Annotated in this window: 54 protein-coding genes and 1 riboswitch (2 of these 55 cut by a window edge); of the genes, 26 read left to right on the top strand and 28 right to left on the bottom strand. The window is 69.1% G+C overall.

Annotated elements, in window-relative coordinates; all coding sequences use genetic code 11:
• The 4 genes in view from thiC to A5727_RS21965 are tightly spaced (at most 14 nt apart) and all read left to right on the top strand, a layout consistent with a single transcriptional unit that may run on beyond the window.
• Nucleotides 1-314, top strand: the final stretch of a protein-coding gene (thiC, locus tag A5727_RS21980) for a phosphomethylpyrimidine synthase ThiC (RefSeq protein ID WP_068255072.1). Its footprint begins 1264 nt before the window's first position; the window shows 314 of its 1578 coding nt (coding positions 1265-1578); its start codon lies off the left edge, out of view; it ends in the stop codon at nt 312-314.
• Nucleotides 311-1153, top strand: a complete 843-nt coding sequence (gene thiD, locus A5727_RS21975) for a bifunctional hydroxymethylpyrimidine kinase/phosphomethylpyrimidine kinase (protein ID WP_068255001.1) — start codon at nt 311-313, stop codon at nt 1151-1153. Before thiC ends, thiD begins: the two co-directional genes overlap by 4 nt.
• Entirely contained in the window at nt 1153-1776 is a 624-nt protein-coding gene (locus A5727_RS21970) for an alpha/beta hydrolase family protein (RefSeq protein ID WP_068255069.1), read from the top strand. Before thiD ends, A5727_RS21970 begins: the two co-directional genes overlap by 1 nt.
• A gap of 14 nt (nt 1777-1790) precedes the next feature.
• Nucleotides 1791-2075 (top strand): DoxX-related protein, encoded by a 285-nt coding sequence (locus tag A5727_RS21965; protein ID WP_231992184.1) that lies wholly within the window; start codon nt 1791-1793, stop codon nt 2073-2075.
• On the opposite strand, the gene A5727_RS21960 is transcribed toward A5727_RS21965, so the two are convergent.
• A complete protein-coding gene (locus A5727_RS21960) occupies nt 2072-3310 on the bottom strand; it encodes a TetR/AcrR family transcriptional regulator (RefSeq protein WP_068254995.1) in 1239 nt (412 codons plus the stop codon). The two genes, A5727_RS21965 and A5727_RS21960, sit on opposite strands and share 4 nt — an antisense overlap.
• A 133-nt stretch (nt 3311-3443) precedes the next feature.
• On the opposite strand from A5727_RS21960, the gene A5727_RS21955 reads away from it, so the two are divergent.
• Nucleotides 3444-3668, top strand: coding sequence for a hypothetical protein (locus A5727_RS21955; protein WP_068254992.1), 225 nt, complete (start codon nt 3444-3446; stop codon nt 3666-3668).
• Complete coding sequence (locus A5727_RS21950) at nt 3665-4543, top strand: oxygenase MpaB family protein (RefSeq protein WP_068254989.1); 879 nt, start codon at nt 3665-3667, stop codon at nt 4541-4543. The genes A5727_RS21955 and A5727_RS21950 overlap by 4 nt, the downstream gene beginning before the upstream one ends.
• 54 nt (nt 4544-4597) lie before the next feature.
• Here A5727_RS21950 and A5727_RS21945 read toward each other — a convergent pair whose 3' ends face one another.
• Nucleotides 4598-5209 (bottom strand): TetR/AcrR family transcriptional regulator, encoded by a 612-nt coding sequence (locus tag A5727_RS21945; protein WP_068254984.1) that lies wholly within the window; start codon nt 5207-5209, stop codon nt 4598-4600.
• Nucleotides 5210-5270: 61 nt separating this feature from the next.
• Between A5727_RS21945 and A5727_RS21940 the strand changes: the two genes are divergently transcribed.
• Complete coding sequence (locus tag A5727_RS21940; protein WP_068254981.1) at nt 5271-6122, top strand: alpha/beta fold hydrolase; 852 nt, start codon at nt 5271-5273, stop codon at nt 6120-6122.
• Nucleotides 6123-6174: 52 nt separating this feature from the next.
• Nucleotides 6175-7461: a uracil-xanthine permease family protein gene (locus A5727_RS21935; RefSeq protein ID WP_068254978.1), complete on the top strand. Its 1287-nt coding sequence runs from the start codon at nt 6175-6177 to the stop codon at nt 7459-7461.
• Here the strand turns inward: A5727_RS21935 and A5727_RS21930 are convergent.
• Nucleotides 7458-8888 carry a serine/threonine-protein kinase gene (locus A5727_RS21930; RefSeq protein ID WP_068254975.1) on the bottom strand — a complete coding sequence of 477 codons (1431 nt, stop codon included), beginning with the start codon at nt 8886-8888 and terminating at the stop codon, nt 7458-7460. The two genes, A5727_RS21935 and A5727_RS21930, sit on opposite strands and share 4 nt — an antisense overlap.
• Before the next feature lie 95 nt (nt 8889-8983).
• Here A5727_RS21930 and A5727_RS21925 point away from each other — a divergent pair, with 95 nt between their 5' ends.
• Nucleotides 8984-9655: an alpha/beta hydrolase family protein gene (locus A5727_RS21925; RefSeq protein WP_068254971.1), complete on the top strand. Its 672-nt coding sequence runs from the start codon at nt 8984-8986 to the stop codon at nt 9653-9655.
• Here the strand turns inward: A5727_RS21925 and A5727_RS21920 are convergent.
• The 6 genes from A5727_RS21920 to thiO all read right to left on the bottom strand — a co-directional run bounded on the left by A5727_RS21920 (nt 9652) and on the right by thiO (nt 15362).
• Nucleotides 9652-11109: a M28 family peptidase gene (locus A5727_RS21920; RefSeq protein ID WP_068254968.1), complete on the bottom strand. Its 1458-nt coding sequence runs from the start codon at nt 11107-11109 to the stop codon at nt 9652-9654. The two genes, A5727_RS21925 and A5727_RS21920, sit on opposite strands and share 4 nt — an antisense overlap.
• Nucleotides 11106-12608, bottom strand: a complete 1503-nt coding sequence (locus tag A5727_RS21915) for a M28 family metallopeptidase (RefSeq protein ID WP_157521504.1) — start codon at nt 12606-12608, stop codon at nt 11106-11108. The genes A5727_RS21920 and A5727_RS21915 overlap by 4 nt, the downstream gene beginning before the upstream one ends.
• Nucleotides 12609-12618: 10 nt before the next feature.
• Complete coding sequence (locus A5727_RS21910; RefSeq protein WP_286150231.1) at nt 12619-13401, bottom strand: SGNH/GDSL hydrolase family protein; 783 nt, start codon at nt 13399-13401, stop codon at nt 12619-12621.
• On the bottom strand, nt 13398-14156 hold the full coding sequence (locus tag A5727_RS21905; RefSeq protein ID WP_068254967.1) for a thiazole synthase: 759 nt from the start codon (nt 14154-14156) through the stop codon (nt 13398-13400). The genes A5727_RS21910 and A5727_RS21905 overlap by 4 nt, the downstream gene beginning before the upstream one ends.
• A complete protein-coding gene (thiS, locus tag A5727_RS21900; protein ID WP_068254963.1) occupies nt 14149-14346 on the bottom strand; it encodes a sulfur carrier protein ThiS in 198 nt (65 codons plus the stop codon). The genes A5727_RS21905 and thiS overlap by 8 nt, the downstream gene beginning before the upstream one ends.
• The gene (gene thiO, locus A5727_RS21895; RefSeq protein WP_068255057.1) at nt 14343-15362 is read right to left on the bottom strand and encodes a glycine oxidase ThiO; all 1020 of its coding nucleotides are present in this window, start codon (nt 15360-15362) and stop codon (nt 14343-14345) included. The genes thiS and thiO overlap by 4 nt, the downstream gene beginning before the upstream one ends.
• Nucleotides 15353-15469, bottom strand: a riboswitch (TPP riboswitch). It overlaps the preceding gene by 10 nt.
• A gap of 51 nt (nt 15470-15520) precedes the next feature.
• Between thiO and thiE the strand changes: the two genes are divergently transcribed.
• Nucleotides 15521-16177 carry a thiamine phosphate synthase gene (gene thiE, locus A5727_RS21890; protein WP_502687700.1) on the top strand — a complete coding sequence of 219 codons (657 nt, stop codon included), beginning with the start codon at nt 15521-15523 and terminating at the stop codon, nt 16175-16177.
• Here the strand turns inward: thiE and A5727_RS21885 are convergent.
• Nucleotides 16163-16672 carry an NUDIX hydrolase gene (locus A5727_RS21885; RefSeq protein WP_068254957.1) on the bottom strand — a complete coding sequence of 170 codons (510 nt, stop codon included), beginning with the start codon at nt 16670-16672 and terminating at the stop codon, nt 16163-16165. The genes thiE and A5727_RS21885 overlap by 15 nt on opposite strands.
• A 153-nt stretch (nt 16673-16825) precedes the next feature.
• Between A5727_RS21885 and glnX the strand changes: the two genes are divergently transcribed.
• The 3 genes from glnX to A5727_RS21870 are packed head-to-tail and all read left to right on the top strand — an operon-like array spanning nt 16826 to nt 21369.
• Complete coding sequence (glnX, locus tag A5727_RS21880; RefSeq protein WP_068254954.1) at nt 16826-18145, top strand: protein kinase G-activating protein GlnX; 1320 nt, start codon at nt 16826-16828, stop codon at nt 18143-18145.
• On the top strand, nt 18142-19113 hold the full coding sequence (locus tag A5727_RS21875; protein ID WP_082949956.1) for a glutamate ABC transporter substrate-binding protein: 972 nt from the start codon (nt 18142-18144) through the stop codon (nt 19111-19113). Before glnX ends, A5727_RS21875 begins: the two co-directional genes overlap by 4 nt.
• A gap of 9 nt (nt 19114-19122) precedes the next feature.
• A complete protein-coding gene (locus A5727_RS21870) occupies nt 19123-21369 on the top strand; it encodes a serine/threonine-protein kinase PknG (RefSeq protein WP_068255052.1) in 2247 nt (748 codons plus the stop codon).
• A 22-nt stretch (nt 21370-21391) separates the two neighbouring features.
• Here the strand turns inward: A5727_RS21870 and A5727_RS21865 are convergent, their stop codons facing one another.
• Together A5727_RS21865 and pta are read right to left on the bottom strand one after the other, a co-directional pair.
• A complete protein-coding gene (locus tag A5727_RS21865; protein WP_068254951.1) occupies nt 21392-22612 on the bottom strand; it encodes an acetate kinase in 1221 nt (406 codons plus the stop codon).
• A 3-nt stretch (nt 22613-22615) separates the two neighbouring features.
• The gene (gene pta, locus A5727_RS21860) at nt 22616-24691 is read right to left on the bottom strand and encodes a phosphate acetyltransferase (RefSeq protein ID WP_068254947.1); all 2076 of its coding nucleotides are present in this window, start codon (nt 24689-24691) and stop codon (nt 22616-22618) included.
• Nucleotides 24692-25110: 419 nt separating this feature from the next.
• On the opposite strand from pta, the gene A5727_RS21855 reads away from it, so the two are divergent.
• The 4 genes from A5727_RS21855 to A5727_RS21840 are packed head-to-tail and all read left to right on the top strand — an operon-like array spanning nt 25111 to nt 31521.
• Nucleotides 25111-26457, top strand: a complete 1347-nt coding sequence (locus A5727_RS21855; protein ID WP_157521503.1) for a hypothetical protein — start codon at nt 25111-25113, stop codon at nt 26455-26457.
• A complete protein-coding gene (locus A5727_RS21850) occupies nt 26450-27892 on the top strand; it encodes a glycosyltransferase (RefSeq protein ID WP_082949955.1) in 1443 nt (480 codons plus the stop codon). Before A5727_RS21855 ends, A5727_RS21850 begins: the two co-directional genes overlap by 8 nt.
• A 10-nt stretch (nt 27893-27902) precedes the next feature.
• Nucleotides 27903-29792 carry a hypothetical protein gene (locus A5727_RS21845; protein WP_068254941.1) on the top strand — a complete coding sequence of 630 codons (1890 nt, stop codon included), beginning with the start codon at nt 27903-27905 and terminating at the stop codon, nt 29790-29792.
• 4 nt (nt 29793-29796) lie between these two features.
• Complete coding sequence (locus A5727_RS21840) at nt 29797-31521, top strand: ArnT family glycosyltransferase (protein ID WP_231992183.1); 1725 nt, start codon at nt 29797-29799, stop codon at nt 31519-31521.
• On the opposite strand, the gene A5727_RS21835 is transcribed toward A5727_RS21840, so the two are convergent.
• Both A5727_RS21835 and A5727_RS21830 read right to left on the bottom strand, forming a co-directional pair.
• On the bottom strand, nt 31522-32814 hold the full coding sequence (locus tag A5727_RS21835; RefSeq protein WP_068255038.1) for an aspartate aminotransferase family protein: 1293 nt from the start codon (nt 32812-32814) through the stop codon (nt 31522-31524).
• Between the two features lie 47 nt (nt 32815-32861).
• Nucleotides 32862-34430: an APC family permease gene (locus A5727_RS21830; RefSeq protein WP_068254938.1), complete on the bottom strand. Its 1569-nt coding sequence runs from the start codon at nt 34428-34430 to the stop codon at nt 32862-32864.
• Nucleotides 34431-34719: 289 nt separating this feature from the next.
• Between A5727_RS21830 and A5727_RS21825 the strand changes: the two genes are divergently transcribed.
• Genes A5727_RS21825 through A5727_RS21815 form a run of 3 tightly spaced genes read left to right on the top strand, consistent with a single transcriptional unit; the run spans nt 34720 to nt 37362 of the window.
• The gene (locus tag A5727_RS21825; protein WP_068254934.1) at nt 34720-35757 is read left to right on the top strand and encodes a phosphotransferase enzyme family protein; all 1038 of its coding nucleotides are present in this window, start codon (nt 34720-34722) and stop codon (nt 35755-35757) included.
• Between the two features lie 8 nt (nt 35758-35765).
• Nucleotides 35766-36542: a 3-oxoacyl-ACP reductase FabG gene (gene fabG, locus A5727_RS21820; RefSeq protein ID WP_068254930.1), complete on the top strand. Its 777-nt coding sequence runs from the start codon at nt 35766-35768 to the stop codon at nt 36540-36542.
• 16 nt (nt 36543-36558) lie between these two features.
• Complete coding sequence (locus A5727_RS21815; protein WP_068254926.1) at nt 36559-37362, top strand: GntR family transcriptional regulator; 804 nt, start codon at nt 36559-36561, stop codon at nt 37360-37362.
• A 42-nt stretch (nt 37363-37404) separates the two neighbouring features.
• On the opposite strand, the gene fgd is transcribed toward A5727_RS21815, so the two are convergent.
• Nucleotides 37405-38415, bottom strand: a complete 1011-nt coding sequence (gene fgd / locus A5727_RS21810) for a glucose-6-phosphate dehydrogenase (coenzyme-F420) (protein ID WP_068254923.1) — start codon at nt 38413-38415, stop codon at nt 37405-37407.
• A 56-nt stretch (nt 38416-38471) separates the two neighbouring features.
• Here fgd and A5727_RS21805 point away from each other — a divergent pair, with 56 nt between their 5' ends.
• Complete coding sequence (locus tag A5727_RS21805) at nt 38472-39221, top strand: MBL fold metallo-hydrolase (RefSeq protein ID WP_068254919.1); 750 nt, start codon at nt 38472-38474, stop codon at nt 39219-39221.
• Here the strand turns inward: A5727_RS21805 and A5727_RS21800 are convergent.
• From A5727_RS21800 to A5727_RS21790, 3 genes are read right to left on the bottom strand one after another with little or no spacing between them, the layout of a single operon-like run.
• On the bottom strand, nt 39208-39945 hold the full coding sequence (locus tag A5727_RS21800) for an LLM class flavin-dependent oxidoreductase (RefSeq protein ID WP_068254916.1): 738 nt from the start codon (nt 39943-39945) through the stop codon (nt 39208-39210). The two genes, A5727_RS21805 and A5727_RS21800, sit on opposite strands and share 14 nt — an antisense overlap.
• Nucleotides 39942-41063 (bottom strand): LLM class flavin-dependent oxidoreductase, encoded by a 1122-nt coding sequence (locus A5727_RS21795; RefSeq protein ID WP_068254913.1) that lies wholly within the window; start codon nt 41061-41063, stop codon nt 39942-39944. Before A5727_RS21795 ends, A5727_RS21800 begins: the two co-directional genes overlap by 4 nt.
• A complete protein-coding gene (locus A5727_RS21790) occupies nt 41060-42070 on the bottom strand; it encodes an LLM class flavin-dependent oxidoreductase (protein ID WP_231992182.1) in 1011 nt (336 codons plus the stop codon). Before A5727_RS21790 ends, A5727_RS21795 begins: the two co-directional genes overlap by 4 nt.
• Nucleotides 42071-42183: 113 nt before the next feature.
• Here A5727_RS21790 and A5727_RS21785 point away from each other — a divergent pair, with 113 nt between their 5' ends.
• A complete protein-coding gene (locus tag A5727_RS21785; protein WP_068254911.1) occupies nt 42184-43047 on the top strand; it encodes an SDR family oxidoreductase in 864 nt (287 codons plus the stop codon).
• A 7-nt stretch (nt 43048-43054) separates the two neighbouring features.
• On the opposite strand, the gene A5727_RS21780 is transcribed toward A5727_RS21785, so the two are convergent.
• The 6 genes from A5727_RS21780 to A5727_RS21755 all read right to left on the bottom strand — a co-directional run bounded on the left by A5727_RS21780 (nt 43055) and on the right by A5727_RS21755 (nt 49386).
• Nucleotides 43055-45682 (bottom strand): LuxR C-terminal-related transcriptional regulator, encoded by a 2628-nt coding sequence (locus A5727_RS21780; protein ID WP_068254907.1) that lies wholly within the window; start codon nt 45680-45682, stop codon nt 43055-43057.
• 54 nt (nt 45683-45736) lie between these two features.
• On the bottom strand, nt 45737-46957 hold the full coding sequence (locus A5727_RS21775) for an O-succinylhomoserine sulfhydrylase (RefSeq protein ID WP_068254906.1): 1221 nt from the start codon (nt 46955-46957) through the stop codon (nt 45737-45739).
• Complete coding sequence (locus A5727_RS21770; RefSeq protein ID WP_068254904.1) at nt 46954-47367, bottom strand: rhodanese-like domain-containing protein; 414 nt, start codon at nt 47365-47367, stop codon at nt 46954-46956. Before A5727_RS21770 ends, A5727_RS21775 begins: the two co-directional genes overlap by 4 nt.
• Before the next feature lie 86 nt (nt 47368-47453).
• Complete coding sequence (locus A5727_RS21765; protein WP_157521500.1) at nt 47454-47897, bottom strand: Rv0361 family membrane protein; 444 nt, start codon at nt 47895-47897, stop codon at nt 47454-47456.
• Nucleotides 47894-49078, bottom strand: a complete 1185-nt coding sequence (gene purT / locus A5727_RS21760; RefSeq protein ID WP_068254902.1) for a formate-dependent phosphoribosylglycinamide formyltransferase — start codon at nt 49076-49078, stop codon at nt 47894-47896. The genes A5727_RS21765 and purT overlap by 4 nt, the downstream gene beginning before the upstream one ends.
• Nucleotides 49075-49386, bottom strand: a complete 312-nt coding sequence (locus A5727_RS21755; protein WP_068254899.1) for a UBP-type zinc finger domain-containing protein — start codon at nt 49384-49386, stop codon at nt 49075-49077. The genes purT and A5727_RS21755 overlap by 4 nt, the downstream gene beginning before the upstream one ends.
• A 98-nt stretch (nt 49387-49484) precedes the next feature.
• Between A5727_RS21755 and A5727_RS21750 the strand changes: the two genes are divergently transcribed.
• Nucleotides 49485-51071: a Na+/H+ antiporter gene (locus tag A5727_RS21750; protein ID WP_068254895.1), complete on the top strand. Its 1587-nt coding sequence runs from the start codon at nt 49485-49487 to the stop codon at nt 51069-51071.
• On the opposite strand, the gene A5727_RS21745 is transcribed toward A5727_RS21750, so the two are convergent.
• Complete coding sequence (locus A5727_RS21745) at nt 51061-51549, bottom strand: MarR family winged helix-turn-helix transcriptional regulator (RefSeq protein WP_068254892.1); 489 nt, start codon at nt 51547-51549, stop codon at nt 51061-51063. The genes A5727_RS21750 and A5727_RS21745 overlap by 11 nt on opposite strands.
• A 145-nt stretch (nt 51550-51694) precedes the next feature.
• Here A5727_RS21745 and A5727_RS21740 point away from each other — a divergent pair, with 145 nt between their 5' ends.
• Nucleotides 51695-53731, top strand: a complete 2037-nt coding sequence (locus A5727_RS21740) for an MMPL family transporter (RefSeq protein ID WP_231992185.1) — start codon at nt 51695-51697, stop codon at nt 53729-53731.
• Between the two features lie 61 nt (nt 53732-53792).
• On the opposite strand, the gene A5727_RS21735 is transcribed toward A5727_RS21740, so the two are convergent.
• From A5727_RS21735 to A5727_RS21725, 3 genes are read right to left on the bottom strand one after another with little or no spacing between them, the layout of a single operon-like run.
• Nucleotides 53793-54473: a hypothetical protein gene (locus A5727_RS21735; protein WP_082949952.1), complete on the bottom strand. Its 681-nt coding sequence runs from the start codon at nt 54471-54473 to the stop codon at nt 53793-53795.
• Between the two features lie 41 nt (nt 54474-54514).
• Nucleotides 54515-55162 (bottom strand): PaaI family thioesterase, encoded by a 648-nt coding sequence (locus tag A5727_RS21730; RefSeq protein ID WP_068254885.1) that lies wholly within the window; start codon nt 55160-55162, stop codon nt 54515-54517.
• Nucleotides 55162-56457 (bottom strand): adenylosuccinate synthase, encoded by a 1296-nt coding sequence (locus tag A5727_RS21725; RefSeq protein WP_068254882.1) that lies wholly within the window; start codon nt 56455-56457, stop codon nt 55162-55164. Before A5727_RS21725 ends, A5727_RS21730 begins: the two co-directional genes overlap by 1 nt.
• A gap of 83 nt (nt 56458-56540) precedes the next feature.
• Here A5727_RS21725 and A5727_RS21720 point away from each other — a divergent pair, with 83 nt between their 5' ends.
• Together A5727_RS21720 and A5727_RS21715 are read left to right on the top strand one after the other, a co-directional pair.
• Nucleotides 56541-57152 (top strand): peptidase M50, encoded by a 612-nt coding sequence (locus A5727_RS21720; RefSeq protein ID WP_231992181.1) that lies wholly within the window; start codon nt 56541-56543, stop codon nt 57150-57152.
• Between the two features lie 9 nt (nt 57153-57161).
• A protein-coding gene (locus A5727_RS21715) for a site-2 protease family protein (protein ID WP_068254879.1) crosses the window boundary here: on the top strand, nt 57162-57671 show its 5' portion. The gene runs 270 nt beyond the window's last position; 510 of the gene's 780 nt are visible here — the first part of the coding sequence; it begins with the start codon at nt 57162-57164; its stop codon lies beyond the right edge, outside the window.

The following is a 57671-nucleotide window of genomic DNA, read 5'->3' as shown; positions in this document are numbered from 1 at the left end:
CCCACGCGGCCGACCTGGCCAAGGGACATCCGAGGGCCCAACAACGCGACGACGCGCTGTCCAGAGCCCGCTTCGAGTTCCGCTGGGAGGATCAGTTCAACCTGTCGCTGGATCCCGACACCGCCCGCGAGTTCCACGACGAGACACTGCCCGCCGCGCCCGCCAAGACCGCGCACTTCTGTTCGATGTGCGGTCCGAAGTTCTGCTCGATGCGCATCACGCAGGACATCCGCGACGCGATGGCGGCGAAGTCGCAGGAGTTCGCCGACCACGGGAACCGCGTCTACCTGCCCTTGGCAGAATCGGCATCGTGAACCTGTTACCGCTCACCCCGCCGGCGCAGACACCGCTGCGGGTCATGACCATCGCCGGGTCGGACTCCGGAGGTGGCGCAGGCATTCAGGCCGACCTGCGCACCTTCGCCATGCTCGGGATCCACGGCTGCGTCGCGATGACGGCGGTGACCGTCCAGAACTCGGTGGGCGTCAAGGCCTTTCACGAACTCCCGACCGACATTGTGGCCGATCAGATCAGCGCCGTGACCTCGGACATCGGCATCCAGGCCGCCAAGACCGGGATGCTCGCATCCTCGGAGATCATCGGGGCCGTCGCCGAGACCTGGCGCGCCGAGGGCCTGGCCGGACAGGTCCCGCTGGTCGTGGACCCGGTGTGTGCCTCGATGCACGGTGATCCGCTGCTGCACCCCTCGGCCCTGGATTCGGTGCGCAACGAACTGTTTCCGCTGGCCACACTGGTCACGCCGAACCTCGACGAGGTGCGCCTGCTGGTCGGGATCGACGTCGTCGACGAGGCCTCGCAGCGCGAGGCCGCCCGCGCCCTGCACGCCCTGGGCCCGCAGTGGGCGCTGGTCAAGGGCGGCCATCTTCGGTCCTCGAAGATGAGTCCCGACCTGCTGTTCGACGGCACGGACTTCCACGAGTACGAGAAGCCACGCGTGCCCACGCCCCACGACCACGGCGCCGGGGACACCTTGGCGGCGGCGACGGCGTCGGCGCTGGCGCACGGCTTTTCGGTGCCGGATGCGGTGGAGTTCGGCAAAACGTGGGTCACCGAATGCCTCCGCGCGGCCTACCCGCTCGGCGCGGGCCACGGGCCGGTGTCGGCACTGTTCCGCCTGCAGGTCTCCCCGTGATCGACCTCGAGGCCATCGCGGGGATCGCACACGAACCCGACGGCACGCCACAGGGCACCGTGGTGCTGACCCACGGCGCCGGCGGTGACCGTGAGTCGCCGATGCTGATCCGCATCTGCGACCAGTGGGCCAGTCGCGGGTGGCTCGCCGTGCGCTACAACCTGCCGTACCGGCGTCGTCGCCCGAAGGGACCGCCCTCCGGGTCGGCCAAGGCCGATCAGGCCGGCGTCGTGGAGGCGATCGAGGCGGCGCGCACCCTAGGGGGCCCGGTGATCGCGGGCGGGCATTCCTACGGAGGACGGATGACGTCCATGGCCGTGGCGGAGGGCACCCGCGTCGACGTCCTGACGCTGTTCTCCTATCCGCTGCATCCGCCCGGTAAACCCGAACGCGCCCGCACCGAGCACCTGCCCGCGATCACGGTCCCGACGGTGTTCACCCACGGGACGTCCGACCCGTTCGGCAGCATCGATGAACTTCGCGCCGCGGCCGGCCTGGTCACCGGGCCGACCGAGGTCGTCGAGATCACCGGGGCGCGGCACGATCTGGGCTCCAAGACACTCGATGTTCCCGCGCTCGCGGTCGACGCGGCCGTCAAGCTCTTCCATCTTACTCCCGAGTAAGATACTGTGCGCTGGTGACAGCTGACCAGTTGCGAAGCGGCAGGCGAACATTGACCAAGGTCCTCGGACTCGGCCTGGCAGGCGTGGGCGTGGCCCATTTCACCAGCCCCAACCTGTTCGAGCCGATCACCAAGCCGGCGTTCCCCCGTCGCACCCGCCAGCACGTCTACACCAACGGCGGCATCGAGACCGCACTCGGACTGGGCCTGATCAGCGGCCGCACCCGCAACGCCGCGATCGTCGGGGCCATCGGATACCTGGCGTATCTGAGCGGCAACGCGGTCCGCAACAACCGCTAGAGCGGTTCGACCCCCAGAGTCACGTGCATCATGCGCCGCACACACGCCTGAGCGTGTGCGGAATCCTGGTAGGACACCAGCCTGCCGAGGTCGATCACCAGCGCCATCGCGGCGTGCACGACGAACCGGGCCTGCGCGCTGGAGAACTCGGGTCGGACGTCGACGAGCAGTCGGGCCCATGACCCGACGGTCGAACGCTGCACATTGCGGAGCATCTCCTGATCGGCGGCACCCAGGTTCACACGTTCGGCGTAATACACATACGACAGCTCCGGATATGCGAACGCGCTGGCCACATACGCCTCGACCAGCCGCAGCAGCGCCTCGCGCGAGTCGGTGACACCGGCCAGCGCCGACGTCAGCTCGCCCGACACACGGTCGGCGGCACGCCGGAACACCGCGGCCAGAATGTCCTGTTTGCCGGCGAAGTAGCGATAGATCGCCGAGGTCGGCATCCCCACCGCGGCCGCGATCTGACCCATTCCGGTCTCGTGGTACCCATGCTCGTCGAACAGCAGCAGCGACTGCTGGAGCACGGCCTCGTACCGGCCGATGGCGGCGGTCTCGGCGACCGGCCGGGGCGAGACGCTCGGCTGGGCCGCAGCGTCGGCGGCGGTGGGCAGGTCGGCGTCGAGCACCGCCCCGACGAGTCGCCGCATCAGCTCCTTGGTCTGCGGCGGGGGCAGTTTGGCGCGGTGGTCGGCGATGCTGCCCATGACACTCATCGCGGCCGACGACAGCGTCCACCGTTCCGATGACGACAGCTGGGGCCTGCGCTGGCGCAGTGGAATCTGGATCCGCCGGTTGACGACGCGGATCTGAGACATCAGCGCGGCCTGGTCGTCGCCCTCGAGGTAGCGACCCTCCCAGCGGTACAGGCCCGCGGAGTCCCGGTTGGCCAACGCCACGTCGACGATGGCGTCGACCATGCGGGCCTGAAGTTCGACGGCGTCCTCATCGGTGAGGTCGGGCGCGGCGTCGTCGCAGAAGCTCGTCGCGTCGACGAGTTGCTGGCCGAGGGTGAGCACCGCCGCGCGAAACATGTCGTACTTGTTGGCGTAATGCCGGTAGAGCGCGGTGGCCGAGATGTCGAGCACGGCGGCGATGTCGTCCATCCCGACAGCGTGGTAGCCGCGGGCACTGAACGCCTCCGCCGCAACCCTGGCGATCTGGGCTTTTCGGTCCTTGGGGCGCCGACGAACACGATCGGTCGAAGCGGTTCGCGGTGTCGGCACGCATTCACCCTAGCGGCGAACGGCACTGCCCACCTCTGTTCCAGTCGGCCTTCCAATATGCCCCTCGACATCCGAATGGCGGTTAACATAGTGCGCAGACCACGGTGCCCGGCCCCTCGAGAAGGATGCGCACATGCTCGCGAAGCTGCGTCAGGTGTTGAGCTATCAGTTCACGGTCGCGGAACTGATCGGCCTGGGGCTCATTCTCGGCACGCCATACCTGATCATCGGCGTCATCTGGTCGATGACCCACACCGATCACCTCGACCACCTGACCGGCGCGGACCTGGTGGTGTCATTCCTGGGATCGATCGTGTCCTGGCCGGTCCTGCTGTTCTCCAACGTCTGCATGACATGAGCACGCCCGCCCTGTCGGCGTCCGACACCCGCATCACCATCACGCGGCGCACCGCGCGGTGGGACGACCGCGAGGTGACCGTCGCCGACGCGATGGACTTCTGGTCGTTCGCCGCAGGCGCGGCCAACGTGGTCATGCAGTTGGCGCTGCCCGGTGTCGGGCACGGCGTCGCGGAGAGTGTGGTGGAGTCCGGCAGCCTCATGCACCATCCGTGGAAGCGAGCCCGGACGACGTTCAGCTATCTGGCGGTCGCGATCCTGGGCACCCCGGAGGACAAGGCCGCCTACCGCGAGGCCGTCAACGGCGCCCATCGGCAGGTCAAGTCCACCCCCGAGAGCCCGGTGCAGTACAACGCCTTCGACCGGGACCTTCAGATGTGGGTTGCCGCATGCCTTTTCGTCGGCCTTGAGGACACCTACCAGCTGCTGCGCGGCCAGTTGACGCCGCAGGCCGCGGAGGACTTCTATCGATCGGCGTTCACCCTGGGGACCACCCTTCAGGTGACCGAGGACCAGTGGCCACCCACCCGCACGGCCTTCGACGAGTACTGGAATGCCGCGTGTGCGCGGGTGTCCATGGACGACACCGTCCGCGACTATCTCACCGACCTGATCAACCTGCGCATGATCACCCCCCTGCTGCGCCCGGGCTTCGTCCCGCTGCTGAAGTTCCTCACCACGGGGTTCCTGGCACCGGTGTTCCGCGATGCGCTGGGTGTGACCTGGTCGGCCCGGCGGCAGACGTGGTTCGAGCGCCTGTTCCTGTTCGTCGCGCTGGTGAACCGGTTCCTGCCCAAGTTCATTCGCCAGGGCGGCAGTCAACTGTTGCTGGCCGACATCCGCATCAGGGTGCGCCGTGGAAAGAGGTTGATCTGACGAACGGTGAACTGACCACCCGACACCTGCTCGCGCTGCGCGGCACCCGCGTGGTCAGCCCTCGATCCCGGCAATGATCCGGTCGCAGACCACGTACATCTCCTCGAGCGCGCGCTGCGGGTCGGCGGCCCGCGACACGTAGAGCGCGGCCTCGTCCAGCGCACCGAGCAGCACGTGAGCCGTCGGGCGCAGCGGCGTGGCGGGAATCTCGCCCTCGGCGACGGCCGCGGCGAGCATGCCCTCGATGACGCCGAGCCCGTACTTGACGCCCATCTCACGCCACCGGTCCCACCCCAGCACGGTGGGTGCGTCCACGAGGACGATCTGCTGCACATCGGCCGCCGAACAGTGCTGGAGGAACAACCGGGCGCCCACCCGCATCGCCGCGGCCGGGCCGGCCGGCTCGTGTGCGGCGATGGCGGCACCGACATCGGCCACCAACTGCTTCTCGACCTGTTCGTAGACGGCCGTGAACAGGTCGGCCTTGTCCGCGAACTGGTGGTAGAGCGCACCGCGCGTCACGCCGGCGGCCTCGACGATCTGCTGCGTGGACACCTCGGCGAAACCCCTGGTGGCGAACAGCGCCCGGGCCGCGGACACCAGGTTGGCGCGCGTGGCCGCGGTGCGCTGCGCCTGGGTGCGACGAACTGAACCCTTGACTTCCATACTGCGTGTACGTAACTTTCATACTCAGAGTTTGTAAATTTCGGAACGAGGATAGCCCGCCATGCCACACGTCACGCTGCAGCAGAGCCGAATCGACTACCTCGACCTGGGCCCCATCGACTCACCCCACCCACCCGTCGTCTTCGTGCACGGCATGATCGTCGACGAACGACTCTGGTCGAAGGTCGCGAACGCCCTGGCCGAACGCGGGTACCGCTGCCTTCTTCCGCGCCTGCCCCTGGGCTCCCACACCACGCCCGTCACCGACCGCACGGCCCTGACCCCCCAGGGCCTGGCCGGAATCATCGGCGGCTTCCTCGCCGCCCTGAACCTCGACGACGTCACTCTGGTCGGAAACGACACGGGCGGCGGCCTGTGCCAGTTCCTGATCGACACCCATCCCGAACGCATCGGCAGGCTCGTGCTGACCAACTGCGACGCCTTCGAGGCGTTCCCCCCGTTCCCCTTCGACGCCGTCTTCGCGATGCTGCGCGGGCCCAGGTCGATCTCCGCACTGTTCAACCTGATGCGCCTGCGACCCCTGCGGCACAGCCCCGCGGGCTACGGCCTGCTCGCGACGCACGTCGACCCCGACCTCACGGCGTCCTGGGTGGAGCCGGCCCGCACCGACCCGCGCATCGCGGGTGATCTGGCGGCCATGGCCCGCGGCATCGGGGCCACCGACCTGACGCACGTGGCACCGCGCCTGCACCGATTCACCAAACCGGTACGCCTGGTGTGGGGTTCGGCCGACCGATTCTTCACACCCGCGCTGGGCCGGCGCCTGGCCGCGCTGTTCCCCGACTCGGCGATCACCGAGGTGCCGGGAGCACGGACCTTTGTCCCGCTGGACAATCCCGGCGCGGTGGTCGACGCCATCGTTGCCCTGGCGGAGTCACCCGCCACACCCTGACACGCGCCGATTGCGCTGCGATCCGGGCCCCGGTGGTGTGTAGTCATAAACCGTGATTCCGCTGACCTGGAAACCCGTCGCCAGCAGACCCGAGCCCGACTTCGTGGTCGGCCCCGACGAACGCCTCAGTTGGCCCCGCACGATCGGCATCGGCGCGCAGCACGTCGTGGCGATGTTCGGCGCCACGTTCCTGGTGCCCGTCCTGACCGGTTTCCCGCCGGCCACCACACTGCTGTTCTCGGGCATCGGGACGCTGCTCTTCCTGATCATCACGGGCAACCGCCTGCCGAGCTACCTGGGCTCGAGCTTCTCGGTCATCGCCCCGGTGACGGCCGCCGTCGCCGCCGAGGGGTCCGGAAGCGCACTGGGCGGCCTGATCGCCGTCGGCGTCCTGCTCATCATCATCGGCGCGGTGGTCCACCTGGTCGGCACGCGCTGGATCGACATCGTGCTCCCACCGGTGGTCACTGGAGCGATCGTCGCGCTGATCGGTTTCAACCTCGCCCCCGCGGCCAAGTCCAACTTCGAGAAGGGCCCTCTGGTCGGGCTCGTCACGCTCGTGCTGTTGGTGAGTGCTCTCGCGTTCTTCCGCGGTCTGATCGGCCGCCTGGCGATCTTCGTCGCCGTCGTCCTGGGATATCTGCTGGCGTGGGCGCTCGGCGACGTCGACACCTCGGGCATCGCGGCGGCGAGCTGGTTGGGCCTGCCGGAGTTCCAGACGCCCACCTTCTCCCTGGCCGTGCTGCCGATGTTCCTGCCCGCGGTGATCGCCCTGGTGGCCGAGAACATCGGGCACGTGAAGTCCGTCGGGCAGATGACCGGTGTGGACACCGACCCGCTCACAGGACGTGCCCTGGCCGCCGACGGTGTGGCCACGGTGCTGGCCGGGGCCGGCGGCGGATCGGCCACCACGACGTATGCCGAGAACATCGGCGTGATGGCCGCGACCCGGGTCTACTCGACCGCGGCCTACTGGGTCGCCGGGATCGTCGCGATCGCACTGTCGTTGTGCCCCAAGGTCGGTGCTGTCATCTCCGCCATTCCGGCCGGCGTGCTCGGCGGCGCGACGATCGTGCTGTACGGCCTGGTCGGCGTCCTGGGCATCCGCATCTGGCTGACCAACCGGGTGGACTTCAGCCTGCCGGTCAACCAGATGACCGCGGCGATCGCTCTGATCATCGGCATCGCCGACTTCACCTGGCAGATCGGAGATCTGACGTTCACCGGCATCGCGCTGGGCTCGATCGCGGCGCTGCTGATCTACCACGGGATGCGCGGTCTCGGCGCGCTGCGCGGCGGCCACCCCGAGGCCGTGCCCACCGACGGTATGGTCCGCTAGGCCGGCCCGATCCGCCCGGAGTCGTGCACGAGCAGCCTGCCGTCCACCGGCACGACTTTCAGCCAGCGGTCCTCGGTGTCGTTCCTGCCGCCCTTGACGACGTAGCGGATCCGGGCCACGACGCTGTCGGCGTCGCGCGGTGACACCGACAGCACCTCGACCTTGTGCACGCCCGCCCAGAAGTTCCGGAAGTCGGCATACCCGGTCTTGTTCTGATAGTTGGCGTCGAACATGTCCCAGGCTTCCTCGGTGTGCTTCGGCAGCGCCGAGTAGACCGCGAGCACCAGGTCACGCATGCCTTCGAAGGTCACCTCGCCGGTGGCCATCGTCGTGGGCACCGTCGTGGGCATCGTCGTGGGCGTGGGATACACCGCGGTCGTCGCGGGACCGGCCTGCTGGTCGTCGGACGAACCCGCGTAGAGGGCGAGCCCCAGCACCAGCATGAGCACCGCGAGCACCCCGCCGACCAACAGCCACCGGGACGGACGGGGTTGGGGCCCGGCGGGCGTCGCCGCGGGCAGCAGCCAGTCCTGGTCGGTGCGCATCGCCGGGGGCAACTGGGCGGTCGGCCGGGGCACCCGCCGCGCCGCGGCGTCCGGGTCGGCCAGGGCCTGCGCGAACTGCGTGCACGTGACGAACCTGTCCGCGGGATTCTTCGCCAGCGCTCGCGCCATCACCGCGTCCAGATCCGCGAGGTCGGCACGCACGGCACCGAGCACCCGCGGCGCGGCGTTGAGGTGCTGGCCGATCACCACCGCGGGATTGTCGTCGGAGAACAACGGCGTTCCGGTGAACAGTTCGAAGGCCGTCGCGGCCAGCGAATACTGATCCGACCGGCCGTCCAGCGGTTGCCCCATCAACTGCTCGGGTGACGAGTACGACACCGTCCCCAGCACCGCGTTGGTCCGGGTCAGCCCGTGGGTCTGGTTGAGGCTGCGGGCGATGCCGAAGTCCGCCAACAGAATCCGCCGGACACCCGAGGCGGGATCGGTGAGCAGGATGTTCGCCGGCTTCACGTCACGATGCAGCAGGCCGCGCAGGTGGGCGTAATCCAGGGCGTCCGCGACCGCCGCGACGATCTCAACGACCTGCTGTCGCGGGATACCGGCGGGGTACCGCTCACGCAGCAGCCGGCCCGCGTCGGGGCCGTCGATGTAGTCCATCGAGATCCACAACCGGCCGTGGTCCTCACCGCGGTCGTGCACCCCGATGATGTGCGGGTGGAACAGCGTGGCCACCAGGTCGGCCTCACGGTTGAACCGCTCGCGGAACTCCTCGTTGGCCGACATCTGCGCCGGCAGCACCTTGAGCGCATCCCGGCGCGGCAGCCGCGGATGCGCTGCCAGGTAGACCTCGCCCATGCCACCGGTTCCGATCATTCGCAGAATCCGATAGCCGGCGAAGGATTCGCCGTTGGTCAACGGCATGTGTCAAGTCACCTCCCGACACACGGTGAGACCCGACCATAACAGCCGTCGTTCGCTGGTTTCAGATCGCGTGATTCGGGAAAACCGCCTCTCGGATGAGGACTACTGAGTACGCACCGGGGCGCTTGGCCGATGTGTTCGGCGACCCCTCACACCCCACGCTACTGATGTGGCATGGGATGCAGAGCGATGCCCGAGAAGCGGTCCGTCCACTGGCCACACTCCTCGCCGAACGGGGGTTCGGCGTGGTGGCGGCCGACTGGAACTCACATGCGCCCGATGGCGGACGGGAGGACCTGCTGGGTTCGGTCGCCTTCGCCCAGTCGTGGAGCGACGGCGACGGCCGCCTGGCCCTGCTCGGGTGGTCGCTCGGCGGTGCCGCGGCCGCCGGGCTCACCGTCCACGCCGACCGCTTCGGCATCGACATCACCCACACGGTGTGCCTGGCCGGCGCCTTCACCGCGCCCGACCCGATCTCGGGTGAGCCGGCGGCGGAGGGCCTTTCGGCCGCGCGGATCGGGGCACCCGTAACGCTTCTGCACGGTCTCGCCGACACCGTGGTCCCCGCGGCCGCGAGCCGGGAGTTCGCGACGGCGCTGGAGGAGGTCGGCTGGTCGGTGGACGTCGTCGAACTCCCCGCGGATCACGGTCAGATCGCAGGTGCGCGGTGGGACGCGGCTACCGACCGCTACGTCCCGGCCGACGATGAACCGACCCTGCGGATCGCCGAGGCCGTCGCCGACCACATCGCCGCGGCGCTGCGTTAGGGGCCGAGTGCGCGGCGATGGCGTTTCGCGTGCACAGGGACGCCGTTGGCGCCCTCGATCGACACCGCGTAGGTCCCGACGGCGAACGCGGCGCCGGAGCCCATCACCGCCAGCGCGTCCTCGTTGACGGCCTCGAGGTCATCGCGCGCGGTGTGGTAGTTGGGGTCGAAGGCCACCCCGGCGTCGCCGCCCCACAGCCGCGCCTGGACGGTGGTCTTACGCCCGTCGGCGCCGGTCGTCATCCCGCCGACCGGAATCCCGGCGGCCAGGAAACTCTGGTAGTCGGAGCGCTGTGTCAGCGGCAGATCGGCGGGCCGCCGCCCGGCCAGGTTGAGGTAGGAGGCCAGCGTGCGCTCGATGCCTTCGGACCCGATGGGCACCGGCTCGGCGTCGGCACGTGCCGACTGGTCCCCGTCATAGGTGAAGTACCCGGCGTTCGGAGACCCGAGCATGTCGAAGTTCAGGTACAGCGCAATCGAATTCAGCTCGTCACCGCTCAACCCGTACACGTGGTCGGCCGACCCGGCGAGGTTCTTCTCCTCAGCGCCCCAGAACGCGAACCGGACGGCGTTGGCAACCTTGGGTCGCGCGCCGAGCTGCAGCGCCGTCTCGAGCACCGCGGCCACCCCCGAGGCGTTGTCGTTGATGCCCGGACCCGCCGCCACGCTGTCGAGGTGCGCGCCGACCAACACGATGTCGGTGGTGGCGCCGGTCCTGGTCTGGGCCAGCACATTCTGAGACCGCACCAGCACACTCTTGGCGTCCAGCACGACCCGCACGGGCGTGCTGGTGCGACGCAGCGCCGAACCCGCCTCCGCACCGGCGACCGCCACCGGAATCGTCATCGGCTCGTAGTAGCCCCGCGGGAACAGCCCCGGCTGGCTTGCGGTGCGGCCTCCCGCACTGATCACCACCAGGGCCGCGGCACCTCGCTGCGCCGCCGCATCGTGTTTGTCCACCACGGAGCACCGGGTGTCGTCCACGACGGCGATGCCGCCCTTGACCGCGCTGGGATAGTCCCCGGCCGAACACCCCGCGGCCACGCGTGGCGTGAACACCCGGCCTGTGGTCCCCCCGGCGGGCGTGGGCAGCAGCAGCGAGGCCTGGTCCACCTGGAATGTCCGCGCGCCGACGACGAGGGTGGGCGCGCCCGCCGAGACGGTGTCCAACCGCCGCAGTTCTTCAGTGCGGACCTCAAACCCCTTGTCCCGCAGGAGACCGACAACGTAATCCACGCTGGCCTGGTGACCCGGGGTGCCATCGGCCCGGTTTCCGCCGTGGTCGTGCGCGATCTCGGAGAACCGCTGCAGATGGGTGCGCATCGCATCGATGGTGATCCTGGCCGCCAAGTCCTGCGGCAGCGACGTCTCGGGCGCTGCGGGTGGGGCGGAACCGCAACCGGCCAGCACGGTCACCACCGCACCGGCCGCCGCCGCGGCCCGCCGAACGGTCACGACGGGGCGACGACGTGCCGAGTGCGGTCCGCACGGTCCGGCATGCCGTTCCGCCCGCCCTGGTCCTGCGCGTAGAACGCCGCGACGTAGCCCACCCCCGCGCCCTGGATGCCGAGTGCGGTGCGGTCGATGTGCGCGATGGTGTCGGTGTCCTTGTGGTAGTTCGGGTCGAACGGCTCGTCGGCCTTCCCGTCCCACAGTGTGGCCTGTTCGGCGGTCATCTTCTCCTCGGCGCCCGCGAACAGCCCACCCGAGGGGATACCGGCGAGGGTGAACGCGTCGTAGTCCGACCGTCCGTCGAACGAGGTGTCCTGGGCGACCTTGTCGGCCGAGGCCAGGTAGTCGACCAGCTGCCGTTCGATGCCCGCCGAGCCCTCGGGCACTCGCGGGGCGGCGGCGTCGCGCGTCCGCGGTGCCGACTGGTCTCCGTCATAGGTGAAGTAGCCCGGATTGGGCGAGGCGAGCATGTCGAAATTGAGATACAGCGCAATGTCTTTGAGTTCTTCGACATTCAGCGTCTCGATGTAGCGCGCGGACCCCACCAGGCCCAGCTCCTCGGCGCCCCAGAACCCGAACCGGACAGCGTTGCGCACGTCCGGTTCGGCGCCCAGCTGCAGCGCGGTCTCGAGCACCGCGGCCACCCCGGACCCGTTGTCGTTGATCCCGGGGCCCTCCGGAACGCTGTCGAGGTGCGCGCCGACCATCACCACGTTGCCGGTGGCGCCGGTCTTGGTCTGGGCGATGACGTTGCGGGACTTGAACTTTCGGGTCTGCGCCGAAACCTTGATGGTGACCTGCTCGGGCTTGGCCCGCAGTGTTGCGCCATCGGCTTTGCTCACGCTGACGACGGGCACCGAGACGTCGGTGCCCTCACCCAGCGTGCCGCCCATCTCCTTCTCGTCGACGCTGTTGGCGATGATCACGCCGACCGCACCGCGGGCCACGGCGTTGGCCATCTTCTGCGCGAACGGGCAGGTGCCGCGGTCCACCAGCACGATCGCGCCCGACACCGGAAGTCCGTCGTAGTCGGTCGCGGCGCATCCCGGGGCGTCGCCGGGGCGGGCCGGCACCAGTGGCGCGGTGAGTCCTTCAGGTGGGGTGCCGATCGTGAACTGCAGCGGCATCGCGGTCAGCGAGACACCCCCGGAGGTCACGGTGCCGTTCTCCCCCTTGAACACCCGAACCTCGAACTCGGGGGTCTGCACGTCGAACCCCTTGTCGCGCAGCGCACCGGCGACATAGTCCACGCTGGCGTCGTAGCCGGGCTCGCCTGCCGCGCGGTTACCACCGTGCGCGTCGGCGATGTCCTGCAGTTTCTGCAGGTGCGCCATCAGGGCGTCGGTGTTGATCCGCGCCCGGATGCCATCGGCGAACTTCACCGCATCCGCGCCCTCGCGGATGGCCTGCGGGCCGGCCGCCTCCCGGCCACACGCGCCGACGGCGACGATCAGGGCAACAACGGCGATCAGGGCAGTCACTGCCCGACATATGCGACGCACCCGCCCCAGGTTAGCCGTCCCGCCACGCCTCGATCACCAGGTCCGCCACCGCCCGCATGCCCTCGGCGTTCGGGTGGAACGGCGCGGGGCGGCCGAACAGGAAGGCCAGCGGGAATCCGGCCCCGACGGTCCAGGGCCGCGCGGACCAGGCATGGTGCGCACGGCTCGCGTCGGCGGCCCGCACCAGTTCACACCCCGTGGCCGCGGCGGCCTCGGCGGTCACCTGCGCCAGTCCGGCGGCCAGTCGTCGTCCCAGGTCGGCCTCGGCCTCCGACAGCGGCGGGGCGGGCTGCCCCGGCGGGGGCAGCAGGGTCAGATAGTCCACGAAGAACACCCGGGCCCGCGGCGCGCGGTCGCGCAGGGCTGTCCCGACGGCGCGCATCGAGGCGCCGAGCTCGACGAGCGCGCGCTCGCGGGCGTCGGGGTCCAGCAGGTCGCGCATCCGGGAGCCCAGCACCGGGAGGCGGCGCAGCAGCGCGGGCGACGCGGCGGCCGACAGCATCGGCACGTAGCCGATGTCGTTGCCGCCGATGGTCACCGTGACCAGTGCGGCGTCAGCCGTCACGGCATCGATCTGGGGCGGTGAGCCCAGCTGCGCGTCGGTGAGCAGGTGCGCGGTCGTCGCCCCCGAGTAGGTGACGTCGACCAGATCGAACCCGACCTCGGCGGCGACCAGGTGGGGATAGTTGCGGGCCGACCGTGCCGCGGGCCACGGCGAACCGGGGACGCGCGGCGGGATGCCGGGCCCGGCCGCCATCGAACTGCCGAGCGCGACGTAGCGGCCCGCGGTCACAGGGCCGGACTTGAAGCCTGAGCCCAGAACCGCTTCGGGATGCGGCCCGCGTGTCGGGCGAGGTGACCCGCGGTGACGGCCGCGGCCATCGCGGCGGCCATCGCCGGTGGATCCGCGGCCCTGGTGACCGCGCTGGCCAACAGCACCGCGTCACAGCCCAACTCCATGGCCAGGGCCGCGTCACTGGCCGTGCCGATGCCCGCGTCGAGGATCACCGGCACCTGCGCGGCCGCCACGATCATCTCGATGTTGTGCGGGTTGGCGATGCCCAGGCCCGTGCCGATCGGCGAGCCCAGCGGCATCACCGCGGCGCAGCCCACGTCCTCGAGGCGGCGGGCCAGGACCGGATCGTCCGTCGTGTAGGGCAGCACGACGAAGTCGTCGTCCACCAACTGCTCTGCCGCGCGGACCAATTCGACGGCATCGGGCAGCAGGGTGCGCTCGTCGGCGATCACTTCGAGTTTGACCCAGTTGGTCTGAAGCGCTTCACGGGCGAGCTGGGCCGTCAGCACCGCCTCAGCGGCACCGCGGCAGCCCGCGGTGTTGGGCAGCGGCATGATGCCCAGCCGGTCGAGCAGGTCGAGCACTCCGGTGCCGGTTTCGGCGTCCACCCGGCGCATCGCCACGGTGGTCAGTTCGGTGCCGGAGGCGATCAGCGCCTCCTCGAGGACCGCGAGGTTCGCCGCCCCGCCGGTGCCCAGGATCAACCGTGAGCCGAAGGTGCGGTCCGCGATGGTCAGCTTCGAGTCAACCACCCTGCACCGCCGTCACGACCTCGACGCGGGCGCCGTCGGAAAGTTCGGTGTGCCAGTCGGTTCGGGGCAGTACCGTCCAGTCGACGGCCACCGCGATGCCCTTCTGGGGATAACCGAGGCGCTCCACCAGATCTTCGACCGTGGTGTTGTCGTCGACGTCGAGCTCTTCGTTGTTGACCAGGATCCTCATACCGCAACCCTCGCTTTCAGTTCGGCCGCGATGCGTTCCGCGGTCCACGGCGCCAGCAGGAAACCGGACCGGCCGTGTCCGGCCGCCACGAGCGTGGTGTCATCGAGTCGCCCGACGATCGGCAGGTTGTCGGGCGTCATCGGGCGCAGGCCCGCGGCGCACTCGGCCAGCTCATACTCACCGAGCGCCGGCATCACCTCGCACGCGTCGTCGAGCAGATCCCGCACCCCCGACACCGTGGGTGCGGTGTCCCGCCCGTGTTCGTACTGCGTGGCCCCGACCACCACACCGTCTGCCCGGGGCACCAGGTACACCTGCCTGCCGTGCACCCTTGCACGAATCACCTTCTGCGGCACGGGCATACAGCCCTTGCGCCACCGAAGTCGCAGCACCTCACCCTTGACCGGGCGGATGTCGAGCCCGGGCCACAGGCTTGGCGCGTCCACCCCGTTGGCGACCACCCGCAGATCGGCGTGGACGTCGGACAGGTCGCTCACGGGCCCGGCCCAGGTCACGCCGAGCCGTTCGCAGTGCTCGGTCAGCGCGGCGACCACGGCGCGGTTGTCAACGGACAGTTCGGTGCTCGCGGTGAATCCGTGCCGGATGCCCTGGGCCAGCAGCGGCTCGATGTCACGCGCCGCGGTCGTCGGCTCCACGGGGTGGCCCTGTTCGGCCAGCCAGTCGACCACCGTGCGCAGGTCGGCCGCGTCGGCCCGGTCCACGGCGACCACGAGGGACGCACGCGCGGTCACCACGTTCGGCGGCAGCCCGTCCAGATAGGAGCCGGGCCCCTCGGCGCGCCACAGCTCCAGCGACTCGAGGCCGATGCGCAGCAGCTCCTCTTCACCGGGCCAGGCCTCGCTGTGCGGGGCCAGCATGCCGCCCGCGACCCACGACGCACCGGTCTCGGGGCTGCGGTGCACCCGCACCGACCAGCCCTCCTGCGCCGCTCGACGCGCCACGGAGAGGCCGATGACACCGCCGCCGACGACGGCCAGGCTGGGCGCACCGGTCATGTTGTCCTCCCTATCGCCGGCATGACCCGGATCAGGTTCAACGGTAAGGGCCCTGATGGTCTCGGCCCACTCTCAGCCCGGTTCGCCGGACTCCCGCGTTCACCTGTCCAGGGTACTCAAACCGCCCTGGGTAGCCTCTACGCGTGACCCGACTACCCCTGGACCGACTGGCCGACGCGCGCCTGTACCTGTGCACCGACGCGCGCCGCGAGCGCGGTGACCTCGCCGAGTTCGCCGAGGCCGCGCTGGCCGGCGGCGTCGACATCATCCAGCTGCGTGACAAGGGTTCGGCCGGTGAACGCGAGTTCGGCCCGCTCGAGGCCGCCCAGGAACTCGAGGCGCTGGCGGTGCTGGCCGACGCCGCGCATCGGCACGGCGCGCTGGTCGCGGTCAACGACAGGGCCGACATCGCGCGCGCGGCCGACGCCGACGTGCTGCATCTGGGCCAGGACGATCTGCCGCTGCACGTGGCGCGGGACATCATCGGCGCGCGGCCGTTGATCGGCCGGTCCACGCATGACGCGGCACAGGTCGCCGCGGCCGTCGACGAGGCGGTGGACTACTTCTGCGTCGGCCCGTGCTGGCCCACGCCCACCAAACCGGGTCGGCCCGCACCGGGATTGGACCTGGTCCGCACCGCGGCGCAGTCCGGCACCGACAAGCCCTGGTTCGCGATCGGCGGCATCGATCTGCCCCGAGTCCGTGACGTGGTCGCCGCAGGGGCGACCCGCATCGTGGTGGTCCGGGCCATCACCGCGGCGCCGGACCCGGCCGCCGCGGCCGCCGAACTGAAGTCGGCCCTACAGCTGGGCTGACCCCGGCAGCGGGATGTCCGCCACCACCTCGCGCAGCCGTTGCCAACTGGCCGCGAAGCCGGGGTGCAGCGGCAGGTGCGCGACCTCGTCTTCGGGGACCCAGCGCAGTTCGGAACTCTCCCGGTTGGGCACGGTGGCCAGCAGCGACGGCGCGTCGGCGATCACGGTCGTGTACGTCCAGCGGGTGCTGCCGTCGTCCGAGCCGACCTCCGCGGTCACCACGCTGGTCCGGACGGTGAGCTGATCCGCGGGCAGGCCCGCCTCCTCGTGGGCCTCCCGGACCGCGGCCTGCTCGGGCGTCTCATGGCTGTCGCGCGCACCACCGGGCAGACCCCAGGTCCCGCCCTGATGGCTCCATGGCGCCCGGTGCTGCAACAGCACCGCGAACGATCCATCGGCGCGCAGGGCGCGCAACAACAGGCCGGCCGCACCGTGGCGACCCCAGTAGTGGGCGCCGCTCTCGGAAATCACCCAACCGTCTCCGTCACCACGCACGCGCTCCACAATATGCGGGCGCGACCCGGATGTGCGCGCCTGACGCCGCGTCTCCCGTGCGATCACGCCCCATCAGTCACACGAGGCTCTTAGACTCGCTCTTAGGATTGTGGCGACTGACACAGATACGAAACCGCAGAAAGTGGGTTGACGGTGACGGTGGAGCTGACGCACCCGTCGACGGAGCCGCTGGCGTCCCGTTCACCCACCGACTCCCACCAACCCCGGCGCTGGTTTCTGTGGACCACTCCCGGGCGGATTCTCGCGCTCGGCGCGATCCTGGCGATGCTCGGTGTGCTCAGCGCGTTCGCCACGTCGACGACCATCGACCATCGCCAGCAGGCGCTGACCACGGTGCTCGACCACACCGAACCCCTGTCGTTCGCGGCGGGCGAGCTCTACACCACGCTGTCGGTCGCCGACGCCGCGGCCGCGACCGCGTTCATCGCGGGCGCCGAACCCCGCCCGGTCAGGCAACGCTACGAACAGGCGATCACCGATGCGGCCGCGGCGCTCACCCGCGCGGCCCGCGGGCTGTCCGACGAGGACATGGGTCAACTGCTCGGCCGGATCAACGCCAACCTCGCGGTCTACACCGGACTGATCGAGACGGCCCGGACCAACAACCGCGCGGGCAATCCGGTCGGATCGTCGTACCTGTCGGAGGCGTCGTCACTGATGCAGGGCACGATCCTGCCGGACGCGCAGCGGCTCTACGAGGAGATGTCCTCCCGCGTCGACGCCGAGACCACTGCCTCAACGCGGATTCCGGCGCCGGTGATCCTGGTGGTGACCGCCACGATCCTGTTCGGCGCGTTCGCGCACAGGTGGCTGGGCCGGCGCACCCGGCGACGGGTCAACATCGGGCTGGTCGCCGGCGGGCTCGCGATCCTGATCATGGTGATCTGGGTGGGCACGGCGCTGGTCATCTCCACCGCGGTGAGCCGCAGCGCGAAGGACACCGCCGCGGAGTCGCTCAAGACCGTCACCAACCTCGCGATCACCGCCCAGCAGGCCCGCGCCGACGAGACCCTGTCGTTGATCCGCCGCGGCGACGCCGATGTCCGCAAGCAGTCCTACTACCAGCGCATCGAGGACATGCAGCGCCAACTCTCGGATTACCTCGAACAGCAGGATTCGATCGACAAGACCGACCTGGCCAACGCCAACACCCTGCTGGCCCGGTGGCGGGCCGCCGACGAACGCATCAACGCCTACATCTCGGTGGGCAACTACCAGGCCGCCACGCAGGTCGCGCTCGGCACGGGCGAGGACGACTCGACTCCGGCCTTCGACAAACTGGAGGCCGCGTTGAGCGCGGGCATCCAGGAGAGCCGCAGCCAACTGCGCCGCGACATCGCCAGCGCCCGCCGCGTGCTGTCCGGCGCGACGATCGGCGGTGTGGTGTTGTCGCTGGGCGCCGCGATGGCGGTGGCCCTGGGACTGTGGCCGCGGATGGCGGAGTACCGATGAACCGCTGGCGCAATGTGTGCGCGGCCGTGGCGGCGGTCGTGCTGACCGGTGTCACGGCCTGCGGGCAGGCGCCGCCGGAGGCCGTGGTCCCGACGTTGACGCTGTCACCGCCCACTCCCGCAGGGCTGCAGGAACTCGCCCCGGAGATCGCGCCGCCACCGGTCACCGACGACGACTGCGATCGCACCGCCAGCCTGCGCCCGTTCCCCAACCGAGACGATGCGCGGGAGGCGGTCACCAACATCCGCAACCGCGGCCGGCTGATCGTCGGTCTGGACATCGGGTCCAACCTGTTCTCCTTCCGAGATCCGATCACCGGGGAGATCACCGGGTTCGACGTGGACATCGCCGGCGAGGTGGCGCGCGACATCTTCGGCACCCCGACGCAGGTCGAGTACCGGATCCTGTCGTCTGCCGACCGCATCAACGCCCTGCGCAACAACCAGGTCGACATCGTGGTGAAGACCATGACGATCACCTGTGAACGCCGCCAGCAGGTCAACTTCTCGACCGTGTATCTGACCGCCTACCAACGCATCCTGGTCCCACGGGACTCGGCGATCAGTCAGGCCTCGGACCTGTCGGGGCGCCGGGTGTGCGCGGTCGAGGGCACCACGTCGCTGCAGCGGATCCAGCGGATCACCCCGGCGCCGATCATCATCTCGGTGGTGACCTGGGCCGACTGCCTGGTGGCCATCCAGCAGCGTCAGGTCGACGCCGTCAGCACCGACGACACGATCCTGGCGGGCCTGGCCGCCCAGGATCCCTTCCTGCACATCGTCGGCCCGAGCATGGCCCAGGAGCCCTACGGCATCGGCATCAACCTCGAGAACACGCCACTGGTCCGGTTCGTCAACGGGACGCTGGACCGGATCCGGCGGGACGGCACGTGGACCACGCTGTACCGCAAATGGTTGAGCGTCCTCGGTCCGGTTCCCGCTCCCCCGACCGCCCGGTACCTGGACTAGGGGGTGGACATGACCGACGACGACACGGCTGAACCGATCGACGAGGGGCCGGGCACCCAGCCCGCCGAAGTCGAGTTCGACTCGACCTCGACCATGCGCCCGATGGCCACACAGGCGATCTTCCGGCCCAACTTCGACGATGACGACGACTTCTCCACCACGGGCACCGAACCGCAGGACCACCCGACGGCGATCACCCGCACGATCGCCCCCACCAGGCGCCTCGGTGGCGGACTCGTCGAGATCCCGCGCGTGCCGGAGATCGACCCACTGGCAGCGCTGATGAGCAATCCGGTGGTCGCCGAGTCCAAGCGGTTCTGCTGGAACTGCGGTAAGCCGGTGGGCCGGTCCAGCGCGGACGGCGAAGCCCTGTCCGAGGGCTGGTGCCCGTACTGCGGCAGCGCGTATTCGTTTCTGCCGCAACTGGGTCCGGGCGACATGGTCGCCGACCAGTACGAGATCAAGGGCTGTGTCGCGCACGGCGGTCTGGGCTGGGTGTACCTGGCGGTGGACCACAACGTCAACGAACGACCCGTGGTCCTCAAGGGTCTGGTGCATTCCGGTGACGCCGAGGCCCAGGCCATCGCGATGGCCGAACGGCAGTTCCTGGCCGAGGTCGCGCACCCGTCGATCGTCAAGATCTTCAACTTCGTCGAGCACCCCGACAACCACGGCGACCCGGTCGGCTACATCGTCATGGAGTACGTCGGCGGGACCTCGCTGAAGCAGAGCAGCCGGGAGCGACTGCCGGTCGCCCAGGCCATCGCCTACATGCTCGAGATCCTGCCCGCGCTGGGCTATCTGCACTCGATCGGCCTGTGCTACAACGACCTCAAGCCCGAGAACATCATGCTGACCGAGGAACAGCTCAAGCTGATCGACCTCGGCGCGGTCTCGCGGATCAACTCGTTCGGATACCTCTACGGCACGCCCGGTTATCAGGCGCCCGAGATCGTGCGCACCGGCCCCACAGTGCAGACCGACATCTACACCGTGGGCCGAACCCTGGCCGCGCTGACGTGCAGACTGCGCACCAAGAACGGCCGCTACGTCGACGGCCTTCCCGACGACGATCCGGTGCTGACCCGCTACGACAGCTTCGCCCGCCTCCTGCGCCGCGCGATCGATCCCGACCCGCGCCGGCGGTTCGCCACCACCGAGGAGATGTCGGCACAGCTGCTCGGCGTGCTGCGGGAGGTGGTGGCCAACGACACGGGCGTGCCGCGTCCCGGTCTGTCGACGGTGTTCAGTCCGTCGCGGGCGACGTTCGGGGTGGATCTGCTGGTCGCCCACACCGATGTGTACCTCGACGGCAAGCCGCATTCGGAGAAGCTGACGGCGGCCGAGATCGTCACGGCCCTGCCGGTGCCGCTCGTCGACCCCACCGATGTCGGGGCCACGGTGCTCAGCGCGACGCTGCTGTCCCAGCCCGTGCAGACCCTGGACTCGCTGCGCGCGGCACGCCACGGCACGCTGGACTCCGACGGCATCGACCTCGCCGACTCGGTGGAACTGCCGCTGATGGAGGTCCGGGCGCTGCTGGACCTCGGCGATGTCGCCAAGGCCACCCGCAAGCTCGACGACCTGGCCGAGCGGGTCGGCTGGCGCTGGCGGCTGGTCTGGTTCCGCGCCGTCTCAGAACTTCTGACGGCCGACTATGACTCGGCGACAAAGCATTTCACTGAGGTGCTGGACATGCTGCCGGGCGAGATCGCGCCCAAGCTGGCGCTGGCGGCGACCGCCGAACTGGCCCGCAACACCGACGAGGCCAAGTTCTACAAGACCGTGTGGAACACCGACAACGGCGTCGTGTCCGCGGGCTTCGGCCTGGCCCGTGCGCAGTCGGCCGAGGGCGAACGCGAGGCCGCGGTCAAGACGCTCGATCAGGTGCCGCCGACGTCGCGGCATTTCACCACTGCGCGACTCACCAGCGCGGTGACGCTGTTGTCGGGACGGTCGATCAGCGAGGCCACCGAACAGCAGATCCGGGATGCCGCGCGTCGCGTCGAGGTGCTGCCCGAATCCGAACCCCGCGTGCTGCAGATCCGCGCGCTCGTGTTGGGCACCGCGTTGGACTGGATCGCCGACAACGAGGCCAGCACCAACCACATCCTGGGCTTCCCGTTCACCCAGCACGGTCTGCAGTTGGGCGTTGAGGCGAGCCTGCGGGCGCTGGCACGTCAGGCGCCCACGCGCGAGCATCGGTATGCGCTGGTGGACATGGCCAATACGGTCCGCCCGATGAGCACCTTCTGATCTTCCGCGAGCAGCAGCGGCGTCACTGGTCGGCCGAATCCCCCGAATCCCCCGGATCCACCACCGCGGCACACGCCCGCGCGATGGCCAACTCCTCGTCGGTCGGGATCACCAGCACCTTGGTCGGCGAGTTCTCCGCCGAGATCACCCGCGCACCGCGCGCCGGACTCTCGTTGAGATGCTCGTCGATCTCCACCCCGAGCGGTGCCAGGCCGGTCAGGGCGTCACGTCGCACCTGGGCGTCGTTCTCACCGACGCCGGCGGTGAACGTGATCGCGTGGGTGTCGCCCAGGACGGCCAGATAGGCCCCGATGTACTTGCGCAGGCGGTGGATGTAGACCTCGTAGGCCAATCGCGCGTCGGCGGATCCGGCCTCGATGGCCTTGTGCAGTTCGCGGAAATCGTTGTCCCCGGACAGACCTCGCACTCCGGAGCGCCGATTCAGCATCGACTCGATCTCCGAGACCGGCATCTTCGCCGTGCGGGCCAGGTAGAACACCAGCCCCGGGTCGACGTCACCGCTGCGGGTGCCCATCACCAACCCCTCCATGGGTGTCAGCCCCATCGAGGTGTCCACCGGGCGGCCCCCCGCGATCGCCGAGGCCGATGCCCCGTTGCCCAGATGAAGCACGATCTGGTTGAGGGCGGACAGCGGGACGTCAAGGAACTTCGCGGCCTGCTGGCTCACGTACTCGTGGGAGGTTCCGTGGAAGCCGTATCGGCGGATCTGCCACTGCCGCGCGACCTCTCGATCGATCGCGTACGTCGCCGCGACCTCGGGCAGGTCGTGGAAGAACGCCGTGTCGAAGACCGCGACGTGCGGCACGTCGGGCAGGATTCTGCGCGCCACCTCGATGCCCAGCACCGCGGGCGGATTGTGCAGCGGCGCAAGCGCGGACAGCGCGTCGATCTTGGCCACGAACGCGTCATCGATCAGGGTGGGGCGGTAGAGGTCCCGTCCGCCGTGGACCACCCGATGCCCGACCGCGACCAGTCCGAGGGTTTCGAGGTGGCCGCCGACCTCGGCGAACAGATCGAATGTCAGGCGCAGCGCGGCGTCGTGATCGGCCACCGACCGTTCCCGCTCGACCTTGAGACCGCCGAACTCCAGGCGCGCCAGCGAGTGGTCGTCACCGATCCGCTCGATGATCCCGTCGGCCACTGACACACCCGATTCCGGTTGTACAAGGCTGTATTTCACCGACGAGGAGCCAGAGTTCAACACCAGAACCGTTCGCTGCACTGCTCAGCTCCTCTGCGCCTGGATCGCCGTGATCGCCACGGTGTTGACGATGTCCTCGACCAGCGCACCGCGGGACAGGTCGTTGACCGGTTTGTTCAGGCCCTGCAGCACCGGACCGATCGCGATCGCCCCGGCACTGCGCTGCACAGCCTTGTAGGTGTTGTTGCCGGTGTTGAGGTCCGGGAAGATCAGCACCGTGGCGCGCCCGGCGACGGGCGAGTCCGGCATCTTGGTGACCGCGACGGACGGTTCGACGGCCGCATCGTATTGAATGGGCCCCTCCACCAACAGTTCGGGAGCGCGCTGGCGCACCAGTTCGGTTGCGGTGCGGACCTTGTCGACGTCCGCGCCGGTGCCGGAACTGCCGGTCGAATAGGACAGCATCGCCACTCGGGGATCGATGCCGAACTGGGCCGCGGTGCGCGCGGAGCTGATCGCGATGTCGGCCAGCTGCTCGGCCGTGGGGTCGGGCACGATCGCACAGTCCCCGTAGGCCAGCACGCGGTCCGCCAGGCACATCAGAAAGATGCTCGACACCGTCGAGACATCGGGTTGCGTCTTGATGATCTCGAACGCGGGGCGCACGGTGTGCGCCGTGGTGTGCGCGGCGCCCGACACCATGCCGTCGACGAGATCGTTGTACACCAGCATGGTGCCGAAGTACGACACATCGTGGATGATCTCGCGAGCGTGGTCGACCGTGACACCCTTGTGCCTGCGCAGTTCGGCGTACTGCTGCGCGAACTGATCGCAGTACTGGCTGGTCTTCGGATTGATGAGGGTGGCCGACGACAGGTCGACACCGAGTTCCGCTGCCCGGGAACGGATCTGGGCCTCGTCGCCGAGTATCGTCAGATCGGCGACGCCACGCTGCAGCAGTCGGCCCGCTGCCGCCAGGATGCGGTCGTCCTCCCCCTCCGGCAGCACGATCCGCCTGCGTAAAGACCGCGCTCGGTCCAGAAGCTCATAGGTGAACATCTGCGGCGTGGTGACCGTCGGAATAGGGATCGACAGCACTGTGAGCAGGTCATCGAGGTTCACATGCTGTTCCATGAGTTCGATGGCGGTGTCGATCTTGCGCTGCGACGTCACCGTGACACGCCCCCGCGTGCCGGCCACCGCGCTCGCGGTGTGGAAGGTGCCCAGGTCCGTCGCGATGATGGGAAGGCGCAGGCCGAGGCCGTCGACCAGGGCCGCTATCGACGGGTGCAGCGGCAGGCCTCCGTTGAGGATCACAGTGGACAACGACGGGAACCCCTCGGCCGCATGCGCGCTCATGACGGCCAGCACGACGTCGGACCGATCCCCGGGGGTGATCACGGCCATCCCCTCGCGCAGCCGCTCCAGCACGTGCTCGGCGGTCATGCCCGCCACCAGGACGGCCATCGCCTCACGTCCGAGCAGTGCCTCGTCGCCCTTGATCAGCGTGCCGCCCACGGCCTCGCGCAACTCGCCGACAGAGGGCGCGACCAGCAGCGGATCCTCCGGCAGGACGTAGGACTTCAGCCCGAATCTGCCGAGCGCCTCGGCCACCGCGGTCAGCTGGTCCGGGTCACAGCGGTTGGCGACGATGGCCGCGGTGTACGCATGCTGACCGGAGATCTCGTCGAGACAGAGTCCGACCAACTGCGCGACGTCGTCGGGCGTGCGTTCCCTCGCGTGCACCGCGAGCACCAGCGGCGCACCCAGATTGGCCGCGATCCTCGCATTGACCGACAGTTCGGACGGACTCGCGATATCGGTGTAGTCGCTCCCCACGATCACCACGACATCGCAGCGATCCGCCACGGCGTGATAGCGGTCGACGATCGTGACCATCGCGGCGTCGGTGTCCTCATGCAACTGCTGATAGCTCACGCCCACGCACTGCTCGTAGCTCAGTCCCGCGGTGGTCTGATCGAGGAGGAGTTCGAGAATGTAGTCCCGGTCCTCGCCGAGTCGGGTGATGGGCCGGAACACCCCCACGCGGGGCGCGGTCGCGGCCAGCCGGCGCAGAATGCCGAGGGCAATCGTCGACTTACCGGTGTCACCTTCCGGCGACGCGATGTAGATGCCGGAGGCGCGGCCGTTGTCCACCATGTCTCCAGCCTTGCACGGGAAGCACCCCGCTTATGCGGCAGCCACCGACCCCGACACCCACACGCTTGCGTTAGTGCAATTTCAGCAAATCCTTTATCGGCGGCGCGGTCTCAAATGTATAACGCTACAACGTGATTGTGGCGAAACTCACAGGAAAGAATGCGTCATTTGGGACATTTGTCACTAGGCCTTTCAACTGCGGTTATGTTCTCATGGTCCGTCCGCGGCGCTGCGACAAAGGATGAGACATGACAGTTTCAGCAAATATGAATGGCGCTCCATCGCAGGTCCCTGGCAACGAACTCTTTAGCGACAGCAACAAACTTGACCACCGCGGCGGCGGCGCACACGCGGAATCGCCCGCGCCCGCCACGGCGGCACGGCGTTCAGACAGCTTCTGGCCACAGGTCGCCGCGATCGTGGCACTGACCGGCGTCGGTTACATGTTCGTCTTCGCCGACCTGGTGGCCGACGTGCTGGACGGATCGCGCAACGCGTATCTGCTGTCCGTTCCGGTGCTCATCCTCCTCATCGTCAGCAGTTATCGATCCTGCAATGACGGTGTCGGGGACTCGGAGTCAGACTGGATCCTGGCCGTACTGCTCGGCGTCGGTGGCCTGGCGGGCATCCACCTGTTCACCCAGCGCGGACCAACCGTCGCCGCGCTGTGGCACCTCGACCTGGTGGGCGTCGCCTTCTGGGTCGCCTGTTGCGCGGTGGTGGTGGCGGGTTCGCGACGAGTGTTTCGGGCGTGGGCGGCCGGGGCGTTCCTGCTGTGCTGCCTGACACCGCTGCCCTACCAACTCGCGGTCGCGCATCTGGGCGGTTCCGACGCTGACGCCGCGATGGTCGCGGGGGCGCTGGGGGCGACGGCAGTCTTTTTGTGCGGCCGCGGAATCGCGCTGCCCTGGCGCCTCGTCGCTGCCGTCGGTTGCCTTCTGCTCGCCGCCATCACCACGACGGCCCTCGACGGGGTGGTCGGTCTGACGATCCTGGTCCTCATCGCCGGGGGCGCGGTGCCGGTGCTGTGTGCCGCTCTCCTCTACCCGCTGCGCCCCGCGGCCGACCCCGTGCACGTCGGGGGCAGCACACCCCCGCCCCTGCACCGCTCGCCCCGAACCATCGCGCTGCTCACCCTCGGGGCGCTCGGGATGCTGGCCGCGCATCCTCTGCAGGGCCCACCTGCAGCTCCGCCGTCGGCACCCACTGACTGGGTGACGAACGCAGGGTTGTTCCAGCCGACTCCCATTCCATTCATCAGCCGGTTTCTGGGCCCCGACGCATCGCTGACCCGGTACACCGCTCCCGCCCCCGACGGGCACCCGCCGGCCGTGGTGGACGTCATGACCAGCCCCAATCTGGCCGGGCTGCGGGACTACACCGACGCCGTCTGGTACCCCTCGACAGAACCGCTGAACTATCGCCCGGCAGATCCGGAACTGGGCGCCCCCAACGGATCTCGGGTCGTCTACAACAATCCCGACATCGCAACCAGCGACGCCGAACAGCACTGGTACGCCGTGACATGGTTGTGGCGCACGCCGGACGCCTACGAACGTGTCACAGTGCTGGTCAATCAGTCGAACACATCGCCCGAGCCGCCACCCATGCCCCGCGCGCTGTCGGTGTCCAACACCATGATCGATCCGACTCTGTGGTTGTCGCGCCGTCAATCATCCGACCCCGCAGAACTGGATCGAAGCGTGGTGCACCGTGCCGCCGAGGTGGTCCGCGCGATCACGGAGACCCACGGGCGCGATGGGTGACGACCACCAGCACCGACCCCATCTGCATTTACCCCATCTCCCTCGACCGCACCTGCCCGCGCACCTGTCGGCGCGCACTGTGCTGCAGGGCAGGTCACTGATCCGGCTGGGCGTGGCAGCAGTCCTCATCGCCTGTCTGAGCGTGCTGGCACCCCGGTACCTCCCGGTCCTGTTGTTGACGGCGACGGCACTGGTCTACCTGGTGTCGACGGTCGACCGAAACCTCCTGATCCTCAAGGGACTTCGCTCCCCATCCTTCGTCACCATCAGCGACGAGCAGGCCTTGTCGATTCCCGACGACGAACTGCCCGTCTACACGGTGCTGCTGCCGGTCTACCACGAGCCCAAGATCGTGGAGGACCTGATCAACGGTGTCTGCCGACTCGACTACCCCAGCGACCGACTCGAACTGCTGCTGCTGGTGGAGGAGGACGACACCGAGACGCAGAACGCGCTGTCCAACCTGCCGATGGAGAACATCCGCGTCGTCCTCGTGCCGCACAGCCTGCCCAAGACCAAGCCCAAGGCCTGCAACTACGGGATGCTCCTCCCGGACCGCAGGGGCGAGCTGGTCACCATCTACGACGCCGAGGACATCCCCGACCCGCTGCAACTTCGGCGCGCGGTGGCGGCCTTCCGGAACCTGCCCGAGGACGTCGGGTGCCTGCAGGCGCGGCTCGCCTATTTCAACGAACGCCAGAATCTGCTGACGCGCTGGTTCTCCTTGGAATACGACCAGTGGTTCGGTCTGGTACTGCCGGCAGTCGAGAACGCCGGCTGCGTCGTGCCGCTCGGCGGGACCTCCAACCACATGCCGGCCCGGGTCTGGCATGCGGTCGGCGGGTGGGACGAGTTCAACGTCACCGAGGACGCTGACCTCGGCGTCCGGTTGGCGCGGCACGGGTACAAGACCCTGATCCTCGACTCCACCACTCTCGAAGAGGCCAATTCCGATGTCGTGAACTGGATCCGGCAGCGGTCCCGCTGGTACAAGGGTTACCTGCAGACCACCTTCGTCCACCTTCGCCACCCGCTGCAGCTGCGCCGGGAGATCGGCACCGTGGCTCTGCTCAGGCTGGTCAACATGACCGGGGCGATTCCGATCACCAGCGCCCTGAACCTCGTCTTCTGGTCGACGATGGTGATCTGGATACTCGGTCACCCCTCGACGATCTCGGCGCTGTTTCCACCGTTCACCTACTACATCTGCCTTGCCACCTTCATCATCGGGACGCCACTGTTCATCTTCATCGAGCTGATCGTCGCGCAGGTGCTCGGCAAGCCGTACCTGTGGTGGGCAGCCCTGCTCGTTCCGCTGTACTGGTTCCTGCAGTCGGTCGCCGCATTGAAGGCGATCTACCAGTTGATCTTCCGTCCGTTCTTCTGGGAGAAGACGGTGCACGGACTGGCCATCCCCTACTCGATACAGAAATGACAGCGCCGACATGTTCCTTCTGCTCAGACTCCTCGCCGCCCTGACGGTGGCCGTGATGGCCGTCGCGAACGCCGCCTCTGCCGCTGCCGAACCGGAGGAGAACCCCGGCATCGGCTGGCGGCAGCTCGGGCTGCCCGATCGAATCGACATCGTCGGTTCCGACCAGCCCAACGACGTCGCCGTTCCGGTGCCCCCCGGTGTGGTGCCCACCGTGCTGACCGGTTTCATCGGATCGGTGGTCAACGTGGTCGCCGGGCGGGTCGACGTGGTCGACGCAGCCGGTACGGTGCTCGGCGGCATCGTCGTACCCGCGGACCAGAGCACCGTCTGGTTCGCCGTCGACACCGCCAACGCCCAGATCGTCGAGGGCAGGGCCAAGCTGAGTTTCGTTCTGCGTGACGGCAATCAACACGTCGACGGGTGCACTCGCCCACCCACCGTGGCGCTCACCCAGCTCGCCACCGTGTTCTCCGGTGAGGTGCCCAACCCCGCCACGATCGCCGACTTCCTGCCCGGCTACCTCGAACGCATCGTGATCCGAGTCGGACCGGACCCCGCCACCGATGTGCAGCAGGCGGCGCTGAGCCTCGTCGCCAAACTCACGCACCTGTACCGGCCGATCCCCGTCCGCATCGACGTGGACACCTCCGCCGAGATCACCCCAACGGGGGGCCCGCTGCAACGAGTGGTGGACATCCGGCACAGTCCGGATTCCGGCATGTTCATCGAGTATCCCGGCACCCCCGAGTCGACCCTGGTGATCACCGGCTCCGGCGCCGAACTGCTCAATCAGACCCAGCTGTTCGCCGACCGACGAGTGGCACTGGCCCAAACCGCCGCCGCGAGTGTCGATTCGGTCGTGGACGACAAACCCAAGACCACCACCATCAAGACCTTCGACGAACTCGGGATGACCGCGTCGACGTCCGTGCAGGGCAGCACGACCCAGTACGTCGGTTTCGACACCGCGGCCTTCGGAGTCGGACCCGTCCAGCACGCCAGGATTCACGTGCTGGCCGACTACACGCCGATCGTCCGTGGCGAGGGTTCGGTGGTGATCCGGTCGGGATCCACCGTCGTCGCCTCCCGGGTGCTCGACGCGTCAGGACAACTCGATGTCACCGGTGACATCCCCAAGGAATCCATCACGTCCAACGTCGGAATAGCCGTCGAACTGCGCTACGTACCGCAGCAGCAGTGCGCACCGCCGTCGGATCGAATCACTTTCACCCTGAATCCGGCGTCGACGGTCACCGTCACACCGGGCACCGACAACCGCGGTGGGTTCCCGGTGCTGCCGGGTGCCTTCACCCCGGACTTCGACGTGGCGGTCACCGAGGCGCACGACATTCGGTACGCCGCACAGGCGATCAACCTGATGGGCCAACAGTCCAGTGTGATTCTCCAGCCGCGGTTGACCCCGCTGGCCGACACCGTTGGGTCGGGCGCCGGCCTGCTCGTCGTTGCCCCGGGTGACGTGCTGCGCGACGCGGGGCTGAACGCACCGCTGCTGACCGGAGCCGACCACACCCTCCTGGTCAGCGGCCATCCCGTCACCGGGATGAATCTGAATGGTCCGGTGGGCGTCATCCAGGCGTTCACCGCCGCGGACCGCAACGTGTTGGCGATCAGTGGTGCCACGGAACTGATCGAGCGAACCTTCGACCACATCCGCGGCCTGGAGGGGCGCTGGGCGTCACTGACCGGTGATGTGGTCGCGACCGGAGCGGCCGGCGTCCCGGTGAATCTCACCGTGCGAGAGGGCGGTGCGCTGGTCAACGAGTATCCCGGTGACGGGTGGCGGTGGTGGGCGGTGGCCTCCGGGCTGATCGGAGCGCTGCTGGTGATCGGCGCCGTTGTCGCAGTGCTGGCCCGCCGGCGAAACCGCAATCGCGAATAGGCCCGTGACCGTCACCGCATCGGCGCCGAGCGCGCCGACCCCAGCCCCCCTGGAGCGCCCACCGCACCAACCCCGGCGCGCAGTGGGCCTGGCACTGTTCGCCGGACTGAGCGCGTTGTACTTCGCCGTCGGAGCAGTACTGGTTCTGCGCTACAACCTCTTCGACCCCGACTCCCCGAGCCGGGTGGCCAACGCGGGTTACGTGGTGATGAGTCGTCATGCGCATCTCTCGGCCATCGGGTTCGTCTGGAATCCCCTTCCCAGCCTCGTTCAGATTCCGCTGATGGGCTTGAGTCACTGGTGGCCGGCGCTCAAGACACATGGTCTGGCCGGTGTCATTCAAAGCTCGATGTTCATGGCCGCGGCCGCGGTGATGATCCGCCGGATCGCGCTGGACCGTGGGCTGGGTACCGGGTGGGTGTGGCTGGCGGTGGGATGTTTCGCGCTGCAGCCGGCGATCATCGTCTACGGGGCCTCCGGGATGAGCGAGGCGGCGCAGATGTTCTGCGTCCTGTGGGCGGTCCGCTACCTGCTGCTGTGGGTGGATTCCCGCTGGCCCGGACACCTCGGTTGGGCCGGAATCGCTTTGGGGGTCGGATATCTCGCCCGGTACGAACTCGTCCCTGCCGCATGTGGGGTCATGCTGCTGGTCGCCGTCCTCGCCTGGCTGCGCCCACCGCCGGGCGAACGGCTCGCGAATTCGCTGCTGTCTGTCAGCATCGTGGCCTTCCCGATCGTTCTGAGCGCGGCGATATGGGCGATCACCGGATGGATCGTCAGCGACCAGCTGTTCGCGACGGTCTCCTCGCAGTACGGCAACGAGAGTCAGGTCTCTGCCGCGGCAAGCCACGGCGGCCCACAGGGCCTGGCGGCGTCCTCGGACTGGGTCGTGATCGCGGCCCGACTGCTCGGCATGCAGCCGTTCGTCGTCATCGCGGTCGCCGGCGCGGTCGCACTCACCGTCCTCACCCGAAGGGTCGAACATCTGGTCGCAGTCGCCGCGATCGGCCCCATGGTCCTGTTCACGATGTGGGGTCAGTACTCGTCGCTGACGTTCGGCTGGTTCAGGTTCTACCTGATGGCGGTCCCGCTGGTGCTGTGCATCGCGATTACCTGCTGGCGTCCCGGCGCCGAGCAGCCGAGCAGATGGCGCACCGGCACTCCAGTGGCGAAACTGGGCGCTGTGCTGATCTCACTGTCCATAGCGGTCGGCTTCCCAGTGACGCTGCTGGCCTCCGCTGACTCGCGGATCGGCAACCAGCAGTTGCAGTTCGGCCTCATGTCGCTCATGCGCGACGGCGATGAATCCAGCCAGCAGCAGTGGTATCGGCGCCTCCTGGTCACCGACCGCACACTGGCCGACTACTTCGACCGACGGAACCTGCCGGACGGCTCGGTCCTCATGGACAGCTTCGCCACCTGGGGGGTCTGGTTGGAGTCCGACCGCCCCCGCCAGTTCGTCATCACCAGTGACTACGACTTCAGGGCCGCCCTGAATCGGCCGTGGGACTACGGAGTTCGATACATCGTCACGGTCAATCCAGCCGTGACCGACGCGGACGCCGTCAACCGGCGATACCCGACGATATGGGCCGACGGCGCCGGGATCGGAAGGCTGGCGCTCACCGTCTACGGCGCCACCGGCGACGAGCGGTTTCGCGTCTACGAGGTCACCGAACCACCCTCGCCGGCGGTCGCCGAGCCACCGGCCGGGCCGCCGGCCGGGTGATCAGCCCGCCAGCACCGCCGCAAACGCCGTGCAGAACCAGTCCACGTCCGAGGACGAGAACACCAACGGCGGCCTGATCTTCAACACGTTGCCGTCACGTCCGCACACCGAGATCAGCACGCGCTGCTCACGCATGGCGTTGACCATCGCGTGGGCCCTCGCCCGGTCGGCCACACCCGCGCCGTCGACGACCTCGACGCCGATGTAGAGCCCCGCACCGCGGACCTCACCGATGGTCGGGTCGTCGGCCGTCAGCGCGGCCAGTTCGGTGCGCAGCGCCGCACCGACGCGCGCGGCGTTGTCGATCAGGCCCTCCTCCTCGATCACATCCAGCACCGCGCCGGCCGCGGCCATCGACACCGGGTTGCCCCCAAAGGTGTTGAAATAGGGCACTGCGCGCGCGAAGGCGGACAACACCTCCGACCGCGCGGCCATCGCGGCCACGGGCAGTCCGTTGGCCATCGGTTTGCCCATCGTCACCAGATCAGGTGTCACGCCGTGGCGGGTGAATCCCCACATTCCGTCCCCGGTGCGGCCGAATCCCGGCTGGACCTCGTCGGCGATGAACACCGCGCCGGCCCGGCGCGCCGCAGCCACCGCGGGGGCCAGCACCGTCGGATCGGGGTAGATGCCGTCGGAGGAGAAGATGGTGTCGACGATCAACGCGCTGCACCCGTAACCGGCCTGGGCCAGGTCTGCGATCGCCCGTTCGACATCGGACAGGAAGACCTCGGCCGTCCGCTCCCCCCACCGGTACGAATCGGGGGCCGCGACGGTCCGCACGTGCGGTCCCAGTGTGGTCGCCCCGCCGATCGACGGCGAGATCGCCGTCACCGCCTCGGTGTTGCCGTGGTAGGCGTCGCTGGTGACGATCACGCCGGTGGCGCCGGTGGCCATCTGCGCCACGCGGAGTGCGAGATCGTTGGCCTCCGATCCCGTACACGCGTACATCACCTGGTCGATCTCATCGGGCATGGTCTGCAGCAGGCGCTGGGAGTAGTCGACGATGCCGTCGTGCAGGTAGCGGGTGTGGGTGTTGAGCAGGCCGAGCTGCCGAGTGACGGCGGCGACCACGCGCGGATGGCAGTGCCCGACGCTGGCGACATTGTTGTAGGCGTCCAGGTGGGGCGTGTCGTGCGCGTCGAACAGTCGGGTGCCCTGACCGCGGACCAGGTGTACCGGCCGTTCGTAGAACAGCCGGTACGCCGGGCCCAGCACGCGCTCCCGCGAGGAGATCAGAGCCGCGGCGTCGGGGTCGAGACTCTGACCGCCGCGGTAGCTGTTGGAGTCCATGATGTTGGAGAACCCCGGCGCCGGGGCGTGCGCGTGCGACTGTGAGGTCACCGTTCGTGCGCCTCCTCCAGCACGGTCCGACCCAGATCCGAATAACGCTGCGGATCTTTGTATTTGAGGTAGATGGCCCACACGATACCCGCCACGCCCACACCACCGACCACGATCGGGATGGAGCTGAAGATCCAGTCGCTCGCGGCAGAGCCGGCCGCGAAGGAGGCGTTCTTGGTCAGGAGGTAGATCACGTACGCCATGCCGAGCCCGCCCAGAAGCGGTGCCAGGAAGGTCTTGAACCAGTGCGCGGTGTCCGGATGGTTCTTGTGCACGTGGAAGTACGAGATGACCGAGAAGGCCGCGAGCGCCTGGACGATCATGATGGCCGTCGTGCCGAGCAGGGCCATCAGTCCGTACAGACCCGTGTACGGGTCGCGCCCGGTGACATCGAAGAACAGCACCACGGCCGTGGCGAATCCGGTCTGGACGAACCCGGCGATGTGGGGCGAGCCGTGGACGGGGTGGGTGGTCCCGATGGTGCGGCGCATGCCCGGGATGACGTTCTCCCGGCCAAGGGCGTACAGGTAACGCGCCGCACAATTGTGGAACGCCATGCCGCACGCGAACGATCCGGTCATCAGCAGGATCTTGAACATGTCGACGGCCCACACGCCGAAGTGCTCGTGCACCGGGGTGAAGAAGATGTCACCGGCGGTCGAGGCGTCCTGCGCCAGGGCGACGGACTTCTCGGGACCCGTGCCGACGATCGCCAGCCATGACACCAGGACGTAGAACACGCCGATTCCCACCACCGAACTGATCACCGCGATCGGGATGATCTTCTTCGGGTTGCGGGACTCCTCGCCGTACATGGCCGACGACTCGAATCCCACCCACGACCAGAAGGCGAAGAACAGGCCGACGCCGGCGGATCCCGCGACCGTGATCATGCTGCCGTCGACTCCGGCGACCTCACCGGACAGGCTCGTGAACCCGTTGATCGGGTTGAGCGATCCCAGCGACCAGCCCTCTGGACCGCCGCCGGTGAACACCACCGAACCCGCCATCAGTGCGAGCATGATGATCTCGGTGATCAGGAAGACACCGAGCACCTTGGCCGCGAGGTTGATGTCGAAGTAGGTCAGCACCGCGTTCACCGCGAGCATCACGACCGCGAAGACGATCCACGGCACGTCGACCCCGAAGAAGGACTTGAACAGGTCGTTGCCGAAGAAGGAGAAGATCCCGATCAGCGACGCCTCGAACACCATGTAGGCCAGTGCGGTCAGGAATCCCGCGCCCAGACCGACGATTCGGCCCAGACCGTGCGAGATGTAGCCGTAGAACGCACCGGTCGCGGTGATGTGCTTACTCATCGCCGCGTAACCGATGGCGAACAGGGTCAGGACGATCGTGGCGACGAAGTAACCCGCGGGTGCGTACGCGCCGTTTCCGAAACCGACTGCGATCGGCACGTTTCCGACCATCGCGGTGATCGGCGCGGCTGTGGCCACGGCCATGAAGAGCACGCCGATCAGGCCGACGGCGTTGGGTTTGAGCCGCTGTACGGATGTGCTGGATCCGGAGGATCCGGCCGAGGACGAATCGATGGTTTCGCTCATGGTGGTCCCGTCTGAAAGTGCTTAACACCAGGTCCGTAATTGGTCTGGTATTGCCGAAGCCCCGGGGTAGCAGGCTGTTCCGGGGCGGTGCAGAAGTGATCGGTGACGACTCTGTCGCGCGATGACGACAGAAGCTACTGGCGAGATGAACGCTGGTCAACTCCAAAAATAAGCTGTGAGAATGCTGTCAGCGCAGCGCGTGTTGCGCCATGTGTCCGCTGTGAAACAGCGATGTTAAATCGCGTTTTTTGGTCTGCTCGTCGCCGTCTTATGGGCCAGAATCTCCCCTATGCCTGGACTGCCCGAAGACCACGAGCGTTTCGCTCGGGCGGCCCTGGGCGCCTATGGACGCGCCCCGGACACGCCGCTGCGACTGCTCAGCCTCTCGGAGAACGCGACATACCTCGTGGGCGACGTGGGGGGTGACGACGCACCGGTGGTGCTCCGGGTGCATCGCCCCGGCTACCACAGCCTCGAAGAGATCCGATCCGAGTTGGACTGGATGGCCGCGTTGCGGACGCAGACGAGTGTCCGCACACCGGAACTGGTGCCGAACCTGCGCGGTGAACCGGTGACGACGGCCCACGTGGACGGCCGGACCCTGTACGTCGACGCGGTGAGCTTCGTCCCGGGGTGCACGGCCGAAGAGAATCCCGACGTGGTCGGATTCGACGCACTCGGAGAGCTGACGGCGATCATGCACGACCACGTGCAGTCCTGGACCGCACCGGCACACTTCACGAGGTTCCGCTGGGACCTGGACGCCATCATCGGCCCGCACGCCCGCTGGGGCGACTGGCGGGCGGCACCGTCGCTGACCGCTTCAGATCGTGCGGTGATCGAACGCGCTGTCGCCGAAATCACAGGCAGGCTCGCGGAATTCGGGATGCGCCCGGACCGCTTCGGCCTGGTCCACGCCGATCTGCGCCTGGCGAATCTGATGGTCGATCCGGCTGCGCCCGACAACGGCATCACCGTGATCGACTTCGATGACTGCGGATGGTCCTGGCATCTGGCCGACCTGGGCGCGGTGGTGTCGTGGATCGAGGACACCCCGGCCGCGGAACGGATCATCTCCGACTGGCTCTCGGGGTACCTGGCCCGAAGGCCCCTCCCCGCCGCAGACCTGGCGATGATCCCGACGTTCGTGATGCTGCGCCGAATCCACCTCACCGCGTGGACGGCCTCACATCACGACGCCGACGCGGCCATCGCCGTGGGACCCGAATTCGCCACGGGCACCGCGGCATTGGCCCAGCGCTACCTCGAAGACCCGGATTGGTTGACCGAAGCCATCACTCGCGCCGGTCAGCCCGCGACCAGATAGGAGAATCCATGTTCGACCTTGAGGGCCGGTCGGTGCTGATCACCGGGGGCAGCAGGGGCATCGGCCGGGGAATCGCGACGGTGTTCGCCAGGGCCGGTGCCAATGTCGCGGTGTCGGCGCGCTCACAGGACCACCTCGACGCGTGTGCCGGCGACTTGGACGGCCTGGGCTCCGGCAAGGTCATCACGGTGCGGGCCGACGTCTCCGACCGCGACTCGTGCACCGCGCTGGCCGAAGCCGTCACCGACGCTTTCGGAGGCATCGACGTGCTGTGCGCCAACGCCGGCATCTTCCCCGATGCGAAGTTGTCCACGATGACCCCCGAGCAGTTGGAGGAGGTGCTCGGCGTGAACGTCAAGGGCACCTTCTACGCCGTGCAGGCCTGCCTCGACGCGCTGATCGCCTCGGGTTCCGGGCGCGTGATCCTGACGTCCTCGATCACGGGGCCCATCACCGGTTTTCCCGGCTGGTCGCACTACGGCGCGTCCAAGTCCGCACAGCTGGGCTTCATGCGCACCGCCGCGATCGAACTGGCACCGCACGGCATCACGGTCAACGCGATCCTGCCCGGCAACATCATGACCGAGGGCCTGGCGGAGATGGGACCGGACTACATCGCGGGCATGACCCGCAGCATCCCCGCCGGCGCGCTGGGCACACCGGAGGACATCGGCCACCTCGCAGCCTTCCTGGCCAGCCGCGAGGCCAGCTACATCACCGGACAGTCCATCGCCGTGGACGGCGGGCAGGTGCTGCCCGAGTCCCCGGACGCGGTGGCCCCGTAGGGAAGGTCGGCACGCCATGGAGGAGTCCGCCGGCGGACCCGTCGCCGAGGATGTCCGGCGACGGATCCTGTCCATGCTGGCGCGTGGGGATCTGCGGCCCGGATCGCGCTTGGGCACCGAACGTGAGATGGCCGAGTCGTTCGCGGTGTCCCGCGCTACGCTGCGCAGCGCTCTGCTGCCGCTGAGCCAGGCCGGGGTCCTCGAACGGCGGACCGGACGCGGCGGGGGCACATTCGTGCGCGCCGACGTCGTCGAACGCAACGCGGCCGAACTCGCGGGCCTGCCCGCGCGGCTTCATTCCGGTGGGCACACCAGTGCCACCCGAGTGCTTGCGACGGACCGCAGGCCCGCCACGCCCGCCGAGGCGGCCGCACTCGAAATCGACGACGACGCCGAGGTGTTCACCATCCGGCGGCTCCGGTATGCCGACGGGGTGCCGCTGTCGGTGGACCAGGGGTGCTTTGTCGCAGACCAGGTGCACGACCTGCTGGAGCAGCCGCTCGGCGGCTCGATCTATGAGCTGCTGCGGATCCGCTACGGCCTGGTGCCGGCCAGCACCACCGAGACCATCGAGGTGGTCAGCGCAAGCCCGCGGGAGGCGCTGTGGCTCGAGATCTCCCAGCGCAGGCCGCTGCTCGCGATCACCAGGGTCGCGCGCGACGCCCGCGGCCGGCCGTTCGAGTACGCCTATGACCTGTTCCGGGCCGACCGGGTCCGGCTGACCGCCACGATGTCGAGCGGCACGATGTCGAGCGCCGAGATCACGCCCGCCCACCGCGAGCGCCGCGGCACCGACGGCCGCGTCGAACTCGCCATCTAGGCCCCGCTCCTCTCACCCGAGCGCTCCCGAGAGGCCGCTGGGTCAGCCCAGCTTGCGCAGCCGCGGTTCGAGATCGCGCTGGAACAGCTCCAGGAACCGCCGCTGGTCGTGGCCCGGGGCGTGGAAGACCAGGTGGTTGAGCCCCCAGTCCACGTACTGTTTGACCTTGGCCACGGCCTCATCCGGGTCCGAGGCGACGATCCAGCGCTTGGCCACCTGCTCGATCGGCAGCGCGTCGGCGGCCTTCTCCATCTCGATCGGGTCGTCGATCGAGTGCTTCTGCTCGGCGGTCAGCGACAGCGGGGCCCAGAACCGGGTGTTCTCCAGCGCCAGGTCCGGGTCGGTGTCGTAGGAGATCTTGATCTCGATCATCCGGTCGATGTCGTCGGCGCTGCGGCCAGCGGCCTCGGCGCCCTCCTTGACGGCCGGGATGAGCTTGTCCTTGTACAGCTCCTCGCCCTTGCCCGACGTGCAGATGAATCCGTCACCGGCGCGGCCCGCGTACTTGGCCACCACGGGTCCGCCCGCGGCGATGTACACCGGCACGCCACCTTCGGGCACGTCGTAGATCGAGGCGCCCTTGAGGTGGTAGTACTCGCCGTCGAAGTCGACCCGGTCACCCAGCCAGAGTTCGCGCATCAGCTTCACCGACTCGCGCAGTCGCGCGAAGCGCTCCTTGAACTCCGGCCACTCCCCGATATAGCCCGTGGCGATCTCGTTGAGCGCCTCACCCGTGCCGACGCCCAAGAAGATCCGGCCCGGATACAGGCACGCCATGGTGGCGAAGGCCTGGGCGATGACGGCCGGGTTGTAGCGGAACGTCGGGGTCAGCACCGACGTGCCCAACTGCAGGTTCTGAGTGCGCTCGCCGACCGCGGTCATCCAGGCCAAGGAGAACGGTGCGTGGCCACCCTCGTGGCGCCACGGTTGGAAGTGGTCGCTGACCGTGGCACTGTCCATCCCGTGCTCTTCGGCGGCCACCGCAAGTTCGACGAGTTCGCGCGGCGCAAACTGCTCCGCCGAAGCCTTATATCCCAGTTTGAGTTCAGCCACGATGTCCTTTCTACTCCTCATCCTCTTCCGGACGGCACGCCACTAGACTTCGGCCCATGACCGCCGCGCGCGTCGAGCTGATCCAGGTCACCGACTCGGTCCACCTCGCGCAGACGCCGCTGGTGAACTGGACGTTGGTGATCGGTTCCGAGGGCGTCATCCTGATCGACACCGGGTTCCCCGGCGACCGCCCGCAGGTGCTGGCGTCGCTGCGTGAGCTGGGGTGCGCTCCCGAGGACGTCATGGCAATTCTCCTGACGCACGCCCACATCGACCATTTCGGCACCGCGATCTGGTTCGCCGCCGAACACCGCACACCGGTGTACTGCCACGCCGACGAAGTCGGTCACGCCAAACGGGAGTACCTCGAGCAGGCGTCGCCGGCGGGCGTGGCCAGGCACGCGTGGCAGCCGAGATGGCTGAAGTGGTCATACGACATCGCCCGCAAAGGCGCGTTCAACCACGCCGGAATCCCGTCCACACAACCGTTCTCCGAGGACGTCGCGAGGACGCTGCCGGGTCGTCCGGTCGCGATCCCCACCCCCGGTCACACCGGGGGACACTGCTCGTTCCTGGTCGACGGCGTGCTGGTGTCCGGTGACGCCCTGGTGACGGGGCATCCGACCTCGACGCGGCGCGGGCCCCAACTGCTGCACCGCGTGTTCAACCACGACGAGGCCGGATGTGTGCGCAGCCTCGGGGCGCTGGCCCTGCTCGAGACCGAGGTGTTGATCCCCGGGCACGGCGATCTGTGGCACGGCCCCATCCGGGAACTCGCGGACCGGGCCACCCCTAGACATCGGTGAGCCCAAGGTGTTCACGCAGCGTCGCTCCGGCATAGCCGGTACGGAGGACACCGCGTGCCTGCAGCACCGGCACCACGGAGTCGACGAACTCGGACAGACCGTCGGCGGGCACCATGAAGCCGTCGCACGCGTGTGAGTGCACACCCGCGACCATCTCGTCGGCGATGCGATCGGGCGTCCCACTGAGTTCTGATACAGGTCGAAAATCACTGTCCGACACCAGAACCGGATGCCCACCGGGACCTGCGGGCAGGGTCGCCAGGCCGTGCGCGAGGAAGTGGTCACCGGCGAAGTCAACGGGCCGGATCCGGGCCGGGTCGCTGTAGCTGCCGGAGTCGACGTCGGCGAGCACCGCACCGGCGTTCCAGGAGTCCCAGAACTGAGCCACCAGTTCGACGAACTCGCGGGTGCGGGCCGAGCCCTCCCCGCCGGCGAGGATCCAGCCGGCCCGACCGGCGCTGAGGTGATCCAATGTTGCCAGCTGCCGTGACACTTCGAAGGGCTCAGCGGATTCGGCGTCCACCGCGGCGACCAGACCGATGTGCTCGGTCGCACCGGAGACCGCCGCCAACATCGTCAGCGGGTCGGGCCCACCCTCACGCAGCATGACGAAGTCGAAGCAGCCCCGCTCTGCGGTGCGGGCCTGCGACACCACCTCACCGGGCGTACCCGAGACCACGGCGGCCAGATGAATCCGCCTGTGGCCGAGCCCGTCTGAGGTCACAGTCCCCACCGCTGCGCGAGCAGTTCGTGGCTGCGGAGCCGGTCGGCGTGGCCGTGGGTGACCGAGGTGATCACCAGTTCGTCGGCGCCGCTGAGCTTCTGCAGCGCGCTCAAGCGCTGTGCCACCTGATCCGGATCGCCCACGAACTGGGTTGCGGTGCGGTCCTTGACGACGGCGGCCTGTTCCTCGGTCAGCGGCGGGCAGTCGCGCGGGTCGGGATAGGGCACGGCACCTCCCTGCGCCCGAATCGAATACACCCAGGCGCCGTAGCTGGCGGCCAGGCGGCGCGCGGTCGACTCGTCGTCGGCCACCACGACGTCCGCAGAGATCACCACATACGGTTCGGCGAGCGCCGCCGACGGCTGAAACGCGGCACGGTAGGCCTCGACGGCATCGAGCGCGGTGGCGGGCGTGATGTGGTAGCTGGCCACGAACGGGAGCCCGCGCGCCCCGGCGACCTGCGCGCTCTGCCCCTTGCTGCTGCCGAAGATCCAGGGCGTCAGACCACTCCCCTCACCCGGGACCGCATGCACGTCGACACCGTCGACGGCGAAGCTGCCCTCGATCATGTCCAGGATGTCGGCGACCTGATCGGCGAAGTCGGGTGCGGTCGCCCCAGGGGCCGTCAGCACGCTCGTCGCGGCCTTCATCCGGGCACTGGACATCACCGCACGGAGATCGAACGGCGGCGGGATCACGACGCCGTCGACCTCCTGCCACACCCGGGGCGGCCGGGGCGCGCGCGGACGTTCACGCTGCGCCTCGGTGCGCCGCTGGCCGGATCTGCCGATCCCGAAGTCGATGCGGTCCGGATGCAGCGCGGCCAGGATGCCGAAGCTCTCCAACGCCGCGATCGCGGTCGTGAAACCCAGCTGCACGGCGGCCGCCCCGACGCGAATGCGGTTGGTGGCGGCGAGGATCTGCCCGGCCAGCACCGCGGGCTGGGAGCTCGCGACAGCGACGAAGTGGTGTTCGGCCAGCCAGTACCGTCGGTAGCCCCACCGCTCGGCGTGCTGGGCGAGGTCGACGGCGTTGCGCAGTGCGGTGTAGGCGTCGCTGCCCGCGCTGATCGGCGCGAGATCGAGCACGGACAGCGGGACGTCGATCGAATCACTCATGGGGTGGCCACATTTCGGTCGGCGGGACAGCGAAGCCCCAGACGGGTGCGCAGCGTCTCGCCGTCGGCGTACGCGGAGCGGAACCGGCCGGTGCGCTGCAGCAGCGGCACCACGCGGTCGACGATGACGGGCAGATCCCGGTGCTGCACCGCAGGGCGCAACCGGACACCGTGCACGCCGATGTCGTGCCAGCGCACGATCAGTTCGGCAATCTCCTCGGGACCGTCGTCGAGAATGACTGCATCCGAACCGAATGCGGTGTCACCACCGAAGGTGACGACCGCGTCGGCATACACCCTGAGATCCCCCAGCGCTGCCACCTCGGCCAGCAGCGCCTGCAGCTCGTCGTCGTCGCCGGGCGTGATGAAAACCAGATCCGCTGCCGCAGAAGCGAACTCATAGACACGGGTGGCATGCGCCAACGCCGCGATCACCGGCTGGCCCTGCGGTGGCGATGGGTCCGCGTCCGCCCAACAGCGCCGCGCGACCTCCAGGGAGTCGACTGCGTCGTCGAACAGCGCGTCCGGGGCCCCGGGCCCGCCACGGCCGAACAGCGCGGCCTCATGCGCCGACGTGCTGACCCGCACCTGCCAGCCGGCCCGGCCGGCCGACAGGGCATCCAGCGTGGCGATGGCGCGGGCGACCCGCTGCGGCACGGTGTGCGTCACGGTGGCCACCGGAATCACCCCGATGTGCTCGGTGGCGGCGGCCATGCGCGCCGCGGCCAGCACCGCGTCACCCCGGCCCGCGAGCCGACCCGGGCTGATGTGGGCGCGTCGGCCGGGTTGCGGCGTCAACGTGTCATCGACGGTGACGAAGTCGAGCAGTCCCCGCTCGGCCGTCACCGCCAGCGCGGCCCAATGGTCCCCGGACAGCGCCGACGGCGCGCCGGGGTCGTCTCGCAGCGCGCTGCGCCACGCCAGCCGGTGCCAGCCGTAGCCGTCCAGGGCCACAGCGACATGCAGCTGACCGCTCGGGGACGCTGCGGCGTCCGCGGTACCGATCACCACACCAGGGTCCAACGTGGCGCCGCGAAATGCATTCCTGCGCCCGGTTCTGCTCACCGCGAGCCCAAATTCGCCCTTGTCGGGAAAAACTTGACACGTGTAAAGTCCGGCTCATGGACAACATCAGGGGTAAGACCATCGCGATCACGGGGGCTGCCCGCGGCATCGGTTACGCGACCGCGAAGGCCCTGCTGGCCCGCGGTGCGCGCGTGGTGATCGGCGACCGCGACGTGGCTGTCCTCGATCAGGCCGTCGGCGAGCTGGTCCGCCTGGGCCAGGCCACGGGTTACCCCGTGGACGTGACGGACCCCGAGTCGTTCGCGGTGTTCCTGGACAAGGCACGCACCGACGGCGCGGGCCACATCGACGTGCTGATCAACAACGCGGGCGTGATGCCGGTCGGCCCGTTCCTGGAGCAGACCGATCAGGCCATCCGCACATCGGTCGAGGTCAACTTCTGCGGTGTGCTCACCGGGTGCCGGCTGGTGCTGCCGGAGATGGTCAAGCGCCGCAGCGGGCACATCGTCAACATCGCCTCGATGGCGGGCATGGTCGCGGTCCCGGGCCAGGCCGTCTATGCGGGCACGAAGTTCGCGGTCGTGGGCCTGTCCACCGCGCTCGCCGACGAGTTCGCCCCGCAGGGCGTCAAGGTCAGCGTCGTCCTCCCGACGTTCACCAACACCGAGCTGATCTCGGGCACCGACGCCAGCGGCGCGCAGAAGCCCGTACAACCCGAGGACATCGCGGCGGGTGTCGCCAAGGTGCTCGACAAACCGTCGATCACCCATCTGTCCGTGCCGGGGCCGCTGCGGGCCGTCGGCGCCCTGACGCAACTGCTCCCGGCCCGCGGCAGGCGCTGGCTGTCGCACAAGCTGGGCAACGACACCGTGTTCCTGAACTTCGACACCTCGGCCAGGGCGGCCTACGAACAGCGCGCCCAGAACGCCACCGGCGTGCAGGAGAAGCCCGACAACTGACCCGGCCCTAACCGGGCCCCGCCCGCATGATCCGGGCGAGTTCGGCCCGCGATGTGGCACCCACGCGCTGGCAGGCGCGAAGAATGTGGCCCTCGACGGTGCGCACCGACGTCACCAGCTTGTCGGCGATCTCCTTGTTGGCCAACCCGGCGGCCACCAACTCCGCCACCTCTCGCTGACGGCCCGTCAACGGCGTCGGCGTGGCCGGGCTGCGGGTCGCGGGAGTGCACAGACCGCCGCACTCACTGGCCATCTGCGCCGCGACCGAGGCGGCGAACAGGCCCCGGCTGCGCGACTGCGCGCCCGTGAACGCCACCGCGGCCTGGGCCGCGGTGTCGGCGGCCGTCGCGCGGTCACCCACCTTCTGGTAGGCCGTCGACGCCGCCAGCAGCCCCTCGCCGTCGCGCGCCAGCAGGGCCTTGGCGTGCAGCGCGACCGCATCCGCCAGGGGCAGCCGCAGCTGCGCCGACAACTCGGCAGCCCGCTGTGCAACCACGTCGAGGCCGTCCCGCACGCCCCACTGCACCGCGGCCTGCAGGCACGCCAGCTCGTGGGTGAGCTGGCCCCGGTCCCTCGCGACCGCGGCCTCGACCAGCACGGTGTCGATGGCCTCCTGCAGCGATCCGGCCGCCGCCAGCGCCCATCCCGTCGCAAGCGCCAACCCCGTCTGCATGAACAGGGCGTCGGGTCGCACGCTCTGGCGTGCCTCGGCCACCATCTCCGCGGCCGCCTCGGCCTCACCCAGTTTCGCGTGCGCCTCGGCCAGGGCGAAGACGCAGGCGGGCCGCAGACCGGTCGTGACCCCGTGCTTCTCAACCCCGGCCAGCGCCTCGTGCAGTTTCTTGACCGCTGACCCCACGTCACCGCTCATCAGGTCGGCGACCCCGGCCATGAACACCAGATTCGCGTAGGCCAGGCTCGGCATGTCCTGCGCCAGCGCGGACAGCGTGTCCGCCGCGCGCCGGCACTCCTCGATCCGACCCGTCAACCGGCACGCCCTCGCATACACCCCGGCGAACCAGAACCGCATGTGCGAGCTCTCGTACGACTTGGCCGCCCGCTCCTGCGCGGCCCGCGTCACCACCCCGATGTCCTCGGCGTGCCCGAGCGCACCCGCCGCCATGACCAGCGCCACCGCCGCGAGCATGGCGTTCTGGTCGGACAGCGCACCCGAGTCCAGTGCCTCGCGTGCCTTGCGCTCGGCCTCCGCGCACCGGGCGAACACCGCATCCACGCACGCCTCGACCGAGTACCGGGCGGCTCGCTGGTCCTCGGTCTCGTCGGGCCCGGCGAGTGCGGCCAACAGTCGCTCCGCCTCGCGCGGACGCCCGAGCATCCAGATCAGGTTCGCGGCGCGCAGCGTGGTCCAGCGGTGACGGTCGCCGTCGTCGCGTTCCGACAGCTCTCGCAGGAACTCCTCGGCACTGTCGCCGTCGCCGGCCAGAAAGCGGTTGACCGCCATGACCTCGGCGGCGTCCTCGGACCCCGCATCCGCGGCGGCCTTGGCGAATCTCTCGGCGAGTTCGAGGTCCAACAGCCTCATGGTGTGCCGGGCCGCATCGGTGTACAGCGGCGGATCCGGCGGCAGGTCGGACTCCAGCGTCAGCAGCGCGCGCCGGACGGTGACCTGCGGATCCCCATCGGTGTGACCCGCAAGCCGCTGGGCCAGTGTGCCGCGCACCTTGGACAGGTGCATCTCCCCCACCGCGGCCCGGCGCAGTTCTCCGAACAGTGGGTGGGCCAACCGCACTGACAACTGATCGTTGCTGCGATCGACGGTGATCAGACGCATCTGCTCGGCGGCCTCCAGGGGCGCACGGCCGACGAGGTCCGCCAGGACGTCGACGCGCAACGGCTCGCACTGCGACAGCGCGTCGACCACCGTGGCCAACTCCGGTGACAGCCGGTCCAGTTGAGTGCCCACCAGATCCGTCATGTTCTGCGAGACCGCGACGTCACCGTCCCAGATCCAGACCCCCGCCACCCGGCGGACCCGGCCCGCGGCCACCTGGTCCTTCAACAGCTGCTGCAGAAACAGCGCATTGCCGCCGGTGAGCCGCCAAAACCGTTGGGCACTGCGGGCATCCACCGGACCCTCGAGCACGGCCTCGACCATGGCCCGTGTCGACTCCGCCGACAGCGGCTCCAGATCCAGACGCGCGAGCAGGCCGTCCTTCCACAGCGCGCGCACAGCGTCGGGCTCCCCGGCCCCCGTGCGGACCGTGACCACCAGCCGGGCCTCGCGCGTCTGGGCCAACTGGTGCACCACGTGAGCGGAGAATCCGTCGAGCAGGTGCGCATCGTCGACGCCGATCGTGATGCGACCCTGACGTTGCTGGGAGACAAGAGAATTGATCACGCGGCGCACGCTGGGACTCGGCTCGTTGATGGTGTCTCCGAGCGCTGCCATGAAGGCACCGAGCGGAATCGGCCGCGCCGATGCCGTGCCGACCACCCAATTCGTCCGTGTGCCGGCCGCGGCGGCCTGAGTCAGCAGTTCACGCGCAAGCCTGGTCTTGCCGACGCCTGCGGCCCCGGCGATCACCACGCCCGCGTAGTTGCCGACCCCACTCAGCGCCCGACGAAGCGTCGCCAGTTCACTGTCCCGCCCGGTCAGCGCCTCCCCGCTGATCACGGGCCGACTATAACCCCGTCTGGCCTTTCAGTTGGGGCTAACGACCATTCGTGGTCAGGACAGCGCCTGATCGAGGTCGGCCAGCAGATCCTCGGTGCCCTCCAGGCCGATGGAAATGCGCACCACGCCGTCGCCCAGACCGATCGCGGCGCGGCCCTCCGGGCCCATCGCGCGATGCGTCGTGGTGGCCGGGTGGGTGATGAGGGATTTGGCGTCACCGAGGTTGTTGGAGATGTCGATCAACCGCAGCTTGTCGAGCACCTCGAAGGCACGCTGTTTGCCGCCGTCGGCGGGGGCGTCGAGTTCGAACGTGACGACGGTGCCGCCGCCGGACATCTGCCTCTTGGCCAGTTCGTGCTGCGGATGCGACTCGAGGAACGGGTACCGGACCCAGCGCACGCCGGGGTGACCCTCCAGGAACTGCGCGATGCGCAGCGCCGAGGCGGTGCTGTGGTTGACCCGGAGGGCAAGCGTCTCAAGCCCTTTGAGCAGCGTCCAGGCATTGAACGCACTGATCGCGGGACCGGTGTGCCGCATCAGTGTCTGCACCGGCCCGTCGATGTACTCCTTGTCACCCAGGATCGCCCCGCCCAGGACGCGCCCCTGGCCGTCGATGTGCTTGGTGCCCGAGTACACGACGACGTCGGCACCCAACGGCATCCCCTGCTGCAGCAGCGGGGTGGCAAAGACGTTGTCCAGCACCACCTTCGCACCTGCGGCGTGCGCAAGTTCGCTGACGGCGGCGATGTCGACCAGCGACTGCATCGGATTGGACGGGGTCTCGAAGAACACGGCCTGCGTCGGCGTGCTGAGCGCGGCCTCCCACTGCTCGAGGTCATCGCCATCGACGAACACGGTCTCGACTCCCCACCGCGGCAGGATCTCGTTGCAGACCACGAAGCAGGACCCGAACAGGCTGCGGGCCGCGACCAGACGGTCCCCGGCGGACAGCAGCGCGCCGAGTGCGGTGAACACCGCGGCCATGCCGGTGGCGGTCGCGAACGCCGCCGGCGCGTCCTCGATCAGGCGGAGCCGCTCCTCGAACATCGTGATGGTCGGGTTGCCGTAGCGCGAGTACACGTACCGGTCGATCTCGCCGGTGAACGCCCTCTCGGCGTCGGCCGCGCTGGCGTAGACGTACCCGGAGTTCAGGTAGAGCGCCTCGGCGGTCTCCTCGAAGTTCGAGCGCAGCAGGCCGCCACGCACCCCGATCGTGGCCTGGCTGACACCGTCGGGCAGCGGAGCGGGGATGCGGACGGAGGGCACCTCGCTCATGACTGCACCCAGGGCAGGCCCACGGCGCGCCATCCGGTGCCGCCGCGATGACCCTGGTCGTCGAGGTTGCCCTCGAAGCCGTCGAGGACGTTGTAGGACGGCGCGATTCCGGCCGCGGTCGCGGCCTCGGCGGCGCCGATCGAGCGGTTGCCCGACCGGCACAGGAAGATCACCGGACGCTCACCGGGCTGGACCCCGGCGGCCACGAGGTCGTCGACGAATCCGTCGTTGCGAGTTCCGTCGGTGCGGCTCCACTCGATGAACAGGGCATCGCGGCCGAGGCTGGACACGTCAGGCACCCCGACGAACTTCCACTCGGCATCGGTACGACAGTCGACGAGCACCGCATCGGGGTTGTCGCTGAGTATCTGCCACGCCTCTTCAGGGGTGATATCGCCTGCATAACTCACCCGGAGGAGTTTTCCACACCGACTCCGGCGGCTGACAGCGAGACCGCCCTCATGCGACCCGCGTCACGCGCTCCCCGCGGGGAGGGTCAGCGAGGCCCCGGCGTGCACAGCCGCCAGGTGCCGTCGGTGTTGACGAACTCCGACTTGGTCTCGATCTTGTCGTCTTCGGAGTTCTTGAAGTGATAGACGACGGTGGCCGTCGCGGTGTCCCCGTCGACCGAGATCCCGAGCACGTCATCGACGTAGCGTGCACCTCGGGCGGCCACCGAGGCGCGCTGCTCGTCGAGCACGGTGGCCTCTGTGCCCTGCTGCTCGGGGCACGTGGTGGCGCGAAAGGCGGCGTAGTCGAGTCGCTGCAGCGCGTCGTTGTGCGCGATCGCGGCCCGCACGACGGACTCCCGACTGCTGTCCTCGCCGCCGCGGAACAGCGTGACGACGCCGATTCCGATCACGGCGAGCACAATGATCGCGAGCGCGGCCAGGAACGGCGCGGCGCTGGTTCCGCTGGAGTCGGGCTTGCGGCCGATCACGACTCCTCCCCGCGAAGTGCCGCCGAGACCTGCCGGGCCCGTTCCCGAGCCTTCTGGACGTCCGGAGCCGTGGCGAGTGCGACCCCGAACCGGGTCCGCGTCCCGCCCGCCGTCGCGGTCGATGATGGGAACACCAGCACGTCGCTCTCCGGGGTTCGCAGCGCCGCGTCGAGGCGCGGGGCCAGCTCAGCGCCCGCGGGCGGTTGGTAGGTCACCTCGGCCGCACCCGGCGAGATCATGATGGTGTCGACGGGCAGCCCCAGGGCGGCCCGCGCCTGCAGGTCGAACACCGACAGCCGTTGCGTGCGCGCCGTGACCAGCGCGCTGTCGTGCGGCAGCGCGGTGACATCCGAGAAGTACACCTCGTCGCCGCGGACCAGCAGTTCCACTCCGAACACACCCCTTCCACCGAACGCGTTGACGATACGTGCGGCGATCGACCGGGCCGAATCCAAGGCCACCGGTGTCAACTGCTGGGGCTGCCAGCACTCCAGGACACCGTCGACGTGCCGGTGCCCGATGGGTTCGCAGAACTGGGGTGCGCCGGCATCAGCGCTGCGCACCGCCAGCAGGGTCACCTCGTGGTCGATCTCGACGACCGATTCGGCCAGCACGCGCCGGTGCGCGAACCGCCCGCCCGCCGACACCGCGGCCTCCCAGGCCGGTGCGACGTCGTCGTCGCGCAGCAGCACCGACTGCCCCGCGCCGGGCACCGCGATCAGCGGTTTGACGACCATCGGATAGCCCGCATGCAGCGCGACGCTCTGCAGTTCCTCGACCGACCCCGCGAACCAGAACGGCGCGGTCGGCAGCCCCAGGTCGTCGGCGGCGAGTCGGCGCATCCCCTCCCGGTCCAGGCTCAGCCGCGCGCGGCGCGCACTGGGCACCACCGTCGCCGGTCCGGTCTCAGCGGTCGCGAGCGCGTCCGCGGCGACCGCGTCGGTGGCCGACACCACGCAGTCGGGTCGGAACCGCTCGATGGCCGCGGTCAGTGCGCCCGGCTCGGTGAGCGCGACCACCGCGGACTCGTCGGCGACCTGCAGGGCCGGCGCGTCGGCATGCCCGTCGACCGCGATGACGTGGGCACCGAGCCGGGTGAAGCCGGCCACCACCTCACGGCCCAGTTCGTCGGCACCGAGGAGCAGCACGCGGGGCGCCCGGGCCCCCGGTGTGCCGGTCACTGCTGCAACTCCGAGTCGACATAGCACCAGCGCCAGTCCTCACCGGGTTCGATCGAGCGCATGACGGCGTGGCCGGTGTCCCGGAAGTGGGCCGTGGCGTGCTGACCGGGGCTGGAATCACAGCAGCCGATGTGCCCGCACTCCAGGCACATCCGCAGGTGGGCCCAGGTTGTGACACCGTCGGCCGCACACTCCTGGCACACGTGCGGACCGGGCACGGGCTCGGTGATGCCTCGCGCGGCCCGCAGGTGGGAACAGCCGGTGGCGCCGTCGTCCACGGGGGCCGAGGACCGGCGGGTCAACCTCATGGGGCGCCCCGGTCCGCGAGATGGTGAATGCTGCGGAGGGGGGTGCTGCGCATGGTTTCCACAATAGGGGCGCGCGCCCGGAGCGGAGGTTTGTCTCGATGTCTGCCGAACTGTTGGCGGTCCTGTTGGGAGCGGTGCTGCTGTCGGCGATCTCGCGACGCTACAACGTGTCCTCGCCACTGATCCTGGTGGTCGCGGGGCTTGCCGTGGGGTTGATACCGGCGGTGCCGGACGTCGAACTGGACCCGGAACTGGTGCTGTTCGTGGTTCTGCCGCCACTGCTCTGGTCGGCGGGCCTGGAGAGCTCGTATGTCAGCCTGCGGCGCAACTTCGCCCCGATCAGCGCGCTCGCCGTGGGGCTCCCGCTGGCGACGACGTTCGCGGTGGGCTTCGTCGCCTACCGCACCGTCCCGGAACTCACGCTGGCCGCCGCGCTGGTCCTCGGCGCCATCGTGGCCCCGCCGGACGCGGTGTCGGCCACGGCGATCGGCCGCCGACTGGGACTGTCACGGCGCACCATGACGCTGCTCGGCGGCGAGAGCCTGCTCAACGATGCGACCGCGCTCACGGCGTACAAGGTGACGCTCGGACTGGCGATCGGCATGGCCGAGAGCGTGCAGCACGCGCTCGGGGTCTTCGCGTGGGCCGTGGCCGGCGGAGTGCTGGTGGGCTTCGTGATCGGCAAGGTGATCGTGCAGATCCGCAGTTGGCTCGACGATTCGGTGGCCGAGAGCGCCATCGGTCTGCTGGCGCCGTTCGTCATCTACCTGATCGCCGAGGAGGTCAACGGTTCGGGCGTGCTGGCCGTGGTGGTCGCGGCCCTGATTCTGGGGCACCGCTCCACCGAGGCCGGCTACGCCACTCGCCTGCAGGACGACGCGGTCTGGCGCGCGGTGCAGTTGCTGCTGGAGTCGTTCGCGTTCCTGCTGATCGGCCTGCAACTGCCTCAGGTGGTGCGTGCGATGGAGGGCATCCCGGCCGCGACCCTGGTCCTGTCGTCGGCCGCGGTGACCCTGACGGTGTTGGGGGTGCGGATCGCCTGGGTGTTCGGCTTCACCTACCTGGTGCCGCATCCACGTCGCGAGAAACCCACCGCCGCAGGAACTCTGGTGGTCGCCTGGGCCGGGATGCGCGGTGTGGTGTCGTTGGCCGCAGCCTTCGGCGTTCCGTTGACGACGTTGTCGGGCGCCCCCTTCCCGGGACGCCCATACGTGATCTTCCTGACGTTCGTCGTGGTCGTGGGCACTCTGCTGCTGCACGGCTTGACGCTGCCGTGGCTGATCCGGCGTCTCGGCGTCAGCGGCGACGAGGAGGCGCATTCGGACGCACTGGCCATCGTCGCCGTGCGCACCCGCGCTGCCGAAGCCGCCGACCGGCGCCTCGAGGACAGGCTCGCCAGGGCTCGCGCCGCGGGAAAGCCCATGGACTCCTACGAGAGGGCGGCGAAGGTGCTGCGCGAGTGGAACCGGCGGCGACGCAACGAGGCCTGGGAGGAGCGCCTCGGCCGCGGGGAGGAGGAACTGGGCCCGGCACCGTCGGCGGCCTTCCGCCGCCTCCGGTTGGACATGCTGGCCGCCGAACGCGAGACGTTCGTCGCCGAACGCGACGCCGACCACATCGATGACGAGGTGCTGCGCACGCTGATGCGGGATCTGGACCTGCAGGAGGCCACGCTCAATCGGTGACCGGCCGATCGTGCAGGTCCTCGGAGAAGGACTGCATGGCCGCGACGATCGCCTCGAAGACCCGGTGCGCGGCCTCCAGGTCGGTGTCGGGCAGGTCCGCCAGCGCACGGTGGTGGTGGACCGACAGGGGTGTGAAGAAACTGCGCGCCACCTCCACGCCGTGGTCGGCGTAGCGCAGGATCACCTTGCGCCGGTCGTCCGGATCGACCTCCCGGGTGAGGTGGCCGGAGGCGATCATCCGCTCCACCAGATAGGTGATGGCCGCACCGGACAGACCGAGTCGATCCCGCAGTTCCCCCGCGGTCAGCGGGGTCCCCGCGTCGTGGGCCACCATGATGTCCACCAGGGCGCGGAAGTCGTTGCTGCCGAGCTCGTTCCGCGCTGCGAAGACACGCCCGATCCGTTCGGACTCGGCCGTCAGCGACCGCACATCCGCAGCGATCAGACGCTCAAGATCGTCCCGTGGCGACACCGGCACAGAGTAGCCAGATCACACAATGTTTAAGCAACTGAACTATCTGGGTATCTTGGGCTCCGTGAGTTGGAGTCGTCTTGCGCATGCCGTCACATCACGTCGATCCTGGCTGATCGCACTGCTGGTCATCCTGGCCTCGGGCGCCCTGATGGGACTCGCCGGCAGTTCGGACTCGGCATCGCAGTCGCCCGTCGCGCTGCCCGACACCGCCGAGTCCGCACGGGCCGCGGCACTGATCAAGGAGTTCCCCGGCGGCGACAGGGCGCCGGCGATCCTGGTCGTCACGCGCACCGACGGCGCGCCGCTGACGCCCGAAGACCGTGCCGCCGCCGAAGCCGCGGGTCAGCGGATCAAGGGCTCCCCGCCCGCGTTGTCCGAGGACGGCAAGGCCGCGCTGTCGGCCGTGCCCGTGGACTCCAAGCTGTCCGGATTCGCCCTCACCGACACCGTGACCTCGATGCGCGAGGCCGCCGCCGACGGTCTGCCCGCGGCGCTGCAGACCCAGCTCACGGGCGGGCCGGCGTTCGGCGCCGACATCGCCAACGCCTTCTCCGGCGCCAACTTCACGCTGCTGGCCGTCACGGCCTCGGTGGTCGCGCTGCTGCTGATCCTCACCTACCGGTCACCGATCCTGTGGCTTGTCCCCCTTCTGGTGGTCGCGATCGCCGACCGCGTGGGCGCGGTGGCCGGCGAACGCGTCACGACCGCGGCCGGCCTCATCGCCGACGGTTCGACCGCGGGCATCACGAGCGTGCTGGTGTTCGGTGCGGGCACCAACTACGCACTGCTGCTGATCTCGCGTTACCGCGAGGAACTGCGCCACACCCGTGAGCACCGGGCGGCCCTGGCGACCGCGGTGCGCACCGCGGGCCCGGCGATCGTCGCCAGCAATGCCACCGTCGTGCTGGCCCTGCTGACGCTGCTGTTCGGTGCGGCACCGAGCACGCGCAGCCTGGGTCTGCAGGCCGCGACCGGCCTGGTGATCGCGGCGGTGTTCGCGATCTTCGTGCTGCCGCCGCTGCTGGCGGTGTTCGGCACGCGGCTCTTCTGGCCGTTCATCCCCAATCCGGACCGCGAAAGCACCGAGGACACCGTCGAGACCGGGGTCTGGCATCGCATCGCCTCCGGCGTGGCCAAACGTCCGGCGGTCGTGCTGACGGCCTCGATCGCCGCCCTGCTCGTGCTGGCCTCGGGCCTGCTCGGAGTGAACACCGGCCTGACGCAGGTCGAGCAGTTCCGGGTCAAGGCCGAGTCGGTCACCGGTTTCGAAGTGCTCTCCGAACACTTCCCGTCGGGCATGACCGACCCGACCAACGTCGTCGGCTCCACCGAGGCCGCCGCGGCGATCCAGCGGGCCATCGACGGCACCAGCGGTGTGGTGTCGGGCGCCCCGAGCGGTGAGCACGACGGGCTGACGAAGTGGTCGGTGATCATCGACGCCGACCCGGCCAGCGACGAGGCCTTCGACACGATCACCGCCCTGCGCTCCGCGGTGCACGAGGCCGATCCCGACTCCCTGGTCGGCGGCGCCGACGCGACGGCGCTCGACGTGCGCGACTCGGCGAGCCGGGATCAGGTGATCATCATCCCCGCGATCCTGGCCGTGGTGCTCGTCGTGCTGGTCGTGCTGCTGCGCTCGGTGCTGGCTCCCGTGCTGCTGGTCGGCGTGACGGTGCTGTCCTCGGTCGCCGCGCTGGGGCTCGGCGGCTGGGTCAGCCTGCACGTCTTCGGTTTTCCCGCACTCGACACCAGCACGCCGCTCTATGCGTTCCTGTTCCTGGTGGCCCTCGGCGTGGACTACACGATCTTCCTGGTGACGCGGGCGCGGGAGGAGACCACGACCTACGGCACCCGCACCGGGATCGTGCGTGCGGTCTCCGCCACCGGCGCCGTCATCACCAGCGCGGGCATCGTGCTGGCCGCGGTGTTCTGCGTTCTCGGCGTGCTGCCCCTGATCGTGCTCACCCAGGTGGGCATCATCGTGGGCCTCGGGATCCTGCTGGACACGTTCCTGGTGCGCACGGTCGTGATCCCCGCACTGTTCACGCTGATCGGGCCGCGGGTGTGGTGGCCGGCCCGATTCGATGCCGACGACACCGGCCAAGCCGACCGTGCCGACCAGTCGGCCGAGCGCGCACCCCGCCACGCGGCGCCAGCGACGGCGACACGTAAACGTCGGCGATGACACGCCGTATCGGTGCGCAGAGGTTCACGTCTCGCGTTCTCCGGGGGCGCGCGGCCGCACGTCACACGGCGTCGTGGCGCCTGTCCTCACCGAAGTGCATGTCGATCACCCCGGCACGGCTCAGCGCCAGCACGCCGACCACCAGAACCCAGGCCGGGAACGCCAGCACGGTCCACATGCTGAGGTCACTGGCGAGCAGCAGCACCAGCGCGGCAACGTACGTCCCGATGATGAGCCAGCGCGGCATCAGACCCGTCTTGAGCCAGATGGTCGCCAACGAGATCATGAACACCGCGCCCATCCGCAGTCCGTAGGTCTTGGAGAACGTCAGCAGCAGAACCCTTCCGAACGCCGCCAACTCGGCGTGCACGGCGGGGTCGACCGACACCGCGCGCGTGGCGATCAGCGCGGCGCCGACCGCCGAGGTGGCGAACATCATCGCGAGAAACAGCAGGCCGCTGCCGAACAACACCGTGGCGAAGAACCGATCCTCGTACCCGCCCAACCCGTCGCGCACCACACCGATGAACCACAGGAACGCGATGCCGGCGAACGGCATCAGCACCGACGCCCACTTCAGATGGGTGGTGGCGCCGTCGAGCCACGGCGAGTCCGCCTCCGCCCCCTCCGGCACGGCCGTGCGGATCAGCACCAGGGCGGCACCGAACAGCACCGCGAACAGCACGCCGGCCAGGCCGGCGGCGCGCGGAGTGGACAGGCGGCGCAGTCTGTTCGGTTTCACCGGGACATTCAAGCGCAGACCGCGGCGGCGGCGGGGTGAAACTAGGGCTGTCCGGCCAGCAGCCGGATCATCAGGCCGTGGGCCTCGGCCAACAGTTCGTCGTCGGAGTTGCGCAGTTCGGCGTTGACGAAAGCCTTGCGCCCCTGCGCTTCTCGGATCCAGCCGCGGGCATGCAACTCGACGTCGATCGGGGTGACCCGGCGGTAGTCGACGTGCAGGAAACCGGTGCGGCTGATCGGCCGGCCCGCGGCGTGGATGACCATGCCGAACAGCGAGTCGAACAGCATTGGCAGCACACCGCCGTGCACCGCGTAGTTGCCGCCCACGTGGTATCGGCTGAACGTCACGCGCAGCCGCACCTCGTCGGGTTCGAACTTGTCCACCACCCACGGCGGTGCGAGCAGGCTGCCCGCGCCCGGCAGGTCGGGCACGCGGTTGGCCGGCCCGACGCCTTCGGCGGCCTCGAACGGCGCGAGTTCAGACACCAGTGCCTCGACGCGGTCGGCCGCGTCGGTCCAGGTGTCCGCCGACGGGTTGGCTGAGACCGCCAGATCCTGCAGGCGGCGCATCGCCGTCACGAACCGGCCGAACCCCGGACCCGGCTCGGCGGCCTCGAAGACCGGAAACCCGCCATGCCGGTCGTACTCTGGATCCGCCCTGCGCGGATCCAGACCGTAGTCGTGACTCACTACCGAGCCGCCAGGATGTCGCGGCGCACGATGGTCTGATCCCGGCCCGGCCCCACGCCGACACAGGAGACGTGCGCTCCGGCGAGTTCCTCGAGGCGCAGCACGTAGTCCCGCGCCTTGGCGGGCAGATCGTCGAACTCGCGGGCGGCCGAGATGTCCTCCCACCAGCCCGGCATCTCCTCGTAGATGGGCTCGGCGCGGGCAATGTCGGCCTGAGTCATCGGCATCTCGTCGGTGCGCTTGCCGTCGACGCGGTAACCCACGCAGATCGGCACCGTCTCCAGCGACGACAGGACGTCGAGTTTGGTCAGGAAGTAGTCGGTGATGCCGTTGACCCGCGTCGCGTAGCGCGCGATCACCGCGTCGAACCACCCGCAGCGCCGGCGGCGGCCCGTCGTCACGCCGATCTCCCCGCCGGTCTTGGCGAGGTACTCGCCGTGCTCGTCGAACAGCTCGGTCGGGAACGGCCCGGACCCGACGCGCGTCGTGTAGGCCTTGAGTATGCCCAGCACCGTCGTGATGCGGGTGGGTCCGATGCCCGAGCCCACCGCGGCGCCGCCGGCCGTCGGGTTCGACGACGTCACGAAGGGGTAGGTGCCGTGGTCGACGTCGAGCAACGTGCCCTGCGAGCCCTCGAGCAGGACCGTCTCGCCGTTCTCCAGGGCTTCGTTGAGCAGCAGGCGCGCGTCGGCGATCCGATGCTTGAAGCCCGCGGCCTGCTCGAGCAGGTTGGTCAGCACCTCGTCGGGCTCCAGCGCCTTGCGGTTGTAGATCTTGACCAGCACCTGGTTCTTGAACTCCAGCGCCGCGCCGATCTTGTCGGCCAGCAGCCCCTCGTCGAGCACGTCGGCGACGCGGATGCCGATTCGGGCGATCTTGTCCTGGTAGCACGGACCGATCCCGCGACCCGTCGTGCCGATCTTCTTGTTGCCCGCGTAGCGCTCGACGACCTTGTCGATCGCCACGTGGTAGGGCATCAGCAGATGCGCGTCGGCCGAGATGAGGAGTCTGCTGGTGTCGACTCCGCGCTCCTCGAGCCCGGACAGCTCCGTCAACAGCACACCGGGGTCGACGACGACGCCGTTGCCGATCACGTTGGTGACCCCCGGCGTCAGGATCCCGGAGGGGATGAGGTGCAGCGCGAAGTTCTCGCCGGTGGGAAGCACCACGGTGTGACCGGCATTGTTGCCGCCCTGGTACCGCACCACCCACTGCACACGTCCACCGAGAAGATCGGTGGCTTTACCTTTGCCCTCGTCACCCCATTGGGCGCCGATGAGGACGATTGCCGGCATGGCATAGTCTCCTGCTCATTTGGCCTGATCATTCAGGTCCAGCCGGTGACCCACCATATCCCAGTGAACTGTCAGGAGCCGCCTTGACCGTTGTGTTGCTCTTCGGAGACCGCCGCGTGCCCCGGCCGCTGCGGACGTTGCCGACCGTCCGCGTGACGGGTTCGGACGACATCGACGCCGTGACCGAGCAGGCGCGCCGGGTGGTGGTGCTGGGCTCCTCGGCCGACCTGTCGACGGTCCTGACGCGACTGCTGCGCACTGAGCGGCTCGATGTCGAGGTGGCCCATGTGACGCGGCGCCGGGGTGCCCGACAGGCCCTGACCGGGTCCGCGCAGCGCGTCCCGCTCATTCGCGACGAGACGGGGACCGTGCTGGTCAGCGAGGCGCGCTGGCTGCCCGCCGACGGCGCCGAGGCGATCGAGGGCGAGGCCATCGTCGACGACACGGTGTTGTTCGACGGCCACGCCCCAGCGCTGCGGGTCCAGCCCATCAACGTGATGCCGGGGCTGCGGGCCGCCGTCCTGCCGCCGGGGCCGCTGCGCAGACCGCAGTGGGTCACCGGCCGGGCCGCCCAACTCGGCACCCCGGCCGCCACGGTCATCCGGGACGGTGTGCCGATGCCACGGCCGGTTCGGCGGTCGACGTTCTACCGGCACACCCAGGGCTGGCTGCGGGTGGGCCGCACCCGCGAGTAGTTTGCGGGGGTGAACGTACGTCCCCTTCGCCAGTCGGTGCGTCCGAGCCCGATCTTTCTGGCCGTCCTGGCCGTCACCGCACTCGGCGGCGTGCTGGCCTGGCTCGCGGCCGACACCGTCAATGCGCTCGCCTATGCCGGGGTGTTCATCTTCGTCATCGCCGGGTGGGTCGTCTCGCTGTGCCTGCACGAGTTCGGGCACGCCGCCACTGCGTGGAGGTTCGGCGATCACGACATCGAGTCGCGCGGCTACCTGACGCTCAATCCGCTCAAGTACTCCCACCCGGGACTGTCGATCGCACTGCCGCTGCTGTTCATCGCGCTCGGCGGCATCGGGCTGCCCGGTGGAGCTGTGTATGTCCGCACATCCTGGATGACGCCGCGGCAGCGGACGCTGGTGAGCCTGGCCGGCCCGTTCGCCAACCTCGTGCTCGCGATCCTGCTCCTGGTGTCGGTCCGGCTGTTCTTCGATCCCGCCCACGCGGTGTTCTGGGCCGGGGTCGCGTTCCTGGCCCTGCTG

This window comes from Mycobacterium sp. ACS4331 (genome assembly GCF_001667265.1).
Lineage (GTDB): Bacteria > Actinomycetota > Actinomycetes > Mycobacteriales > Mycobacteriaceae > Mycobacterium.
Note: the sequence above shows the minus strand (reverse complement) of the source record. Positions and strands in the feature narration are given on the sequence as shown.

Excerpts from the sequence above, each read along its gene's own strand:
- A5727_RS21955 (WP_068254992.1), top strand. The coding sequence starts at position 3,444 with ATGCTCGCGAAGCTGCGTCAGGTGTTGAGCTATCAGTTCACGGTCGCG.
- A5727_RS21950 (WP_068254989.1), top strand. The coding sequence starts at position 3,665 with ATGAGCACGCCCGCCCTGTCGGCGTCCGACACCCGCATCACCATCACG.
- A5727_RS21945 (WP_068254984.1), bottom strand. The coding sequence starts at position 5,209 with ATGGAAGTCAAGGGTTCAGTTCGTCGCACCCAGGCGCAGCGCACCGCG.
- A5727_RS21940 (WP_068254981.1), top strand. The coding sequence starts at position 5,271 with ATGCCACACGTCACGCTGCAGCAGAGCCGAATCGACTACCTCGACCTG.
- A5727_RS21930 (WP_068254975.1), bottom strand. The coding sequence starts at position 8,888 with ATGCCGTTGACCAACGGCGAATCCTTCGCCGGCTATCGGATTCTGCGA.
- A5727_RS21925 (WP_068254971.1), top strand. The coding sequence starts at position 8,984 with ATGAGGACTACTGAGTACGCACCGGGGCGCTTGGCCGATGTGTTCGGC.
- thiS (WP_068254963.1), bottom strand. The coding sequence starts at position 14,346 with ATGAGGATCCTGGTCAACAACGAAGAGCTCGACGTCGACGACAACACC.
- thiO (WP_068255057.1), bottom strand. The coding sequence starts at position 15,362 with ATGACCGGTGCGCCCAGCCTGGCCGTCGTCGGCGGCGGTGTCATCGGC.
- A5727_RS21875 (WP_082949956.1), top strand. The coding sequence starts at position 18,142 with ATGAACCGCTGGCGCAATGTGTGCGCGGCCGTGGCGGCGGTCGTGCTG.
- A5727_RS21870 (WP_068255052.1), top strand. The coding sequence starts at position 19,123 with ATGACCGACGACGACACGGCTGAACCGATCGACGAGGGGCCGGGCACC.
- pta (WP_068254947.1), bottom strand. The coding sequence starts at position 24,691 with ATGGTGGACAACGGCCGCGCCTCCGGCATCTACATCGCGTCGCCGGAA.
- A5727_RS21850 (WP_082949955.1), top strand. The coding sequence starts at position 26,450 with ATGGGTGACGACCACCAGCACCGACCCCATCTGCATTTACCCCATCTC.
- A5727_RS21845 (WP_068254941.1), top strand. The coding sequence starts at position 27,903 with ATGTTCCTTCTGCTCAGACTCCTCGCCGCCCTGACGGTGGCCGTGATG.
- A5727_RS21835 (WP_068255038.1), bottom strand. The coding sequence starts at position 32,814 with ATGGACTCCAACAGCTACCGCGGCGGTCAGAGTCTCGACCCCGACGCC.
- A5727_RS21830 (WP_068254938.1), bottom strand. The coding sequence starts at position 34,430 with ATGAGCGAAACCATCGATTCGTCCTCGGCCGGATCCTCCGGATCCAGC.
- A5727_RS21825 (WP_068254934.1), top strand. The coding sequence starts at position 34,720 with ATGCCTGGACTGCCCGAAGACCACGAGCGTTTCGCTCGGGCGGCCCTG.
- fabG (WP_068254930.1), top strand. The coding sequence starts at position 35,766 with ATGTTCGACCTTGAGGGCCGGTCGGTGCTGATCACCGGGGGCAGCAGG.
- A5727_RS21815 (WP_068254926.1), top strand. The coding sequence starts at position 36,559 with ATGGAGGAGTCCGCCGGCGGACCCGTCGCCGAGGATGTCCGGCGACGG.
- A5727_RS21805 (WP_068254919.1), top strand. The coding sequence starts at position 38,472 with ATGACCGCCGCGCGCGTCGAGCTGATCCAGGTCACCGACTCGGTCCAC.
- A5727_RS21795 (WP_068254913.1), bottom strand. The coding sequence starts at position 41,063 with ATGAGTGATTCGATCGACGTCCCGCTGTCCGTGCTCGATCTCGCGCCG.
- A5727_RS21785 (WP_068254911.1), top strand. The coding sequence starts at position 42,184 with ATGGACAACATCAGGGGTAAGACCATCGCGATCACGGGGGCTGCCCGC.
- A5727_RS21775 (WP_068254906.1), bottom strand. The coding sequence starts at position 46,957 with ATGAGCGAGGTGCCCTCCGTCCGCATCCCCGCTCCGCTGCCCGACGGT.
- A5727_RS21755 (WP_068254899.1), bottom strand. The coding sequence starts at position 49,386 with ATGAGGTTGACCCGCCGGTCCTCGGCCCCCGTGGACGACGGCGCCACC.
- A5727_RS21750 (WP_068254895.1), top strand. The coding sequence starts at position 49,485 with ATGTCTGCCGAACTGTTGGCGGTCCTGTTGGGAGCGGTGCTGCTGTCG.
- A5727_RS21740 (WP_231992185.1), top strand. The coding sequence starts at position 51,695 with ATGGGACTCGCCGGCAGTTCGGACTCGGCATCGCAGTCGCCCGTCGCG.
- A5727_RS21725 (WP_068254882.1), bottom strand. The coding sequence starts at position 56,457 with ATGCCGGCAATCGTCCTCATCGGCGCCCAATGGGGTGACGAGGGCAAA.